The organism is Rhizobium sp. AN5, from assembly GCF_900215255.1.
Lineage (GTDB): Bacteria > Pseudomonadota > Alphaproteobacteria > Rhizobiales > Rhizobiaceae > Agrobacterium > Agrobacterium tumefaciens.
Map to the genome: position 1 here is coordinate 918,549 of NZ_OCMJ01000003.1, position 57,671 is coordinate 976,219.

The following is a 57,671-nucleotide window of genomic DNA, read 5'->3' on the forward strand; positions in this document are numbered from 1 at the left end:
TTGAGAAGGCTTGCCGCCTGATCGCCGATGACGGTGATGACCGGCAGCATGGCGTTTCGCAAGGCGTGGATGAAGATGATCGGACCCGATTTCACACCCTTGGCGCGCGCCGTTTTGACATAGGCAGAGGACAACGCACCAATCATCGAGCCGCGCACCACCTGAACGATGATGCCGAAGGGGCGCACGAACAGAACCGAGATCGGCAATATCCAGTGCAGCACCGAGCCGGTGCCGGAGGTGGGCAGCCAGGCGAGATTGACGGAAAACACCACGATCGCCACGATCGCCAGCCAGAAATCCGGCACTGAAGCGCCGATGAGCGAAATGGTGGAGGCCATGCGGTCGAAGAAGCCACCGGAGCGGAAAGCGGCAAGCGAACCGACGACGATTGCTGCGGTGGTGACGAGCGACATGGTGATGACCGCAAGCCACAGCGTCCAGACGAAAGCCTCCAGCACCACATCCAGCGCAGGGCGGGCCTTTCTGAGCGATTCACCCAGATCCCCCGTCATCACGTCGCCTGCGTAGCGCAGGAACTGCACCATCAGCGGATCGTTCAGCCCATGCAGCGCACGAAACTGCTGCTTCAATTCCTCCGAAGCCTCCACCGGCAAAAACAGCGCGGCCGGGTCGCCCGTCAGGCGGGAGAGGAAGAAAACCATTACGATGAGGCCAATCAGGGAGATCAGGCTCGCAACGGAACGTTTTCGGATGAAGCTCAGCATGGTTACCTCCGGTGTTCAGCACGACGGCGAAGCTAAAGCTCCGCCGCCGCTCTTTGTCAGATGAGATACCGGCTTACTTGATGCCGATTTCCGAAAGCTGCAGCATCGAATTGGTGGCGATGGTGGGCTTGAAGTCCAGCCGTTCGGAGACGCGGGAGAAGCCGACCATGTGGAACAGCAGTACATCCGCCACGACATCGTCATGCAGGTAGGCGATGAGCTCGGACCAGAGCTTGGCGCGTTCATCGCCGACAGCTGCAGATGCTCGTTCGATCAAGTCATCCACCTTGGGGTCCGAGAAGCCGGATTGCGTGCCCTTGGTGGCATATTTGAAGAACATGGTGAAGGACGGATCACCCTTGGAATTGTCGTGCATGGCAGCGACGATCTGCGGTCCGCGGCCTTCCTTGAAGGGCTTGGAATAATAGCTTTCGTGCTCGGCTACTTCCACGAATTTGAGGTCGATCTTGAAGCCGACTTCCTGCAATTGCTGCTGGATCGCCTCCATGATCTCGGTGACATTAGGGAAGTTCGCAGTGCGCGCGATGATGGTGATCGGTGTATCCACCTTCACACCAGCAGCTTTTGCCTCCTCCAGCAACTTCTTCGCGCCATCAGGGTCGTAGGGGAAAACCTTGACATCAGGGTTCCAGCCGAGCGTGGTCGGCGGAACGAGTGCGGTGGCTAGCACAGCACCTTCGGGAACCAGCGTGCCGAGGAAAGCCTGCCGGTCGATGGCGAGGTTGAGTGCACGGCGCACCCGCACGTCATTCAGCGGCGCGATGTTGTGGTCGAGGCGCATGTAGACCGTCTCGCTGTCGAGATAGGAAAAGTCGGTCTTCGGGTTTGTCGCGTCGAGCTGCGAAATGGAGGGTGAAAGATCGGCTTCGCCGGTCTGCACCATGGCGGCGCGAACCGAGGGGTCAGCACGGAAAAGATAGGTCGCTTCCGTCACCTGCGGCTTGGCGCCCCAATAGTCGTCACGTGCAGTCAAAACAATCTGCTGGCCCGGTGTCCAGTTGGTCAGCTTGTAAGGTCCGGTGCCAACAGGCTCGCGGATAAATTCCATCTTGGTTTCTTCGGGCACGATGGTGACGAGCGACATCAGGAGCGGCAGAATGGGCTGGGCCGGCTCTGTCTTGAAGTCGATCGTATGGTCGTCGACAATCGTGGGGGTGACGGTCATACCGCCGAAGTAACGACGGGATTCGCAGGCATTCTTGTCGCTCATGATGCGTTCGAAGCTATGCTTGACATCCTTGGCATCGAAACCCGTGCCGTCGGAAAACTTCACACCTTCACGCAGGTGGAAACGCCAGCTGCCATCCGCGTTCTGCTCCCATTTTTCAGCGAGGCGCGGCTGCACGCCGTTCTTGCCGCGCACATCAAGCTCGGTCAGCGTCTCGCTGACATTTTCCATGATGATACGGCCAATATTGGAGCGGGTCGCCATGCAAGGCTCCAGCAGGTCAGCCTCTTCCGCCAGCACGATCTTGATCGGCCCCGACGCCGCAAGCGCCGGCGAAACCGCGGCGCTAAGGCAACCCATAACAAGGGCGCCCGCAATCAATGACTTCTTCATTCCGTTCTCCTCCCAGATCAGAAATTCAGCAACATGGCGGCGTGCCGCAAGAGGCATTCAAAAGCCCCGTCTCCTGCATTGAGGAGCATGGCGTGCGGATGATCGTCTCCTCCACCCGTTATCAAAGCATCGACGCTATCACATTTTTTGTCAAATTATTTTTCAGAAGGATTTTTTATTGAGACCTAGTATAGAACTTTTATCGTTATAAAACATATATTTATTTTAAATTATCAAAAATTCCAGACCCTCCTTTTGTCTTAAATAAACTTGACAACTTTTTGAATATGTCATTTTCATCAGACCAAGAGGAGACCACGATGACCCCTGATGACATCGCTCACGCCATGACCGGAGCCATCCATGCCGTTTCGGAAAACCGGCACGAAGCGTTCCTGCCATCGCCGATGATCCAGAACCATGCGAGCTTCCTGCACCTTCTGCAGGACGGTACCCTGCTGTGCGCCTGGTTTGGCGGAACGCTGGAGGGAAAATCGGATATTTCGATCTTCGCGTCCGCGCTCACACCCGGCGCGAGCCGGTGGGGAGCGCCGCAGCGCCTGAGCAACGATTCCGCCCATTCCGAACAGAACCCGGTTATTTTCACCGCACCTGATGGCACTCTCTGGCTGTTTCACACCGCCCAGCCATCCGGCAATCAGGACGAATGCCGCATCCGCATGGCGCGGGTCGTCCACGACCCGGCAACGCCGGAAAAGCTGTCCGCCGAAGATGGCCGTTTTCTCGATCTTCCGAAAGGCTGCTTCATCCGTGCGCCGCTTCGCATCCGCGATGACGGCGCCTGGTTGCTGCCGATCTTCCGCTGCGTCCAGCGCCCCGGCCAGAAATGGAACGGCAGCCACGATACCGCGGCGCTCGGCATATCGAAAGACAATGGCGCCACATGGCAATTGCAGGAGCTGGCGGGCTCGACCGGCTGCGTTCATATGAGCCCGGTTGCGAGCGCGAATGGGCGCTACTCGGCTTTTTTTCGCCGCCGTCAGGCCGATTTCGTTTATCGCACGGAAAGCACAGATGGCGGCCGCTCGTGGGCAGAGCCGCAACCGACGGACGTGCCGAACAACAATTCCTCCATCGCCGCGATCAGGCTCGCTGACGGCAGGCTGGCGATGATCTGCAACCCCATCAACGCCGCGCAATCCAGCGACCGCCGCGCCTCGCTTTATGACGAACTGGGCGAGGAAGACGACAGACCGGATGCCGATCCGAGTGGTGGATGTGTGCCCATATGGGGCGTGCCGCGCGCGCCGGTTTCGATCTGCCTGTCCGATGACGACGGGCGCAGCTTTCCTACCCGGGTTTTGATCGAGGACGGGCCGGGTACCTGCCTGTCCAACGATTCGACGGACGGCCGCAATCTGGAAATGTCCTATCCATGGCTTCTGGAGGCAGCGGACGGTACCCTGCACGCAAGCTACACCTATCATCGCCGCGCAATCAAATATGTCCGGCTGGCGCCCGGCTGGGCAGACGCCAAGGACGGGAGAATCGGATGAGCAACATCATTGGTATCACCATGGGTGACCCCTGCGGCGTCGGCCCGGAAATCACCGTCCGCGCGCTCGCGGAAATGTCCGCCCTGGATCGAGAAGCAACGCGGATTTACGGCAACCTTGCCACGCTGGAAGCGGCGCGGGGTGCGCTTGGCATCGACATCGATCTTACTCGGAATGTGGTGGATCTGCCGGTGGAGGGCGCACCGCTGCCATGGGGCACGCTGTCGCCGGTTGCCGGAGACGCCGCTTTCCGTTTCATCGAAAAGGCGGTGCGGGATGCCGAAGCAGGCGCAATTGGCTGTATCGTCACTGCTCCGATCAACAAGGAAGCCCTCAATCTTGCGGGCCACCATTATGACGGCCACACCGGCATGCTGCGCAGCCTGACCGGTTCTTCAGCCGCCTATATGTTGCTTGCCTCCGAGCGGCTGAAGGTCATTCACGTCTCGACCCATGTGTCCCTGCAGGAAGCCATTCGACGGGCAACGACGGAGCGGGTGCTGGCGACCATCCGCGCTGGCAATGCTCATTTAAAGCGCATCGGTTACGAGCGGCCGCGCATCGCGGTTGCCGGTATCAATCCGCATTGCGGCGAAAACGGTCTGTTTGGCACCGAGGATGACGACCAGATTGCGCCAGCGGTTGCCGCCGCGCGCGCTGAAGGCATCGAGGTACACGGGCCGATCTCCGCCGATACCGTGTTCCACCGCGCCTATTCGGGGTCTTTCGATCTGGTCGTCGCGCAATATCACGATCAGGGCCATATCCCGATCAAGCTCGTCGCCTTCGATACCGCCGTCAATGTCTCGGTCGATCTGCCGATTGATCGCACTTCGGTCGATCATGGAACGGCCTTCGACATCGCCGGCAAAGGCATCGCCAATCACGGCAACATGAATGAGGCCATCGCCTATGCGCGCAAGCTCGTGGCGGGCAAGGGCGCAAGAGGATGAACACCATGTCCACAGCCTCCATTCTCATCCATCAGCCGCGCAGGCTTGTCGTTGGCGCCGGCACCATTTCACAGGTCGGCGCCTGGGCCGGCAAAACCGCTTCGACCCTGGTGATCGCCACGCCGCTGACAGCGAAATTTGCCGACCGGCTGCAATTGAAGGGTAATTTCACTGTCTTCGACGCCATTCCCGGCGAACCGGACACAGGGACGCTCGATGCAGCACTGGCCGCAGCGCGCGCCGCCAAACCCGATCTCGTCATCGGCCTCGGCGGTGGCTCGGTGATGGATGTGGCGAAACTCGTCGCCGCGCTCTGGAATTCCAGCCAGACGCTTGAGGATGTGGCAGGACCGAACAGGGTCGCAGGGCGCGACACCAGGCTCGTCCAGATTGCCACCACCGCCGGAACCGGCTCGGAAGCCGGTATTCGCTCGCTCATCACCGATCCCGTCAAGGGCAGCAAGGTCGCGGTCGAAAGCCCTCATCTGATTGCCGATTTCGCGGTGCTCGATCCGGAACTCACCTATTCCGTGCCATCAGCCGTGACAGCGGCGACGGGGGTGGATGCCATGGCGCATTGCGTGGAGGCTTTCACCAATCGCAAGGCGCATCCGATGATCGACGGTTTTGCCCGCATGGGCTTTTCGCTGGTGGGCAAATATCTGGCGCGCGCCGTTCGCGACGGCGCGGATACCGAAGCCCGCGAAGGAATGATGCTCGCCTCCTATTATGGCGGCATCTGCCTTGGCCCGGTCAATACGGCGGCGGGTCACGCCATCGCCTATCCGCTCGGCACGCTTCTCAACCTGCCGCACGGGCTGGCAAACGCTATCGTCTTCCCGCATGTTCTGGCTTTCAACCAGCCCGCGGTTTCGGCAAAGACGGCGGAAGTGGCCGGGGCGCTCGGGCTTAGCGAGCATCTTTCATCCGATGATCTTCGCAAGGCAGCGACAGATTTCTGCGCCGGCCTCGGCATTGAAATGTCCCTCGCGCGGCACGGGGCGAGCGAAACCGACCTTCCCCGTTATGCGCAGGACGCTCACGCAATCCGCCGGCTGATGGACAACAATCCCGTCAATATGAGCCTTGAAGACGTGCTCGGCATTTACCGCCGCGCTTTCTAATCGAAAGTCCGGTGCGCTATCGCGCGCACCGGCTCGCCGTCACCTCCCTCAATCCGTATGCGAAGACTCAAAGAGGCGGTCACGTGATCCCGTCAGATGGTCGTGCATCAGCCGCCGTGCGGCATCGGCATCTCCTTCGGCAATCGCTACCGCAATCGCCTCGTGCTCGGCAAACACGCGGGTGAGGCCGGATGCCTCGCGCTTCACCGACATGCCGTGAAACTTCATTCCCACCGCAATGTGGTCCTTGAGAGCCTCCATCGCAGTCGAGAAATAGCTATTCCGTGCCGCCCGCGCGATGGCAAGGTGGAACTGGTAATCGGCATCCTCACGGTGGGACTGGCGATTGGTGGCGTCCCGCATCAGCTCGAGCGCCTTTTTGATTGCGACGAGCCTCTCGCCATCATGTCGCAAGGCCGCCGCCGCCGCCGCCGCCGGCTCCAGAGTCAGCCTGAATTCATAACAGTTCAGCAGGTCAGCGACATTTTCGAGCTGGCCGAAGCCCAGCGGCTCGCGCAGGCCGAATGCCCGCACATAGCTGCCGGAACCCCTTCGCGAATAGATGAACCCCTGTTCGCGCAGCCGCCGAAGCGCCTCGCGGACCACCGGTCGCGACACTTCGAATTCCATGGCGAGTTCATGTTCGGTCGGAAGCCGTTCATCCGGCTTGTAGGCGCCGGATTTGATCGCCCGGTGCATTCTCTCGAAAATAATGTCCGGAAGTGCCTTGCGCGCCGTTTCTTTCATCAGCCCCATCTGGTCAGCTTTCTCCAGCGTCATTTTCGCCAAGCATCATTTTCGCAATCCGTTTCAACGTGTCAGCTTGCCCAAAACCACCTGACTTCGCAATGATACATTGGTCGCCGGACCAGCCGACACCAAGACCGGGCAGGCACTCGCCGGCAAGGCGCAGACGCGATACCCCCATGGCACGCAGCACCGCTTCGGCCGTGGCGCCGCCTGACAAAAGCAACGTGTCGGTCCCGGTGGTGAAAAGCGGCACAACGCCATACGCCAGCCGGTCTGAAACATCGAGCGGGGAAAGATCTTCCGCCCCTTGCGTCGCGTAAACGAGCGTCAGGCTGGAACGAGCATGCGCGTGAAAGGGCACAACGCCATTGGGTGCATCGATGACCGATACCAACCCCGCGCCTTTAAGGATTTCAATTTGTTCAACGGTGATCGGGTCACGCGAACCTATGACGAAAAGCCCCTTACCCGCGGGAATAGCTGCCACCTCGGGCACCGCCTGCGCTGTCATCATTTCGGCCAGCGCCTCGGCCAGTCCTCGCGCGCCCACCAGAAGATCAACCCCGTTTGCGCGCCCGGCAAGCAAAGCCTCCCTGATGTCAGCATGCGATAGGGTGTCTGGGATTGCGCAGCGGCTGGCGTGACCGCCCAGTCTTTCATGAACCGAAATCGTGCCGTCAACGCCAAAGCCGGACACGGAACCATCTACGACGATGCGTCCAAAATCCGGAATGGCTGGCGCTACAAGCGCATGCCGATAGGAAACCGCATCCATTTCCGCGGCGATATGTCCTTTCAGGCGGGAATCGATCTTCTTGAACAGAATTGTATCGGCCGGAACCAGTGCCATCAGTTCCTGCGTGCGGCGGCGGGCTTCATCCGCCTTGCCATCCCGACAACCCAGATTGACACTGAGAACGGCCGGCGCATCGGCCACCGCTGCACGGAAGCCGTCAAGACCGATCGCAACTTCGGTCGAAAGCCCACGCCCGGCAAAGGGGGCGGCCGCATCAAGCGCACCGGTCAGGTCATCGGAAAAAATCAACAGCACGGGCGAAACCTTAAGAAAAGTTGTAATGTTTTCCTTCGATAAATTTATTTATAATCAATAGATAAATGGATGTGAATAACAAAAACAACACGACGGTTCGATTAGCCGCACCGACACGTGTCGTCGTCATGGGCGAAAGATGGCAGGGAGAGGTTTATCCCTAGACGAACCGGAAAGGCAGGCCTGAGATGAGCGCTTTGACAAAGCGCTTTTTCTGAAAGCGGCCGTTCAGCGAAACGCGCGGCAACAGCATCGGCTTTTCAAGGCTATGGGCCCCAAGAACACCGGCCTGCGTGGTAACTGCTACGGGAAAACCCGCATCAAACACCGCTTTCGCCTCGCGTTCTCCCACGGCCTTTATCCAGCCATAGGGATAGGAAAAGGACCTCGGCCGACGGCCGACATAGGTCTCCACCCGTCTTGTCGATTCCTCGATTTCGTAAGCCAGACGCGCCGCATCGATCTTGCGCATGTTCACATGCATCATGGTATGCGCGCCGAGATGAACCAGGGGATCGGTCGACAGCGCCTTGAGTTCGGCCGCATCCATGACGAGTTTGTCCACGATCGCGATCGGATCGATACCGTGTTGCCTCGCGACACGGTCGATCCTCTCTACCGCCTCGTCCTCCGCGAATATCTGGACGAAGTTTTCCAGGCGCGCGAAGGCTTCCGCTTTTTGTGGAAGGCTGGCGGATTTAATCTCCTCCGGCCCTGTCCCGAAATCGAATTCAAAGGACGTGGCTTTTTGCGTCAGCGCGGCAGTGGTTTCCCACCACACGCTACGCGTCCGCTCCACAAAACCCGGCGTGATGAAAATTGTATAGGGAACGGCATATTTTCGGAAAATCGGTGCAGCATATTCGGCATTGTTGCGATAGCCGTCATCAAGCGTGAAAGCGCAGAACGACCGTTTCTCAGAATTATCGGCGAGCAGGCCCGGCAGATCGTGCAGATGAACGGGAACGAGACCACATTCGAGCGCCGCCTCTATCGCCTCTTCCAGAAATTGTGGCGTGATCGACAAGTGTGCATTCGGCGCAAAAGCTGACGCTTCCTCGTCCGGACGAACATGGTGGAGCGTGAAGATCACGCCACGCCCGGCAAGAGCCGGAAAAGCCGCACGAACCGCCGGCAGGGAAGCTACCTCCAGCCCCGCCCTTATGACCCCATATTTCAGAGAGCGTTTTACCGACCGCAAAAACACCATTACCAATTACCGCAACTTCAAACCGGGCAGAACCCGTTTTTTGATGACTCTCCAGACCGTGAGCGGCAGGTCGATAAGGCCCGGCAAAGGATCGTTCGCCGCAAAAGCCGCCCAGCTGCGGATTGTGCGCAGAGAGGCGACATAGTCCCCGATTCCCGCCTGTCCCCGCCGATTCAACGTCAATGCGGCAATGGCATCGCGGACAAGATAGGACCACGACACACCTTGCCGCACATCAAGCGTCTGGCCGGTCGGCATGTCGTTGGCAACCTGCCACAGCAGCGCGCCAAGATCGATGCCGGCCGCTGAACACAGGCCGAACCACGACCATGGGCGCGGATTGACATCGAGAAGTTTCAGCGATCCATCCCTGCCATCCCGCTTGAACTCCACCTCGACCAACCCGCTGTGACCGGCCGATTTCAATATTTTCCTTGCCGCATCGATCGCTTGAGGGTTGTCGACAACCTCGACACAGGTGCTGGTGTAACCAAAATCGACGGGATACTGACGCAGGCGTCGGGCGGTGAATTCTGCAACTGGCTCTCCATCGCGCCAGAGCGCCGCATAGGAAAACTGGCTTTCTCCCCCGCCGGGAATGAGCTCCTGTACGACGACATTGCCCGCGCCGATCTCGCCGCTCGCAGCGGCAAAAGCAGCTTTCAGCGCCTGCCTGTCATCGGCGCGGATAACCTTCGCACGGGAAATCGCGGTGTCGCCCCCGCCCATATTCGGCTTCAGGATAACGGGAAATGTCACGTCCAGCGCATCGGCGTCATCGGACGAGGTCATTGCATAGGTCCGGGGGAAGCTGACACCGAGTTCCGCCGCGCGTTTGTAGAGCAGCGGTTTCTCGCACAACCATTGAAGGGAAGACCAATCAGGCAGGACGATTTTGTAAAAGGTGGAAAGCTCTTCGCGATGTTGTGAAACGAGCTGAACCTCGCCATCCCCTGATGGCACCAGAAGACACCCTTTCAGATGATGCTTCTCTGCCATATCGCGTAAAAACGCCATCGCCCCTGCATCATGAGGACCGGACCAGCGGATCGTGTTCTTCACGAAACGCGACCAGCCCGGCAGCGGTGAATCATGGGTGATATAGTGCACAGGCACATCAAGGGCGCCAAGGCTGCGGGCAAGGGCAAGCGTGCCGTGAGCGCCACCAACAATAACAACACCTGGAATGGTCACAGCCTGATCCCCGCCCTATTCCATACCTTGATCGCAAAAATTGATAAATAAATTGGATATTTCTAAAGTATTGCGCGTTCGGAGATCGAATTGGCGGAGCCGAAGAGCCTCATGCTCTTTCGGCTGCTTGCGAACGCTCGGAAGTGTGCTTCGAAGGCAAGCGCCTCACGCCTCTTTGCGCACAGGGCGCGGCTCGCCTTTGTCATCCACCGCGACCATGATGAAGACGGCCTCCGTAACCTTTTCACGGGAATCCTGATAGTGCCTGCGGGTCCAGGCCTCGATCTTGAGCGTGACGGAGGTGCGCCCAACCTTTTCGATCCTGGTATAGACACACAATGTATCGCCGATCTTGACCGGTTTCTTGAAGACGATTTCATGAACCGCCACTGTGACGGTACGCCCGCCTGCCACATCATTGGCGCGGACGAAGGCGGCAAGGTCCATCTGCGACATCACCCAACCGCCGAAAATATCGCCGGCCGGATTGGCGTCAGCCGGCATGGCAAGCGTTCTGAGCGTGAGTTCCATATCGGCGGGCGGTTGCTGTTCCATATCAAATTCCTTTCAAGAACCTCCCGCCGCCGGATTTAAACAACCGCGCCCCCTCAGCCAATAGCCGATTTTTCGCGGCAGCCCTTCCAAAACAGCAAGGAATCACGAAGCCATCGTAAGCTTCGGTTAACCATGATGCGGCACGATTCCAAAAAACCGCGAGGGCGTGCCAATGGCCTATGACTGGAGTGGAAACAATACGATACAGCAGCGCTACGACCGTATCATTCTCGCGGTTGCCAGCGTCATCGCCATCAGCCTGGCGACCGGCACCTTTGTTCTGCGCTCGCAGATGGAGCAGGACGGCACCATAAGCCTTGCCAAACAACAACGGCTGGACCTCGAAAAATGGCATTTGCGGCTTTGATCCGCACGATGAGGTCAACAGCAGCATAGCCCGGCGGCTTATTTCGGAGCGATATCCGGCTTTACGGTACTTTCCTTCATGGGGGCATGGTCCAGATGGGCCAAAGCCGGGGTAAGAACCGACAGAAATGTCTCGGATCTGCCGATGTAGATAATCGCTACGCCGTCGATCCCATTCAAAACCTCCGCCAGCGTATCCTGTGTCTGTTTTTCCAGCCCTTCCAGCAAATCGTCGATGACGATGAATTTCGGCTTCAACAACAGGGCATTGGCGATCCTGATGCTGGCCTGTTCATCCGAATCCAGCTTCTTGTCCCAGCGAATGTGTTCATCAAGCCTGGGCGCCATTTCGCCGAGACCACACGCGGTCAGCGCCGCGACATAGTCTGCCTCCGCAAACCGCTGGGGCGCGCGCGGATAGGCCAGAATTTCGCGCAGCGTACCTGTCGGCAAATAGCCGTGCTGGGCAATGAAAAGCGTGTCGGACTGTTCGGGCATTTCTATCCTGCCCTGCCCCCATGGCCACAGGCCGGCCATGGCGGCAAACAGCAGTCGCCGGTTCACGCCCTGTTCGCCATTGATCATCAGACGATCACCCCGCCCGATTTCAACCTCGGCCTCACGCAGCTGGAAACCACGCTCCAGATCCTGTCCGCCCGCATCGCGGCAGATAGTCACCGACCGAAGGCGGATTTTTTCGTTGTCGGCACTTCGTTGAAGATCGATTGCGAGGCCGTGCTGTTCAACGCTATCCATCTGGATCAGAGCGTTGCGGAACACCGAAACACGCTGCAACGTCGCCTTCCAGCTGGCAATCGGCCCGAAATTGTCGATATACCAGCGAAGTGCGGTATTGACCTGGTTGAAGGCGCCGACGGCCATCATCAGCCCGCCGAAGGTGAGGTTGCCGGAAAAATAGACCGGCGCTGCGATAAGAATGGGCGCCACAACCGCCAACCAGCCGTAGCCCGACGACACCCAGGTCAGATGCGTCATTGCTAAAGCGAGCCCGCGGATTACGCCGAGCACGGCATCGATATCGACGCCGATCCGCCGCCGCTCGTTTTTTTCACCACGCGCAAGCGCAATTGCCGCCAGATTTTCGCTGGCCCGCATCAGGGAAAAGCGTAGTTCGGCCTCTTTTGAATAACGTTCAGCATTCAGGCCAACCAGACGATAGCCGACAAGGTTGCTGAGCAGGGACGCCGAGCCCGCATAAAGGATCGCCGCCCAGACCATGTATCCGGGAATCGCGACCGGATCGCCGTTGATCGTGATGGAAAAGCCTGCCGACAGTGTCCACAGAACGCCGATGAAGCTGATGAGCAGAATCGTCGCATTCACAAGGCCGATGGAAAGCGCCGTGCTGCTTTCCGCAAGGTTGCGGACATCGTCGTGCAAACGCTGGTCCGGATTGATCGCAATCGTGCCGAAACCGGCAAGGCGGGCGGCGCGCCCCGGTTTCAGCCACTGGTCCACCATATCCTTGGCCAGACCCTCGCGCATGTTCAGCGCCGTCATCTGGTTAAGCCAGGTCTGAATGACATTGAGAAGCAACAACAGCCCGGCAATGATCGCGAAGACTTCGAGCTGGTGGAGGAAAGCGTCAAGATCGCGCCGCTCCAGCGCATTGTAAAACGGCGCGTTCCATTCATTGAGCCTGATCTGCCCGTAAGCGGTGAGCAATATCACCGTAAGCAGGGCAATCGACAGCAATATCAGCCGGTTGCGAACCGGCGACGTCCAGAAGGCATTGCCCATCATGCGCAGTTGCGAACGAAAATCGAGATCGAAGCCCGAAAGGTTCGCCGCACTCTTGCGCTGATCGTCGGTCACCGTTGTTGCCATTCATTCCATTCCGAAACGTCAGTCGGCAAAGAAAGCGGTTTGCGATCCTGCACCTTGCGATGCCCAGCAATAACACGCCGTTCAACCTTGTCCACAACCGCGGAGAAATCCCCAGGGCGACAATTAAAAAGCCGCGGCAATTCTTCGCGCCGGCAAACATCGGCGCCTCGGCCAACAATGCGGTTGCCTCCGGAAATGATCCTTGCTTTCTTTTCCTGCATTGCACAAAATCCAAATAATTTCAGAGGGGCGGACAAACCGCATAAACCGGAAAACCGGGCAAGGCAGATTAATGGCGATCAAAGCGAGCATCTATCATCTGACGCATTATAAATACGACAATCCGGTTCGCCTTGGACCGCAAATCATAAGATTGAAGCCCGCCTCGCACTCCAGAACCCATGTCATCAGCCATTCTCTTAAGGTTTCGCCGTCAAACCATTTCGTGAACCTTCAACAGGACCCATACGGCAATTATCTCGCCCGTTTCGTTTTTCCCGAGCCGGCGACGGAATTTAAGATCGAGGTTGATCTTGTCGCCGATATGACGGTTTACAATCCGTTCGATTTCTTCGTGGAGGAAGAGGCGACCAAGTGGCCGTTCGATTATCCGCAGGAGCTGCGGGAAGATCTGTCCATCTACATGAAACCGGAACCGACCGGCCCCCTGCTTTCCGCCTTCATGGCCACCGTGGACCACACACCCGGACAGCCGACGGTGGATATGGTCGTCGGCCTCAATGCCCGTCTGCAACAGGAGATCGGTTACGTCATCCGCATGGAGCCGGGTGTTCAGACGCCGGAAGAAACGCTGGCTTCCGGCAAGGGTTCATGCCGCGACACCAGCTGGCTGTTCGTCCAGATCTTGAGACATCTCGGCCTTGCCGCACGTTTCGTGTCGGGATACCTCATCCAGCTGACACCGGATCTCAAGGCATTGGATGGCCCGTCAGGGACAGAGGTCGATTTCACCGATCTGCATGCCTGGGCCGAGGTCTATATGCCGGGCGCCGGCTGGGTCGGTCTCGACCCCACTTCGGGGCTTTTAACCGGCGAGAGCCATATTCCGCTTGCGGCAACGCCGCATTTCCGCAATGCCGCGCCGATTTCCGGCGGTTATTTCGGCGAGGCCAATACGGAATTCGCTTTCGACATGCAGGTTCGGCGCGTTGCCGAGACCCCGCGCATCACCAAACCCTTCTCCGATGAGAGTTGGGAGAGCCTCAATGCACTCGGCGAAAAGGTCGATCAGGTTCTGAACGCCCATGACGTCAGGCTGACCATGGGCGGCGAGCCGACCTTCGTTTCCATCGACGATTTCGAATCCGAGGAATGGAACACCGGCGCGGTTGGACCGACGAAACGCGAAAAAGCGGACGTGTTGATCCGCCGCCTGCGCGAACGTTTCGCGCCCGGCGGGTTCCTGCACTACGGTCAGGGAAAATGGTATCCGGGCGAAAGCCTGCCGCGTTGGACCTTTTCGCTCTACTGGCGAAAGGACGGTCTGCCGATCTGGCAGAACCCTGCGCTGATTGCCGAAGAAGGCGCAAATACCGGTGTTGCGGCCGGCGACGCGCAAAAGCTACTGAGCGGTATCGCCACTCATCTCGGTGTGGAGCCGGATCTGGTTCTTCCGGCCTATGAGGATCCGGCCGAATGGATCATCAAGGAAGGTAGTCTTCCCGAAAATGTCGATCCGTCCAACTCGAAACTGAAAGACCCGGAAGAACGCAATCGCCTTGCCCGCGTGTTCGAACGCGGGCTGACGACACCGACGGGTTATATTCTTCCGGTGCAGGCGTGGAACGCCAAGCCCACCACAGACAAACGCTGGGTCAGCGAGAAATGGAAAACACGGCGCGGCAAGATTTTCCTCGTTCCGGGCGATAGCCCGGTAGGTTACCGCCTGCCGCTTGGCACCCTGCCCCATGTGCCGCCATCCGCCTATCCTTATATCCATGAAGCTGACCCTTCGATCCCACGAGGGCCGCTTCCCGAGAAATTCCAGCCCTCCGGACGCACCATGCCGGAAGCGTCTTTCCATGCGGATGAGGCATCCGGCCAGGAACGCATAGAGCAGACGCTTGGTGAAATCGGCGGCGCGGTGCGCACAGCCATGTCGGTGGAACCGCGCGATGGACGGCTCTGCGTCTTCATGCCGCCTGTCGAACGCATCGAGGATTATCTGGAACTGGTCGCAGCGGCAGAAGCGGCAGCGGCCGAGCTCGGGCTGCCCGTCCATATCGAAGGTTATGCTCCACCGCATGACGAGCGTATCAATGTCATCCGTGTCGCGCCCGATCCCGGCGTCATCGAGGTCAACATCCACCCCGCTGCAAGCTGGAAGGATTGTGTCGACATCACCACGGCGGTCTATGAAGAGGCGCGACAGACGCGTCTGGGCGCTGACAAGTTCATGATCGATGGCCGTCACACCGGCACCGGTGGCGGCAACCATGTGGTCGTGGGCGGGGCCAACCCGAATGACAGCCCTTTCCTGCGCCGTCCCGACCTTCTGAAAAGCCTTGTCTTGCACTGGCAGCGGCACCCGTCGCTTTCCTACCTGTTCTCCGGCCTGTTCATCGGACCGACGAGTCAGGCGCCCCGCATCGACGAAGCCCGCCACGACAGTCTTTACGAACTGGAGATCGCGCTGGCGCAGGTGCCTACCCCTGGTCAGGGCGCGCCGCCGCTGCCATGGCTGGTCGACCGCCTGTTCCGCAACCTCCTGACGGATGTGACGGGCAACACCCACCGCGCCGAAATCTGCATCGACAAGCTGTTTTCTCCGGATGGGCCGACCGGCCGCCTTGGCCTTGTGGAGTTCCGCGGCTTCGAAATGCCGCCGAATGCCCGCATGTCGCTCGCCCAGCAATTGCTGGTGCGCGCCCTCATCGCCCGTTTCTGGAAAAACCCCGCTGCCGGCAAATTCGTGCGCTGGGGCACGGCACTCGCAGACCGATTCATGCTGCCGCACTACATCTGGGCAGACTTTATGGACGTGCTCGGAGACCTGAGGGAAAATGGCTTCGACCTGAAGCCGGAATGGTTCACAGCCCAGCAGGAATTCCGTTTCCCCTTCTTCGGTGAGGTTGAATACGAAGGCGCGAAGCTGGAATTGCGCCAGGCTCTGGAGCCCTGGCATGTTATGGGCGAACAGGGTGCCATCGGCGGAACCGTGCGTTTTGTCGACAGCTCCGTCGAGCGTATGCAGGTCCGCCTCGAAACCTCCAACCCTGCGCGCTATACCGTGGCGTGCAACGGTCGCGCCGTTCCGCTAACTCCGACGGAAAACCGAAGCGTTGCGGTCGCCGGTGTTCGCTTCAAGGCTTGGCAGCCCTCTTCCGGCCTGCATCCCGTTCTGCCGGTCAATTCGCCCTTGACCTTTGACATTTATGATACATGGTCGGGACGATCGATCGGCGGATGCATCTACCATGTTGCTCATCCGGGCGGTCGCAATTACGAGACCTTTCCCGTCAACGGCAACGAGGCCGAGGCACGCCGCCTTGCCCGTTTCGAACCATGGGGACATACGGCCGGGCAATATCCGTTGATGGCGGAAACCGTGTCGCCAGAATTTCCGCTGACGCTCGATCTGCGCCGGCCATACGGAGTATAAATTGTCCAAAGCCCCGGCCACGGAACGCAAGACGGAAACGAGCGCGCAATCGCGTGGGCTTGACTACTCCACCTTGCCCGGCGTGGCCGATGAGATGCTCGATACCAACGGCAAGGTCAGACCGGTCTGGAAAACCCTGCTCGGTGCCCTGTCGCGCATGTCGGAACGCGAACTGCATGAGCGCTTTGCCCGCACCGACCGCTATCTGCGCGATGCGGGTGTGTTTTACCGCGATTACAGCAAGGGCAGCAGCGAAAGAAACTGGCCGATCTCCCATATCCCGGTGCTGATCGACGACAAGGAATGGACGGTTCTTTCCGAAGGGCTTAAACAGCGCGCCAATCTTCTGGAAGCCATGGTTGCCGATTTTTACGGCGAAAACCGGCTGGTGAAGGAAGGTTACGTACCGCCGGCACTGATCGCCTCCAATCCGGAATATCTGCGGCCGATGGTCGGCGTAAAACCGGCAAGCGGCCATTATCTGCATTTCTGCTCGTTCGAGATTGGACGCGGACCGGATGGCAACTGGTGGGTACTGGCCGACAGGACACAGGCGCCTTCCGGCGCAGGGTTTGCGCTGGAAAACCGGGTGGCGACCACGCGCGCGCTTTCCGACATCTATGCCGAAACCCATGTTCACCGTCTCGCTTCATTCTTCGGCGCTTTCCGCGACACCTTGCAGTCGCACAGAAAACATCCGGATGACCGCATCGCCGTGCTGACGCCCGGCCCCGCAAACGAGACCTATTTCGAACACGCCTATATCGCCCGCTATCTCGGCTTCATGCTGCTTGAGGGTGAGGATCTGACCGTGGTCAACGGCCGCGTGATGGTGAGGACCGTGGCCGGATTGAAACCGATCGGCGTGCTTTGGCGGCGCCTCGACGCCTCGTATTCCGATCCGCTGGAACTGAACCAGCAATCCCACATCGGTACGCCCGGCATGGTCCAGGCGCTGCGCAATGAAGCACTGACAATCGTCAACGCGCTCGGCACCGGCATTCTCGAAACACGGGCCCTGCTGTCCTTCATGCCGCGCGTCTGTCGCCACCTGCTTGGCGAAGACCTGAAACTGCCGTCCATCGCGACCTGGTGGTGCGGACAGGAATCCGAGCGCCGCCACGTTGCCGGCAATATCGAGGGCATGGTCATCGGCCCGGCCTATTCCCGGCTGCCCTTCTTCGAAGACAACGGTCAGTCCGTGCTCGGCTCGTCCTTACGTGAAACGGCGAAGGAATCGATCAGCGACTGGCTCGCTTCCGATGGCCACAGGCTTGTCGGCCAAGAGGTGGTGACGCTTTCCACCACGCCGGCCTATATCGACAACAAGCTCGTGCCGCGCCCGATGAGCCTTCGCGTTTTTGCCGCCCGCACCCAGGACGGCTGGCAGATCATGCCCGGCGGCTTTGCGCGGATCGGCAGCAGCAACGATGTATCCGCCATCGCCATGCAATCAGGCGGCAGTGCTGCGGATGTCTGGATCGTCAGCGACAAGCCGGTGGAACGCACCACGCTTTTACCGGCGGAAGAAAGCTTCACCCGCAACATGCCGGGTAGCCTGCCGAGCCGTGCGGCGGACAACCTCTTCTGGCTCGGCCGCTATATCGAACGTTCGGAAGGCGCATTGCGCATCTTGCGCGCCTGGCACGGACGTTATGCCGAATCCGCCGACCCACGTCAGCCCTTGCTTGCGCATGTGACGCGTTATCTCGAAGCGCTGGATGTGGAGATGAACGATGCCGTGCCGGAAAGCCTGCTGAACAACATCAACAGCGCGCTTTATTCCGCCAGCAACATCCGAGACCGTTTTTCGCCGGACGGATGGCTTGCGCTGAATGACCTTGCCAAGACTGCCCGTCGGTTCCACGCAAAGGTGTCGCCGGGCGACGACGCGACCCATGCCATGACGATCCTGCTGCGCAAGCTTGCAGGCTTTGCCGGTCTCGTGCACGAAAACATGTATCGTTTCACCGGCTGGCGTTTCCTGTCGATCGGCCGCTATCTCGAGCGTGGCCTGCATATGACAAGGCTTCTCGGCCATATGACCGGACCGGATGCACCAGATGGATCCTATGACATGCTGCTCGAAATCGGTGACAGCGTCATGACCCATCGCCGCCGCTACAATGTCAGCACGGCGGGTCTGACAGTCACCGATCTTCTGGCGCTCGATCCGCTCAACCCACGGTCCATCCTGTTTCAGCTGAACGAGATTCGTACCGAGGTGGAGCAGCTGCCGAACGCCTTTACGAACGGCCAGATGTCGCCCTTTTACCGCGAGGCAATGCGCCTGCATTCCGGCCTTGCCGTCATGACGCCGGAAAACATGAACGGCGCGATCTACCGCCAGCTCGAAACGGACATGGAACATCTCTCCGATGTTCTGGCCCAGACATATCTCGGATAACCCGATGCTTTATGACCTTTCCCTGCATATGGGTTACACCTACGACACGCCGGCCCATGGCGCGCGTCACATCATCCGCGTGCTGCCCCTTTCGATCCCGGGCCGTCAGCGCTTCATCGCCGGCACCATCGATGTTTCGCCGATGCCGGAAGAACGGGCGGTCTTTGAGGATTTCTTTCATCAATCGGCCACCTCAGTGCATCTGCGCGCACCGCACGAAAAGCTGGATATCCGCATGCAGGCGCGTGTGATGGTGGAGGCACCGGCGCTGATAGCAGATTTTTCACCCGAGCTTTCACGCCTGCCGCAAGACCTTGCCGACTTCTGGTCGATCGACTTCCAGTCACCGCATCACTTTATCGGCGCCAGCCCGAGGCTAGGGATGGATACGGCGATATCGGCCTATGCGCGGGAATTGCTGAAGCCCGGAATGACCATTCGCGAAATCGCACTCTCGATGTGCAAACGCATACACAAGGACTTCACCTATGACGGTGAAGCGACGACTGTCGATACGACACCGTCGGAAGCCTTCAAGCTGAAACGCGGCGTATGCCAGGACTTTTCGCATATCATGATCATGGCGCTGCGCAGCCTCGGCATTCCCGCCGGTTACGTCAGCGGCTTCCTGCGCACCATCCCCCCGCCGGGCAAGGAACGTCTGGAAGGTGCCGATGCGATGCATGCCTGGGTTCGCGTATGGTGCGGTGAGGCCGCCGGTTATCTGGAGCTCGACCCCACCAACGATATCGTTGCCGGCAGCGACCACATCGTCGTCGGCTATGGCCGGGACTATTCCGATGTCGCGCCGGTGATCGGGGTATTGAAGAGCTACGGCAACCAGCAGATCAAACAGGCCGTCGATGTCATTCCCGTCCAGTAATGATACATTGCGTGTTATTCTGAGCATAATCGAATTAATACTTGAAAAACTGCACCAATTTGAACGACGTATAAAATTTAACCGTTTGCATTAGTGGATTCTACATCGTTTGCGGGTTTCCTGCGCTCAGTCTAATGTTCTAATTAGTGAGCCCGTTATGATCCCCTCCGCATATCAAAAAATGACGCGCCGTTTCCTTGCCGATACGGGTGGCAATTTTGGCATGATGACGGCAATATTGCTGCCGGTGCTACTTGGTTTTGCCGGAGCCGGCATGGAGCTGGCGAATGTGATGCAGGTGAAAGCGGACCTGCAGAACACGGCGGATTCGGCGGCTCTCGCGGCGGCGACCGAGGCCCGCTTGAAAGAAGGCGCTCTGACGGACGAACAAATCAAGGAAATCGCCAAGGCCTTCATCGCCAGCCAGATGGAAAAGACCCTGACCGAGGAGGAGAAGAAGGCGCTCGAGAAAAACTCTCCAGTCAATATTGGCACAACGGACGATGCGCGCGGCAAGACATACACCATCCAGACCACGATAAACTACCAGATGCAGCTTAATCCGCTCTTGGGGTTCTTCGGGGCGAAAACACTCGACCTTGCCGCGACAGGCACCGCGGTAAGCACTGTCAACAAGGGCGCGCCGATCTCCATGTATCTGGTGCTCGACCGCTCGGGTTCGATGTCCTTCAAGACCGATACGCTCAACACCAACAAAACGTCGTGCCAGAACTACACGGTCGATACCTGGGGGAATTATCCCAATCTCAAAAATACATCGCCCTGCTACGTCAACAAGGCTACTTCGCTAAAAACCGCGGTCGGCTATCTCGTAGCGACGTTGAACAAGGCCGATCCCACCTATACCGCCAACGGCGGTTCCGAACTGGTTCGAACAGGAGCCTCGGTCTATACGCATGAGACCTACGCGGCCCAGCCTATCACCTGGGGTACTAGCAGCGTTGCCACCTATGTCGACAAACAGATCCCGGAGTTTCCGTCTGGCGGCACGGACGCCCGCAGCAGTCTGAATGCCGCATACAACGCCCTTAAAAAAGCGAATACCGTTGAAGCGAGGGAACACAAGGACAAGAAAAGCGAATCCTTCGAGCGATACATCGTTCTCATGACGGATGGCGAAATGACGGGGAACAGCTCCTCCTGGAGTTCCAGCATCGACCAGACCGTGCGCAATACCTGCGATACGGCCAAGAAAGACGGTATCAAGATTTTCAGCGTCGCGTTCATGGCGCCGGACAAGGGCAAGTCGCTGCTGCAACATTGTGCGTCCAGTCTCGACAATTATTACGCGCCTGAAAACATGGAGCAGATCGTTACCGCCTTCGGCGAAATTGCCCGCAAGGCTGCCGGCAGTTTGGCAACGCTGACCAACTAACGGAAAATCACGCCAGCATCCCCCGAAAACGACCTCGCTTCCGGGGAGCAATGTTCCCGGGGCGACCTTGCCGGGTTGCATGGCTGGCACGGCGTGCGCGGCAGGTGACAGCGACGGCGACCCGTGGCATAGGAGAGCCGCTCCCATTCACAGGCCCTGTCATGATCCGCATTGAAAATATCAGCAAGTCGAACAGTCACCGCATTCTTTACATCGAGGCCTCCGCTGCGCTCAATCGCGGCGAGAAGATCGGCCTTGTCGGCCCGAACGGTTCTGGCAAGACCACGCTGTTCCGGATGATGACCGGCGAGGAACAGCCCGATGAGGGACAGGTCGTCGTCGAAAAGGGCATGACGGTCGGTTATTTCAATCAGGATGTCGGTGAAATGTCCGGCCGTTCCGCCGTGGCCGAAGTCATGGAAGGCGCCGGCCCGGTCAGCGAAGTGGCAGCCGAACTCCGGCAGCTGGAAGCCGCCATGTCCGATCCCGACCGGATGGACGAAATGGATGCCATCATCGAGCGTTACGGCGAAGTGCAGGCGCGGTATGAAGAACTGGACGGCTACGCGCTGGAGGGCCGCGCGCGCGAGGTTCTGGACGGGTTGAGCTTCAGTCAGGAAATGATGGACGGCGATGTCGCCAAACTTTCCGGCGGCTGGAAAATGCGCGTGGCGCTCGCCCGCATTCTTTTGATGCGCCCGGACGTGATGCTGCTTGACGAACCCTCGAACCATCTCGATCTCGAAAGCCTGATCTGGCTTGAGGATTTTCTGAAGAACTACGACGGCGCGCTTTTGATGACCTCGCATGACCGCGAATTCATGAACCGCATCGTTACCAAGATCATCGAAATTGACGCTGGCAACCTCACCACCTATTCCGGCGACTACGGCTTTTACGAACAGCAGCGTGCGCAGAACGAAAAGCAGCAGCAGGCGCAGTTCGAACGCCAGCAGGCGATGCTCGCCAAGGAAATCAAGTTCATCGAGCGCTTCAAGGCGCGTGCCTCACATGCCTCACAGGTGCAGAGCCGCGTCAAGAAACTCGAAAAGATCGACCGCGTCGAGCCGCCCAAGCGGCGCCAGACGGTCGCTTTCGAATTTGCGCCGGCGCCGAGATCCGGCGAGGATGTCGTCGCGCTGAAGAAAGTGAACAAGGCCTATGGCAGCCGCACGATCTATGGCGAGCTGGACTTCATGGTGCGCCGGAAAGAGCGCTGGTGCATCATGGGCGTCAACGGCGCTGGAAAATCGACATTGCTGAAACTGGTGACGGGCACGACCACGCCGGATTCCGGCAACGTCACGCTCGGTGCCAGCGTCAAGCTCGGTTATTTCGCCCAGCACGCCATGGATGTTCTGGATGGCGACAGCACCATTCTCGAATGGCTGGAGGAACGTTTCCCGAAAGCCGGGCAGGCACCGCTGCGCGCCCTTTCCGGCTGTTTCGGTTTTTCCGGGGACGATGTGGAGAAGCGCTGCCGCGTTTTGTCCGGTGGTGAAAAGGCCCGTCTGGTCATGGCTGCCATGCTGTTCGACCCGCCGAATTTCCTCGTGCTGGACGAGCCGACGAACCATCTCGACCTCGACACCAAGGAAATGCTGATCAAGGCCCTGTCGGAATATGAAGGCACGATGCTTTTCGTTTCGCATGACCGCCATTTCCTGGCCGCCCTTTCCAACCGGGTGCTGGAACTGACGCCTGACGGTATCCACCAATTTGGCGGCGGATATACGGAATATGTCGAAAGCACCGGACAGGAAGCGCCGGGCCTGCGCAGTTGAGGCAGCTTGACGGACGTATGAGACGCAGAATTCCCGGGACAGGTTTCATCTTTTAACGTTTGCAGAGCCGATCGGTGGACTAACAAATGCAACTTAAAGACTGCTACAATTTCCACGATTTTCGCCGAATGGCAAAACAGCGTCTTCCCGGACCGATCTTCAACTACATCGACGGTGCTGCCGACGATGAGGTGACATACCGGAGAAACACGGCCGCCTTCGAGAATTGCGATCTCGTTCCCGACGTGCTGCGGGGCGTGGCCGATGTGGACATGTCCGTCACCGTCATGGGGCAGAAGCTGGCGATGCCGGTCTATTGTTCCCCGACGGCGCTTCAGCGTCTCTTCCACCATCAGGGGGAGCGGGCGGTTGCGGCCGCAGCCGGAAAATACGGCACGATGTTCGGCGTTTCTTCACTCGGCACCACCAGCCTCGAGGAAGCGCGCCGGATCAGCGGCGGCCCACAGGTCTATCAGTTTTATTTCCATAAGGACCGTGGTCTCAACCGCGATATGATGGCGCGCGCCAAGACTGCGGGTGTGCAGACGATGATGCTGACGGTGGACAGCATCACGGGTGGGAACCGTGAGCGCGACAAGCGCACCGGTTTTGCCATTCCGTTCAAACTCAATCTTTCCGGCATTGCGCAATTCGCCATCAAGCCGGCCTGGGGCATCAATTATCTGACGCATGAGCGCTTCAGCCTGCCCCAGCTCGACGGCCACATCAAAATGGACGGCGGCGCGCTCTCCATCAGCCGCTATTTCACCGAAATGCTCGACCCATCCATGACGTGGGACGACGTCGCACAGATGGTACGTGAATGGGGTGGACCTTTTTGTCTGAAGGGTGTCATGTCCGTGGAGGACGCCAGACGCGCCGTCGAGATCGGTTGCAGCGGCATCGTGCTTTCCAATCACGGCGGTCGCCAGCTCGATGGCTCGCGTAGCGCGTTTGACCAGTTGGCCGAGATTGTCGACGCAGTCGGTGACCGTATCGATGTCATGATGGATGGCGGCGTTCAGCGCGGAACGCACGTCCTCAAAGCCCTGTCTCTGGGGGCGAAGGCCGTGGGGCTCGGCCGCTATTACCTTTTCCCGCTTGCCGCCGCGGGACAGCCGGGTGTTGAGCGGGCGCTTGAGCTGATGCGCATCGAAATCGAGCGCGGCATGAAGCTGATGGGCTGCACCACGGTCGACCAGCTGACACGCCGGAACCTGCGGTTCCGTGACTAGAGCGGGGTCAGCGCAAGGAAATCGAGGCCTGTCGAGCTATCGACAATATAGTCGGATAATCACCCGTACCGAATGACCCCTTTGAACCACCACCGCGGTTTCGAGAGGTTTTCACGCTATCGGCGATATGGAGTTTTGCCGTCCTCATTCCGGTGCTCCATAATTTTGAGCAGCGGTGACCTTGGCAAGCCCGATCGAATATGATTATGGTTGCATGATGCAACCATAATGGATTTTGGCATGCCCGAAAGACCCTTTCCCATAAACGATATCCGCTCCACCTCGCGTCGGCTCGTGCGCGAACTCGGCTTCATGGGTGGAGACTTTGCCGGCACCGATCTACCGCCCTCCGCCGTGCACGCCCTGATCGAGATCGATGCATGCCCACGCATTACCGCACGCGATCTGGGAAAGCTGCTTCGGCTTGAAAAGTCGAGCATCAGTCGCATGCTTCGCAAACTGGTTCTTTCGGGCGATGTTCTGGAAGAAACGGACGAAGAGGATAGTCGTATCAAGCGGTTGCGTCTCGCCGGGCGAGGACAGAAGCGGGTCGAAGCCATCCACACCTTTGCCAACCGACAGGTATCAAACGCACTGTCGCGGCTTGCGCCTGCGGATGGCCGAACGATCCTTGACGGGCTTCGCCTTTACGCCGATGCGCTGGCAGATCGGGCCGACGCCGCGGCTCCTCCGATCGAGATCGCCAGGGGTTACAGGGCCGGCCTTATTGCCCGCATCACGCAAATGCATGCGCTTTATTATGCCCGGACATCAGGCTTCGGCCAGCGTTTCGAATCCGTTGTTGCCGAAGGTCTCGCCTCCTTTTGCAACCGGCTCGAAAGCCCGCAAAATGCGATCTGGGTCGCAATGCGAGGAGACGACATCATCGGCTCCGTCGCAATCGACGGTGAAGATCTGGGACCGGGAACCGCGCATCTGCGCTGGTTCATCGTCGATGATGGCGTGCGCGGGGGCGGCGTCGGTCGCAAACTGCTGGCAACCGCCCTCGCCTTCACGGATGCGAAGGCCTTTACCGAAACCCATCTATGGACATTCAACGGGCTCTTGGCCGCACGGCATCTTTACGAGGCCCAGGGGTTTGCATGTGTCGAAGAACGTCCCGGCAGCCAGTGGGGAAGCGAGGTTCTGGAACAGCGCTTCGTCAGGCCGCTTCCTGTGGTTGGCGGCGCTGAACGTGAAGCGAACTAAACCCGTGGCGGCCGATCAAGCCGCCTTGAGAGTCCCCTGATGAGCAACCGCGCCTGAACCCAGCTCGAACTGGCCGAGCAACCGGTTCAGCGCATCGACCTCGCCTGCAAGATTGTGGCTTGCGGCAGTCATTTCTTCCACCATCGCGGCATTTTTCTGCGTGTCCTGATCCATCTGGTTCACGGCGGTATTGATCTGCTGAAGGCCGGACGACTGCTCTTGCGCGGATTCGACGATCGCGGCGACGTGCTGGTTGATCTCCTGTACTTCGGCGACAATCGCGTCGAGTGCCTTGCCGGTGTCGCCGACAAGATGCACGCCCTCTTCGACCTGCTGGTTCGATTTGGTGATCAGCGACTTGATTTCCTTCGCCGCGCCGGCAGAACGCTGCGCAAGTTCGCGCACCTCCTGCGCCACCACGGCAAAACCCTTGCCCGCCTCGCCGGCTCGCGCCGCTTCCACGCCGGCATTGAGCGCCAGCAAGTTCGTCTGGAAGGCAATCTCGTCGATCACACCGATGATACTGGAAATCTCGTTCGAGGATTTTTCGATCCGCTCCATCGCGATCACGGCCTGACGCACGACTTCGCCCGATCGTTCCGCACCGATGCGCGTGCGGGAAACCAGACGGCCCGCCTCATGCGCACGGTTCGCGGCGTCTTTCACGGTTATTGTGATCTCTTCAAGAGCTGCGGCGGTTTCCTCCACGGCAGCGGCCTGCTGCTCCGTCCGCCTTGCCAGATCATCGGAGGCTGCCTTGATTTCATTAGCGCCGGCATCAATACCGGCGGCATTATCCGATACCCGCAGAAGCGCGTTCTGCAACTTCCCGGCCGAACCGTTAAAATCGTTGCGCACGGCATCGAACCGCTCGACAAAGGGATCGTTGATACGACAGGACACGTCGCCATCTGCGAGCCTGGCCAACGCCTGAGCCAGACTGTCAACCGCGAAACGGATGCCGCTCGCCTCATCGGCAGCCTTGTGTTCGCGGGCCACCCGCTCCTGTTCGCCAAGAGTTCGGTTGGCTTCCGCTTCCTGCTCCAGCAAGGCTTTTTCACGATTGTTTTCGCGCAGAACGTCAAGCGAGCGGGCAAGATCGCCAATTTCGTCCCTGGTCTCGATATCCTTCAATGTCAGCTGGAGATTTCCCCGAGCGATCTGGGCGGTCTCCTCGATGACATTCGCAATGCGGTTGATGAACCGCCGTGCAATAAACCAGCCGGCCAACGCCAGCAGCACCGCCGCCGTTACGATCGTCAGGACGGCATCACGCATCATCGCATGCAGCTGCGCAAAGACCGTGTCTTCCGGCACCGAGACGATTGCGTACCATTTCATGTCACCGGTGAGCATGACCGGCAAGGCGACGGTAAGGGAAACCGTGCCGTCCTGTGCCGTCATTTCCAGCTCTTTTCCGGGATTGGCGATCAGTTTATCCCAGCCTGCAGTTTGTGCGCCGCCATCTGCGAGGTTCTTACCCATTATCGCCGCATCGGGATGGCTGATAATCTTGCCGCCGCCACTCACAAGGCTCATGAAGCCCGTTCCCATCGGCCGGACGGCTGACAACGCCTTATTCGTTTCCGCCAGCGACAGATCGAGGCCGGCGACGCCCAGAGTTTTACCGTCGACTATGACAGGCTTGGCGACCGAGGTGATCAGAACCTCCTTGCCATCGATTGCGTAAGAATAGGGTTCGATGACGACTGTTTTCTTCAATGTGAACGGCAACTGATAATAATCGCCTGGACCCGCGGTGGTATAATCCGTCAATGCGGTGTTGCTTATTTTGCCGCCGCTCCGCACCCAATAGGGTACATAACGACCAGTCGCATCATAGCCCTCCTTGTTGACGAAGTCCGCATCCTTGCCATCGAAAGCGTTGGGCTCCCATCCGGTCCAGAGACCAAGCAAATCGGGATTGTTCGCCAGCATGTGCCGGATAAGCTGATCGGCCTTGCCCCGATCGGCATCGCCCGACTGCTTCATCGATTCCAGAACCGAGCCGAGGCTATTGACGATGTGGATCATACCGCCGATGTTTTTCTCGGTCGTCAAGGCTTCGGCTTGCGCGATCTGCTGCATACGCTCCACACTGTTGGCCCTCGTATCCTCAAAGGACCGATAAAACAGCACGGCCGAAGCCGCGATCGTTGCAACGACGCCGCACGCGGCGACTGCGAAGATATTACGGCCCGTTGTCGATTTAAACAGCATGTCCCATCCCCCCCAAAAATCCCGGCCGCGACGGCTGAGGTCGCTGCGCGCAAGCCCCAAATGTCAGCAGCCAAACCAGAGGATAATAGTAGAAACCTATGCTTAAAAATTACTTTAATTCATATTTTTAGCGCAATTAAGAAAACAGAAATACATTATAAAATCGTAATATTAAAGTACATACAAAATATTACGCGATATCCGAACCTTCCGAAATGCCAGCATATATTGCAAGCTCATGCGGCACGCATCATTGCGTGCCGCCAATCAGGAAAACCGGAAGCCTTTAGTCCTGCAAACGCAAAGCGCTCCAGAAGCCGCGCAACTGGTCGGTCAATTGTGTGTAGAGGCCGTAGCGCCGCCGATAATGCGGGACTTGCCCCGCATCCGGCGTGTAGGCGCTTGCCACACGCGTCATCGCCGCGACCGCCTCTTCATAGCCGGGATAGAGACCGACCGCCACGGCCGCGCCGATGGCCGCACCAAGCGCGCCGGTTTCGCGGGCCTCCGCGACACGCAGCGGGATTTCCAGAACGTCCGCCATGATCTGCGGCCAATGCTGGCTGCGGGAACCGCCGCCGGACATCACGGCACTGTCGACCGGCAGCCCCGCTTCACTGAGAACGCCGATATGGCGGCGGTGTTCGAAACACACACCCTCGAACAGGGCTCTCAGCATGTGGCCTTCGCCATGCCATCCCGCCAGACCATAAAACCCACCCCGAAATTCCGCGCCCAGTCGCGAGCCAAAGATGAACGGGTGGAAGAACGGATCGTCGGCGCGTTGCGAAACGGAACCGACCAGGTCGTTGCAGCGCTCGAAGGCATGGTCACCATGGTCGCCGCGAACACGGTGCACGTACCATTCAAGATTGGCCGCAGAGGTGGCGCTGGACTCGATATTGACATAGCGGTCACGTCCGAAGGTCGTGACCATGAAGACATCGGGGCTGATAACCGGTTTATCCGCGAAAACCTGATTGATGCTCCAGGTGCCGGCTATGATGGAAGCCTCCCCGGCATTGATGACGCCCGACCCCATGGCGCTGGAGACAACATCGAAGAAACCGCCGATAACGGGTGTGCCTTCGGAAAGCCCCGTCAGAGCAGAAACCTCAGCTGTCACATGGCCGACGATATCCGCCGATTCCACGAGGCGCGGAAAAAAGGCAACGGCATCCTCAAGCCCGTAGAGCGACAGGAGTTCCCGGTCGAGCTTCGCTTCGGGGAAGGCAAGCAACCCCGCACCACTGAGATCGGAAATATCATTGGCAAGGCAACCGGTCAGGCGGAAGTTCAGGAAATCCTTGCAGAACAGCACCGTTCCGATCTGGGCATATGTATCGGGCGCATGCCTTTTCACCCAGGCCAGCAGGCTGGGCGTTTGCGCGGGCCAAGGCCGTTGCAGACAACGGCTCTGTAATTGCGCGCCGCTTTTCCGGTCAAGCTCTACCGCCACATCGGCGGCTCGGCTGTCAAGCGACTGGATACCGATCAGGGGCTGCTGATCCTTGTCCAGCAGGTAGAGACCGTTGCCGTGGCCGGCGCAACCGACCGCGAGGATGCTCCGGGGATCGACGGACGATTTTGCCAGAAGCTGGCGGATCGCCTCGCATCCGTTGCGCCACAACTCCTCCAGATCGCGCTCGACGTAACCGGGCTGCGGAAATGTCGAATGGCCGTCAATGGCGTGTTGCGCGACCTGCCGGCCGGCCGTGTCGAACAGCACCGCCTTGATCACCGTGTTGCCGACATCCAGACCCAATATATGATTTTTATCAGCCACGATTATAGATGTCCCATGCTTCTTCGCTGCCCGCACCCTGATGGATGATAGCCATCAAGGCCGCAACGACGGCCTTGGGGTTGTCATGCTGGTAGATATTTCGTCCATAGACCATCCCGTTCGCACCTTCGGCCACCAGTGCCGCTGATTTCGCCAGCACGTTGCGCAAGTCCTCACGCCCCCCGCCCCGCACCAGAACCGGGCACCGCGCTGCCTCGATGACCTTGTGAAAATCCAGCGGATTGCTGGTGGGATCGGCCTTGATGATATCGGCTCCCATTTCCGAGGCAAGACGCACCAGCGTGACGATCTTTTCAGCATCGCCATCCACCTGATAACCGCCGCGAACGTCATTGGGCAACATCACCAGCGGTTCGATCATCAGCGGCATGCCGTAACGATGGCAGTCGGCGCGCACCCGGCTGATATTCTCGACGCATTGGCGAAACAGTTCCGGCTCGTCCGGCAACATGAAGAGGTTCACGACGACGCAGGCGGCGTCCATTTCCAGCGCGCCGACGATCGGATCGTGATAGTTCTGGAGCTGCGACCACATGGTTCTGTGGCGCGTTGAATTATAGGGGTTGCCCATATCGATGCGCATGACGAGCGCCGGCTTGTCGCGCTCCGGCCTTTGCTGCAGCAGGTCCGCCTGCCCATAGGTCATCTGGATGGCATCGGGACCCGCTTCCACCAGCCTGTCGACGGTTTGAGCCATATCCTCCAGCCCGACGAGGAAGCTCGGCTCGTTGCAAACCCCGTGATCAATGGCAACGTCCAAGCATCCACCATTGCGGAACAGCCGGTTCATGCGCGCCTTTTTCGAAATCCGCATCATCATGCATTCTCCTTGCATCTGTGTTTAAGCATTGCCGTCGTGACCCCGTAAAAGGTCTCCAGTTCATCAACGAGTCGCTGCCGTTCGTCTGCCGCCTGCTGTGACGCCCATCCCAGCTCGCGCGCTGCGACGCCAAGGATCGCATCGATCAGATCGGCATCGATGACGCCGGTAATGGCGAGCGTCGTGCGTCGCAGGATGAGATCCGTCAGATGCCGGACATGTTCGCAGCGGATCAGCCAGACCACCTCTGCCGCCGTGATCGGCGGTTTTTCGCAAAGCGGACTGTCATCCGGGCGGCCCCAACAAAAACCCATCAATTCGAAGGCACGTGAACCGTAGGCAGATGCCAGATGCTCGGCCCGGTCCCGGTCGATCGAAAATTCCTCCGACAGCAGGGCCGGCAGGCGCCCGGCACCGCTGGGGAAGTTCCTGCCGCCGCCGATCGGGCGGTTCATTGTGCCAGTCAGCCGCTTGCGTCCGAGAAAGGCCAGAGCCTCGTCGGTCACCTGTTCGCCAAAGGCTCTGAACGTCGTCCACTTGCCGCCGATCATGCAGAGCTGCGGCGGATCGCCCTCCACGCGGTGGATGAAATGGCTGCGGGATATTCTTCCGGTAAAGGCTGCGTCGCTACGCGGCAGCGGGCGTATGCCGCTGAAACTGTAGACGATGTCGGAATGGTCGATGGAAATATGCGGAAAGACCTGACGGACCGCATCGAGAATGTAATCACGCTCTTCCGGTTCGCATCGCACCCGTTCGGGACGATCCACCTTGATGTCTGTCGAACCAGCGAGAACCCGGCCAAGATAGGGAAAGAGGATACAGACGCGATTGTCGGCATTCTCGAAAAAAATCATATGGCCGTTCAGGGCCTTGAGGAGCGCCTCGTTGGCGAGGATCAGATGCGATCCCTTGGTGCCGGAGACGGTCGGTTTCGCCCTTTCTGCAGCCTGTGTGGTCGTTAGCGCTCCAATCGTCTCATCGATCCAGGCGCCCGTCGCATTGACGATGATGCCTGGCCGGATGGGCAAGGTTTCGTCTGTGCCCTCCACCTTAAGACGATAATCCGCGCCAGCACGGACAAACTCGGCATAGTTCAGCGCAATGCTTTGCGGCGCATCGGCCCGGGTGTCGATCAGAAGCTCCAGCGCAAGCCGTTCGGGCTGGCTGATCCACGCATCGTAATAGGTGGCCGAATATCTGATGCCTGGCGTCAGGCCCGGCCAGCGTTGCAAAGTCTTGCGCGCGTTGCGGAAGGTGTGTCGGGGAAGGATGCGATTTTTGCGGGTGACGAAGTCATAGAGCATGAGGCCCGCCTTGATGGCCAGTGCCCCGCGGCTGGCAGGTTTTCCGCCCGAACCCACAAAGGTCGCGGCCGCATTGAACAGCCCGCTGAAGGTTGAGAAGATCGGTATCGTCGTCGGCAGCGGATGAACCATATGCGGTGCCAGCGTCAGAAGCGCGTCACGCTCCCGCAGCGATTCCGCCACAAGGCCGAATTCACCGTTTTCGAGATACCGCAGGCCACCGTGGATCATGCGCGAGGGTGCGGCACTGCAACCGGACGAGAAGTCGTTGCGCTCTACCAGAAGCACCCGCAGTCCCTGTAAAGCGAGATCGCGATAGGCGGCGATACCATTGATACCGCCACCGATGACGACGGCGTCGAAATCGCCGTCTTGCCGGATGCGGCGTAGAGCGTCCTCGCGAAAACTGGGCATAGGAATACCGTTCGCTGGCTAACAACCAGCGTCCCAATGTTGTTAAACGTTTAAAGCGACGAGAGAGAGGGGTGGCGAAAATTATGCGCTATTCGCCTGAAGCCCCGTCTCAGCTACATGATTTACGCATCGAGCTCCACGAGATGCTCGGCAACGCCGGCGCTGATGAGAGCCAGTTCATTTTCCGTGAGGCGCAGGCGGGCCGCAGCAGCGTTTTCAACCGCCTGAGCCGGATCGCGCGCGCCGCACAGCGAGAATGTTATGCCGGGCTGGGCAATCGTCCAGGCAATCACGACCTGCGCAATCGACGCCCCATGCGCTTCGGCCACCGGTTCCAGACCCCGCGTCAATCGCGCGATCTTCTCGCGGTTTGCTTGGCTGAAACGCGGATTGCCCTTGCGCTGATCATCCCCTGCAAAAACCCGTTCAGGCCCGACCTTGCCGGACAGAAGACCGAGCGCCAGCGACGAGTAGCTCAGGACCGAAACAGCACTTGTGCGGCAAAGCGGCAGAAGTGTCGTCTCGATGTCCCGCCGCGCCATTGAATATTCTTCCTGGATGGCATCCAGCGCGCCGGTGGCGATATAGGCTACCAAATCCTCCGGCGAGACGTTGCTGGCGCCGATCGAACGGATCTTGCCTTCATCCTTCAGGCGCACAAGCGTTTCCACCGTCTCGGCAATCGGCGTCGTCGCATCCTGCCAGTGGGTGACATAGTGGTCGATATAGTCGGTTCCGAGCCGCTTCAGGCTCTCTTCGACCTCATGCCGGATCGAAGCGGCGCCGAGATAACGGTGAACGGGCTTGCCATCCTGGTGGAAGAAATAGGCGCCCTCGTTCACATGCCAGACCAGCCCGCATTTGGTGACCAGAACCACCTTGTCGCGCCTGCCGGCAATCGCCTTGCCGACGATGGTTTCCGCAAGCCCCATGCCATAGGCCGGCGCGGTATCGATCAGGGAAATGCCGGCGTCAATGGAGGCCTGGATAGCGGCGATGGATTGCCGCTCATCGGTGCCGCCCCACATCCAGCCGCCGATGGCCCAGGTGCCCAGCCCCACGGCTGATGCGCTGATACCGCTGCCGCCAATCGTCCGGGTCAATATTGAATTGTCCGTCACGAAGTTTCCCCCTCTTCCTGATCCAGTAAGTAGCCGGCGATCGCCTCGTCCACGACGAGCGAGGTCAGATAGCGGCCGGCAAGCGTGGCTGCCACCGGTCCGGCCTTGATGGCCCCGGCCGCCACGCCGATGATGTTCGGGCACCGGGCAAGCTGCCCGGGGTCCAGCGCCACCACGCGCGAGTTGAGATCGATCCGCGCCAGTTGCCCATCCGCCATGGTGAGATGGGCAAGGAATTCCCCGGCAATGCCCGCATCCACCAGCGCCTGCCCGCCACGGGCCACATCCGGCAGCAGATCGTAATAACCAGAACCGGGCGCCTCTACGGAACCGATGCCAACCAGCGCCACCTGCGCCTGCCGCGCTAAGTCGAACACTTCGCGGATCGAAGCGACATTCATCAGGAGATCACGCTGTTCCTCATCCTCGGCAAATAACGGCGCATGAATGAGCGACGCGCTGCCGCCGAGCTTTTCCGCCAGTTGCGTGGCCAGATGATTGACATCCGTATAATGCTTGCCCTGCACACCGCCGGTTAGCGGCACTACCCGCACATCGAAACGGCGCTCCGCCTCCAGATTATCGACGACGGCGCTCACCGCCTTGCCGCCGGTAATCGCAATCACGTCGCCGTCGCGGATAGTCTCCAGCAAGTGGTTGGCGGCCACGCGCCCGACCATCTGCAGCGCTGTTTCCGTATTGTCGGACACCGTCGGTGTCACAACCGACTGTCTGAGGCCGAAGCGGCGTGTGATCTCGTTTTCGAGGTCCACCAGCCTCTGATAGGGACTGGCGATAGTGATCTTTACCATGCCTGCCTTGCGGCCCGCCGCTATCATGCGGTTCACCTTGGTGTGGGAAAGATTGAGCCGCTCGGCAATTTCCGACTGCTTCACACCCTCGATGAAATGCAGCACCAGGACGGAGTACATCTGCCTCTGTTGATCGAAATCGTCCTTGGTATCCAGCATGATCATATCTCTCCAATTACCACAGGCGCTCAGCGGCGACGCTTGACAAGATAGTGGTCGAACAGGACCGCCGTCAGCAATATGCTTCCCCTGATGATGTCCTGCCAGTAGACAGACACATTGAGCAAGGCAAGCGAACTGGAAACGACCGACAGAAGGATCGCCCCGAGGATTGCGCCGAGAATGGTGCCCGAGCCGCCCGAAAGGCTGGCGCCGCCGATGACCGCCGCCGCAATCACGTTAAGCTCCATGCCGACGCCGAAGCTCGGCTGTGCTGACCCGAAGCGGGCCATGTAGATTACGCCCGCGACACCGCACAGCATCGAACAAAGCGTGGTGGTGGCAAACACCACCCGGCCGACGCGGATGCCGGAATAGGCCGCAGCCTTCGGATTGCTGCCGGTATAGAACACCTTACGGAATGCGGTCGTGCGCCGCAGCAAGAGATCGAAGCAGACGACCACCACCGCGAATATGATCAGCACCAGCGGAATGCCGCCAAGCGCGCCCTGGCCGATGAATTTGAATTCCGGCGGCAGCGAGTAGAGACCGAGCGGCCGGCCGCCCGTTGCGAGCAGGCAGACGCCGCGCGCAATCACCATGACGCCGAGCGACACGATGAAGTGATGCAGGCCGATGACCGTTGTCAGAAATCCCATGGCCATGCCGACCAATGTGGTGAGGCAGATGGCCAGCCCGGCCGCGACCCAGGGATCGACACCGTTGAGGAATAGCCAGCCAGCCGCAACCATCGCAAGCGCCGTGACGGAACCGACGGATAGATCGATACCGCCCGAGATTAGCAGGATCGTCATGCCGACCACGACGATGCTTTCGATGGCGAAAACCATCGCCATTGCCCGCAGATTGTCGACCGTCAGGAAATACGGGGATATGAAAGACATCACCGCGAAAAGGGCGAGGATGATGACGATAAGTCCGGTTTCCCGTGCCTTGAGCGCCGGTTCCCACCAGCCTGTGCGGCGAACCGCCACTTCTGCAATGCCCGAAGGTGTTTCCGATGTTGCCATTTTCCCGCTCCCTCAGGCCCCTGCCGGGCTCTCTGCAATATTGATCGATGCAAGCTGCATGATCTTTTCTTCCGTCATGTCCTCACCCTCAACCTCGCCGGCAATGCGCCCCTCGCGCACGACCAGCACGCGGTCGCTGACACCGATGAGTTCCGGCAATTCAGAGGATATGACGATCACGCCCACACCCTCGCGTGCCAGTTCCCGGATCTGGCGGTGGATTTCGGCCTTTGCGCCCACATCCACCCCGCGTGTCGGTTCGTCGAGAAAGACGACCTGTGGCTCCACCGAAAGCATCTTTGCCAGTGCCACCTTCTGCTGGTTGCCGCCGCTCAAGGTCGAGACAGCGTCACCGACGCTGTTTGCTCGCAATTTCAGCCGGCGTCCCAACTCGTCGGCGCGCGTCATTTCCTTGCGCCGTTCGATAAAGCCCATGCCGTTCGATATTCTGCCGACATCGAGCGCCGAGACATTCGCGGCAATGGACATGTTGAGAAACAGCCCATCGCCCTTGCGGTCCTCCGACAGATAGACCAGCCCCTCGCGGATGCTGTCGCGATAGTCCTTGAGCCTCAGCGGCCGGCCGCGCAACGAGACCTCGCCTTTTGGTTTTCCCTCCAGCCGGCAGACCGCCCGCACAATTTCGCTTCGCCCTGCGCCGATCAGGCCGGCGAGCCCGAGGATTTCGCCCCAGCGCAGATCGAAATCGACATCGAAAACGCGCTTTCCCTCGTTCAATCCCCGAACCGAGAGAATGACGTCATTCGATTTCTCTTCTTCCGCAAGTTTCGGTGGGTAGAGCTTGTCGAGCACCCGTCCCACCATGCTGTTGACGACTTCCTCCGGGGAAATCTCCGAGATATTCTCCGTCCTGATGTGGCAACCGTCGCGCATTACCGTGATGCGGTCGCAATGCTCAAAAATCTCCGCCATCCGGTGCGAGATATAGATGATCGCAATCCCGCGTTCCGCCAGCCGGTGCATGATCCGGAAAAGAGTCTGGGCCTCGGTTTCGGTCAAAGCCGCCGTCGGCTCATCGAGGATCAGGATACGGCAGTCCAGCGTCAGCGCCTTGGCAATCTCGACGATCTGCTGTTGCGAAATCGACAGATCACCGGCACGGCTGGCGGGATCGATATCGCCGATTTCCCTGAGGATAGTTGCCGCCCGCTTGCCAAGATCGCGATAATTCATGAACCAGGATTTGCTCTGGCCGGTCTCCGACATGAACATGTTTTCGGCAACCGAAATTTCCGGGCAAAGCGCAATCTCCTGATGCACGAAACCGATACCGAGCCGGTTCGCCGCATTGGGCGAGGATATCTTGACCGGTTTGCCGTCCAGCAGGATTTCGCCGCCATCAGGCTGCACAATGCCATCGATAATATGCATCAGCGTCGATTTACCGGCGCCGTTTTCACCCGCGAGCGCATGGATTTCTCCCCGCCGCAGCTCAAAGGCAGCACTGCGCAACGCCCGCACCGGGCCAAACGCCTTGTGAATATTCGTCATGTTGAGGATCACCTCGCCCATAACGCCCCTCCCGAACGTGGCTCCCCTTTGCCGGCGAGGCGTAAACCTCGCCGGTTTCAGGGCGGCGCGTCAGCGCCCCTTCATATAGTCATTGAGATCAAAGGACGCGGCGTTCGCCTTGGTAATCACGGCGAAACCATTGTCCATCGAAGGAACCTGCATCGGGTTGAAGCCTGATACCTTGTAGTCGTTGAAGGGGTCGATCAGATCCGAATGGGCACCCAGAAAGGTATTCATGAAACCCATGAAGCCCTGAACGCCCTGATTGGGATTGATGGACATGTAGATGTTGCCCTGCTTGATGTGCTCCAGCGTCGCCGGGGTTATGTCCGCATGCAGGATCAGGACCTTCTTCTTGGCCTCGAGAACAGCGGTCGTTGCACCTTCAGCCGAGCCGGCTTCAGGAATCCACAATGCGCCGAGATTGGGGTTGGCCTGCAAAAGGGCACCCACCGCCTGATAGGCGACGTTTGCATCCTGGTTGGTCGCCTGGCGGCCGACGAGCTTCATTTCCGGATAAGTGCGCCCCATGTAATCGATCAGTGCGGTGACGCGCAGATCATGGTTGCTCTGGCCCGGATTTTCGAGAACGGCATATTCGCCCTTCTTGCCCAGCTTCTTGACGATCTCGTCAGCCGCAAATTTCGCCTCGGCAACATTGTCCGAGGTGATGTAGGCGGTGCGTTTCGACTTCGGCGAATCCGCCGCAAAAGTCGTCACCGAAACACCGGAGTCGATCGCCTTGTTGATCGGTTCGATAAAGGGATCGGCCTGCATCGGATGCAGCAATATGCCTTTCGGCTTCTTCACCAACTCCTGCTCGAAGGACGCGATCTGCTTGGTGATGTCGTATTCGGGCGTGCCGGTGAAAACGGCCTCGCAGCCCAAGGCCTTCGCGGCCTGCTTGAAACCTTCAAAGACCGGCACCCAATAAGGGTGGCTGGAAACCATGACGTTCATCACATAGGTCTCGCCCGGTTCACAGGCGAATTTGCCCGCGGCAGCGGCCTGAGAGCCGGCGCCTGCGGAAATCGCCACGGCTAAAACACCCGCGGCAACGGTCGATTTCAGAAAAGCCAACATATTCCCCTCCCAAGGACAATGACCAATCCGCAATAAATTTTAAGTCGTGTAATTTATTGCATGACGTTTGAAATATCGGGGAAAAGAGGTCGCGTCAAGATGGCTCGCATTTTATTTTATCGCGTGAAATTTATTGCAGACACGACAAATGCGCTACGCGTTAAGGCTTGCGACGGCCACCCGAGAAGATGACGAGTTTCCTTTGGATTTGAGTCGGTGGGTTTAATTACCCGGGGACGTCAAGCCCCTTAAGTTCATCCCAAACCATTCCGTCCGCAGATATTGTACGCATTCGCTCCGTCCAAATAAAGCAAGGTGATCCATGCCCAATTATGAACTGCATTCTTTCAGACATGAAACCAGTGGCAACGTACGAATATCCATCACTTTCCGTGATGTGGACGGACACGTATTCATTTGACCATATGGTCGAAAGAGAAGGGTTTTTAACTTGCACTACGGACCCCACGCCCAGCCTTTGCGCATAGCCGATTTCCGCTAAGGCATCCAAGACGTCACTCATTCCGCGCTGAGGGCAGAAGGGCGTATCTACGTGGAAGTTCAGGCCGTAGTATTCTGTATTGAAATCAGCGTAGTGGTAACAAAAATAGTGCAGCATTGAATGAAAGTCTGGACCCTCACCGCGGTTTTCAATCGCCAATCTCGGAACGTCTGCCATGTCACATGTGAAAGTGAAATAACATCCGGTGCCTTTGATATCTTTCAGTATTCCAAGTTCCTTTAATGCGTAGGCAATATTCTCGAAATTAGATGTAAAATTATGAAAAAATATATCAGTATCAGCGGGAGTTTCAGCGGAGGTTAGCCCGTATTTTTCGGCGGTTTCAGCAAAACCAAATGCACCCCACGCCATTGCCAGCGCAAGCTGCCCGTAAGCCTGATCGTCGTTTGCTTCTGATGAAAACATAGATATTTTGTCCGCTTGAATCTGACGAATGGCAGGTAGCAAGGATAAATATGCCTTGATCAGATCAACCTCCAAATCAGCTGCACCAGTCAATGCGGTGCTTTGGGCACCATTCTCGCGCCAGCCCTTCCGTTCAGGTTTGATGAACCTTGAGGCAACTATGCAAAAAGGCCCTGCGATTTCTCGCAAGGCCTTGATATTTAAGAATTCGGATGGTGGGCGTGACAGGGATTGAACCTGTGACCCCTACGATGTCAACGTAGTGCTCTCCCGCTGAGCTACACGCCCTCCGTGGCGGCGGATAGACCACAAAACCGGTTCATGCGTCAACTGCTTTTTTTCGGTTTTGTGAAGGTTTTTTGAGACCCCTTACGCCACAAGGAGTTTGTTGACCTCATCCACCAGATCGCGAAGATGGAACGGCTTGGAAAGCACCTTGGCATCCTTTGGAGCCTTCGAATCGGCGTTCAGCGCGACGGCCGCAAAGCCGGTGATGAACATGACTTTCAGGTCGGGGTCGAGTTCAGTTGCGCGCCGGGCCAACTCGATGCCATCCATTTCGGGCATGACGATATCTGTCAGCAACAGCGAGAAAGGCTCTTCGCGAAGCCGGTCGTAAGCGCTTGCGCCATTGTCGAAGGAAGAAACCTTGTAACCGGCTTTTTCCAGCGCCTTGACGAGAAAGCGGCGCATATCGTTATCGTCTTCAGCGAGAAGAATTTTCTGATTCATCATAAGTGACCGTAACTGCTCAATGTTTGAGATACCCTAGCCCGATTATAGGATTTTCACGGTAAATATCATGTGAACACAAGAATCGGTATAGCGCTGCATGGTCGATAGTATGGACTTGCCGCACCGTAACTGGCAACATGAACATCCTGATAGTTTACGACATGGTAAATGGCACTGAATGGACTGGATAACGGGTGAATACGAGCTGTTCGAAGTAACGGAACCTGCCGTTCAAACCCTGCCATTCGTCTATAATTCACCCCATAGCGGTCGCTGTTACCCTATCTCCTTTTTGGAATCGGCGCGGCTTGATTCGCACGAGATCCGGCGCTCGGAAGATCACTTCGTTGACGAGCTGTTCGCCGCTGCGCCCGACATCGGTGCGCCGCTGCTGAAAGCCAATTTTCCCCGCGCGTATCTCGACGTCAATCGCGAGCCCTACGAGCTTGATCCACGCATGTTCGAAGGCACCCTGCCGCCCTATGCCAATATCGGCTCCATGCGGGTTGCCGGTGGCCTGGGAACGGTACCCCGTATCGTCGCCGAGAATATGGACATCTATGCCCACCGCCTGCCGGTGGACGAGGCGCTGTCACGGATCGAGACGATTTACAAACCCTACCACGCCTGCCTGCGCCGGCTGTTGTCCCGCACCCACGCCAATTTCGGCATGGCGGTACTGATCGATTGCCATTCGATGCCGGGCAATATCCGCGTTGCCGGCTCGAACCTGCGGCCGGATGTCATTATCGGCGATCGCTACGGCACCAGTGCTTCCCAGGAGGTCTCCCGCGCCGCCCTGCATTTCCTTGAAGAACTGGGTTTCGTTGCGGTCTGCAACAAGCCCTATGCCGGCGGCTTCATCACCGAACATTACGGGCGACCGCTCCGCTCTCTTCACGCGCTCCAGATCGAGGTCAATCGGGCGCTGTACGTCGATGAAAAAACGCTTTCGAAGAAAGCAGATTTTCCGGCCATTCAGGCATCGCTTGAAATCTTCATGCGCCAGCTCGGCGCTTTCGTTTCGGAATACGCGATCGAAACCTCGCTCGCCGCCGAATAATACATCAAATTCCAGGATATTTCAGATCTCTGTTCCAGACCGCCTGGCCACGCTCCGGGCAAAAAAAAACCGCGCCTTGGCGCGGTCAAGTCTAGGGAGGAAACACCCAAGGAGGGTATTTACAGTCAAAGACTGCAGGGTCACGCTACGCATTATATGCACAATTGTCAATCATTTTATTTTATGCACTTTTTTTAGGCTTATGCTGAAAATTTGGAATCGGCCGTCCCTGCATCCGTACGTGTGGACGGCGGGTACAATTCCGGTCTATGCATTTCGCCATACAATTCAGGCCCAATAATTCAGGCAATGAGGTTTCGCATGCTGCCCGACCGGGATTTCTTCTTCAAACTTGCCGACGCCGCCAGCGCTGAAACGCTTCCCCGCTTCCGCACGGGCATTGCCGTCACCAACAAGGAGGACGGCGGCTATGATCCGGTGACGGAAGGCGATCAGGCAGCAGAAAGCGCCATCCGCGCCCTCATCGAAGCACGTTTCCCGCAACACGGCATTCTTGGTGAAGAACACGGCAATGTCGGTCTCGACCGCGAACATATCTGGGTTATCGATCCTATTGACGGCACACGCGCCTTCATTTCCGGCGTGCCGGTCTGGGGCACGCTGATCGGCTTCCAGTCGGCCGGCCGCGCTTCGATGGGCATCATGGACCAGCCCTTCACAAAAGAGCGTTATTTCGCCGACGGCGAGGCCGCATGGTATTTCGGGCCGGATGGCGAACGCAAGATCCGCACGCGCGAATGCACTTCGCTGTCGGATGCTGTGCTGTTCACCACGACACCCCATATCTTCACGGCGGAAGAAAAGCCCCTTTACGACAAGGTGCAGGATCAGGTTCGCCTTTTCCGTTATGGCGTGGATTGTTACGCCTATTGCCTGCTTGCCGCCGGCCATGTCGATCTGGTGATCGAATCGGGCCTGAAGCCCTATGATGTCGGCGCGCTCATTCCGGTGATTGAACAGGCGGGTGGCATCATCACCACCTGGGATGGGGGTCGTCCGGAAAATGGCGGCCGCATTCTGGCAGCCGGTTCCAAAGCCGTGCACGAACAGGCGCTCGCCATTCTTTCAAAACTGTAGATGGTACGACTGACGGGGATGGCGCAAGCGGCGCCATCCCCGTCATCGCCGCGTCATTCCGGCGCGAAAAAGGCGTCGATGGCCGCCAGCGCCTGTTTGCGGAAAACGTCGCGCTCATGCAGCAATTCATGGCGCGCGCCGGTTATGGGAAGAAGCTGCGCCGCGCGGAAATTGCGCGAGAGTTCCTCCTGCGCCTTATAGGGCGTGATCGTATCCAACATCGGCGCAAGAATGAGGGTGGGAATGGTTATGTCCGTCAGATGGTCCTGACGGGTCACTCGACCCATCGTTTTCAGCGCTTCATAAACCCATCGCGCTGTCGGTGCGCCGATGAAGAGCTCCGGAAATTGCCGGTGCAGCGCAAGATTTCTGGCAAAACGTCTGGCGTCAGAGGTCAGCGGGTTGCCATCGAAATCCCGTTCGCGCTGATCCCTGCCGAGCTGAAGCTTTCCAAGACCCAACAGGCTTAAAGCGGTCGCGACCAGCCGGATGACGGACGAAGGAACGGATTGCTGGCTGTCCAGCTCGATAAAGGGCGAACAAAGCGCCAGACGGTCGATCCTATTCGACAGGCCGGGTGCTGCGGCCAGTGCTGCAAGTGCGCCGGTTGAATGCGCGATCATGAAGAATGGCAGCCGGGTATCCGGCAGCACCACCTGTTCGAGAAACAAACTTATGTCGCGCTTGTAGTCGGAAAAACGTCGCACGTGCCCGGCGCCTGGCTTCTTCAGCAGCCGTTCGGAACCGCCCTGCCCGCGCGTATCGAAGGTCGCGACCCAGAAACCCATGGCCGTCAGATCGCTGACGGTCTCGAAATATTTCTCGATACATTCGTTGCGACCATGCAGCAGAACCACGGTTCCGCGCGCAATGTGTCGGCTGGCGCGGAAGATCGCATATCGAAGCTGTTTGCCGCCGTGGCCGGTGAAATAACCGACGGTATGGTTGCCGGGAACCGGGTTGTCTTCGCTCTCGCGCAATGTGGCTTCGATCATCGGTCTTTTCCGGCTTCTCTGCCTTTTCGGGATAGGTCGGCGGCGGCGGAAGGTCAAAGAAAAAATTGCCGGAACCGTCGGTTAAAGCAGTCGCGGTTCCGGCGAATAGGACAGAAGAAGAAGGGACGTTATTGCTTCTGCCACGGAGCATGTCTCCGATGACGGATATTTATGGCTCTCAAACTGAACGATGCTGGAACCGGATGTTCAGCGATGGTTCATCTTGTTGTCGCCCTTTCCGCTTTAATGCCCCCCTTGACGGAGCACCAAGCCATTCCCATCTCATTCATGCGGCCGCCAGAACGGGGCCGCGCCATATGTCCGGCCGTCGCCAGAACGGGACGCCGGATCAACCGCAAACAGTCGCTTCATAAGGAGGACACCATGCGTCACGTCGATTTTTCCCCCCTCTATCGCTCCACCGTCGGTTTCGACCGTCTTTTTTCGATGCTCGACGGCCTCGGCCAGCCCGAACAGGCCCAGTCCTATCCGCCCTATAACATCGAGCGGACGGGTGAAAACGCCTATCGTATAACCATGGCGGTTGCCGGTTTCGATGAAACGGAACTCAGCATAGAATCCCGTGCCAATACACTGACGGTGAAAGCCGAGAAGGCCGCAGATGAGAAGTCGTCCGAAGGCGAGTTTCTGTATCGCGGCATTGCCACGCGCGCTTTCGAACGCCGCTTCCAGATGGCCGATCATGTCGAAGTCCAGACCGCTTCCCTGAAGAATGGCCTGCTTCACATCGATCTCGTCCGCAATATTCCGGAAGCCATGAAACCGCGCCGTATCGCGATCTCCTCCGACAGCGCAGATGCGCCGAAGACGATCGAAGCACAGATCACGCCGGCCCAGGTCAACTAAGCCGATCCGGATGTCAAACGAACGGCCCCGTTAAGGGGCCGTTTTTGTTTGCCGAAAATTCATCCCTCAGCGGGTGGATACTGCCGCGCCTTCCGCAGCGACAGTTTCCGTTATAGCTGCTTTTTCATGGGCCTTGCGGGCATAACGCTGGGCCAGCACTGCGCAGACCATTAGCTGAATCTGATGGAAAAGCATGATTGGCAATACGATTGCGCCGATGCTCTGGCCGGCGAAGATCGCTCCTGCCATGGGCACGCCGCTGGCAAGGCTCTTCTTCGACCCGCAGAAGGTGATTGTGATTTCATCCGCCTTGTCGAAACCGAGCGCCCGGCTGCCGAACATCGTCACGCAGAGAACAAGCGCCAGAAGAACGATATTGATGCCGATGACAACGCCGATATCGCGCACGGAAAACGTCTGCCATATGCCTTCGATAACTGCTTCGGAGAAGGCAAGATAGACCACCATCAGGATGGAACCGCGATCGACCGGCGACAGCAATTTCTTGCGTGCCCTGATCCAGTCACCGATCCACGGCTGCAGCACCTGGCCGGCGATGAAGGGCAAGAGCAGTTGCAGGAAGATTTGCAGGAACGCATCCAGCGAAAATCCACCACCATGGCCACCGACCGTGAACAGCAGCCCGACCAGCAGCGGCGTCAGCACCATGCCGAAAATATTCGAGGCGGAGGCTGAACAGATCGCGGCAGGCACGTTTCCGCCTGCCATGGATGTGAAGGCGATGGACGATTGCACCGTCGACGGCAGGACGCAGAGAAACAGCACACCCATATAAAGCGGTGCCGGCAGAATGCTCTCGGGAATGAAACCGATCGCCAAGCCCAGCAACGGGAAAAGGCCGAAGGTGACGAGAAGGATCGCCATGTGCAGGCGCCAGTGCAAGATACCCGCAATCACCACATCCCGCGACAGCCGCGCGCCGTGGAGAAAAAACAGCAATGCGATTGCCAGTTTCGTGGCAAGCCCGAAATACACCGCTGGCTGTCCGCTGATCGGCAAAAGGGAAGCCAGGATCACGGTGGCCACCAGCATCATGGTGAAACGGTCAGGCAGGAAGCGGGTCATGGGAGGTCTTTCCGACATCGGTTTTGCTTGAAATATCCCATACTATCGCTCATCATGAATTCGGATGCAAAGACTAACAGTTATCACGACATGAGATAAATGCTGAACCTTCAACATCTTGCCAGCTTCGTGATGCTTCAGCAAACCGGCAGCTTCACGCTGGCTGCCGAGCGGCTGGGCATCGGCCAATCCACCGTCAGCCAGCATATTCAGCGGCTTGAGGCGGCACTTGGCCGTCGGTTGATTGCGCGCAGCACCCATCAGGTGAAGCTGACGGGCGAAGGCGAGGCGCTGCTCGGTTATGCCCGCAATATGCTGGAGATCGACAGCAGGGTTTCATCGCTGTTCAGTGAAAACCGCCTGCGCGGGCGCTTAAGGCTCGGCGTTTCCGAGGATTTCGTCGCCAGCCGGCTCACCGCCATTCTGGAAGAATTCATCCGCCTCTATCCCTTGGTCGATCTGGAGCTGACGGTGTCGCTGAGCGGCGTGCTTTACCAGATGCAGGATAATGGCGAGTTGGACGTCGTGCTCGCGAAACGTCGACTCGGTGATAAGCTCGGCCACTTCCTATACCGCGAACCTCTGGTATGGCTCGCGCGTGACCCGGAGCGAATGCTGAGCCAACCGGACGCCCTGCCGTTGATCGCCTTTCCGCCGCCAAGCATTACTCGAAAGGCGGCGCAGGAAGCGCTGGATCGGGCCGGTCTCGCGTGGCGGATCGTCTGCACCTGTGGCAGCCTTAGCGGACTGACCGCTGCCGCAAGGGCGGGCATGGGCATCCTCGTGCAACCGCGCAGCATGGCGCCAGCCGGCCTCAGGGAGATTGCGGCTGATGTGCTGCCGGCGCTCGAAGACGTGGAATTCGTGCTTCAGCCAAGTAAGGGCGCGGACACGAAACTGGTGCGCGCCCTTTCCGATCTGGTATCCAGCAAGAGCATCGCACCGGGCAGTTTTGCGTAAAAAAGACGCTTGCTTGCGTCAATCTTCCCGTTTCGAGAGGCAGCGGCCTACACTATCACGCCACCCCGCGATGGCGCTCTTACGCTCAGTCTCATCCATATCTGGCAGAAAACGGCGATCCCGTTTCCAATGGGCGGCGAAGGCCTCCCGGTCGGGCCAGATGCCGGCGCGCGATGCTGCGAGCCATGCCGCACCGAGAATGGTGGTTTCCAGGAATACTGGCCGGTCGACCGGTGCAGCGAGAATGTCCGCCAGCCGCTGCATGGTCCAGTCCGAGGCAACCATGCCGCCATCGACCCGGAGCACCGTCTTGCCATTATCGCCCGCCCAGTCGTTGCGCATGGCGTCCAGAAGATCGAAAGTCTGATAGGCGACGCTTTCGAGTGCCGCGCGGGCGAATTCCGCAGGGCCGGTGCCACGCGTCAGGCCGAAAATCGCGCCCCGCGCTTCGGCATCCCAATAGGGCGCGCCAAGGCCGGTGAAGGCCGGCACAAGATAAACCCGCTGCTTGGGATCGGCTTTTTCGGCCAGCGCACTGACTTCGGAGGCGACCGAGATGAAGCCGAGCTCGTCACGCAGCCATTGCACGGCGGCGCCGGCAATGAAGATAGAGCCTTCAAGCGCATAGGTCGTCACGCCATCGAGACGGTAGGCAATGGTCGTCAGCAACCGGTTTGTCGAGGCGACCCGGTCGGTGCCGGTATTGAGAAGCGCAAAGCAGCCGGTGCCATAGGTCGATTTCATCATGCCGGGTTCGAAGCAGGCGTTACCGATAACGGCAGCCTGCTGATCACCGGCGACGCCGAGGATCGGAATTTCCGCGCCCAGAAGCGCCTTGTCCGTTACGCCGAAATCGGCAGCGCAATCAAGCACCTCCGGCAGCATGGCGCGGGGAATGTCGAGGATGGACAGCAATTCGTCATCCCAGGCATTGTCCTCGATATTGTAGATCAGCGTTCGCGAGGCATTGGTGGCGTCGGTCACATGGCGGCGACCGCCGGTGAGGCGATAGATCAGGAAACTGTCGACCGTGCCGAAGCAGATTTCGCCCTTCACGGCTTTTTCGCGAAGGCCGCTGACGCTGTCGAGAAGCCATTTCAGCTTCGTGCCGGAAAAGTAGGGGTCGAGCAGCAGACCGGTCTTTTTCGAAAAGAGCGGCTCCAGCCCCCTTCGTTTCAGATCCTCGCAAATTGGTGCAGCACGGCGATCCTGCCAGACAACGGCCCGATGCACGGCCTCGCCCGTATTACGGTCCCACAGCACGGTCGTTTCGCGCTGGTTGGTGATGCCGATCGCCTCGATATCGGAAGCGGCGATACCGGCATCGGCAAGCGCCAGCCGAATTGTTTCAAGCACGCTTTTCCAGATATCCTCGGCATCGTGTTCGACCCAGCCGGAGGCCGGGAAATGCTGCGGAAATTCTCGCTGGCCGACACCGATGACCCGCATGTCGCGATCAAAGACCATCGACCTTGTCGATGTCGTCCCCTGATCGATCGCCAGAATATAACCGCCCATTATGTCACTCCCTTTCAAACGCAATGACGGGGCGGCAAAGCCGCCCCGGTTTAAGATTTCACGCAGACATTACTTCTGCCAGCTTTTGACCAGCTCGTCGTAATTGACGGTGACCGGCTTTTCCTTTTCGTTGGCAATCTTCAGCTGCGGTGCCAGATTGCCCTTCGAAACGGCGTCCTTGTTCCAGTAGTCGATATCGTGTTCTTCCGCCAGTTTCGGGCCGATATCGCCCTGCACACCGGCGCGCTCGATACGGGCCATAACTTTTTCCTGCTCGGCGCAGAGCGAGTCCATTGCGGCTTGAGCGGTTTTGGCACCCGAAGATGCATCGCCAATTGCCTGCCACCAGAGCTGTGCCAGCTTCGGATAGTCAGGCACGTTGGTGCCGGTTGGCGACCATTGCACGCGAGCCGGCGAGCGATAGAACTCGATCAGACCACCAAGCTTGGCGGCCCTGTCCGTGAAGCTCTTGTGATGGATGGTGGTATCGCGAATGAAGGTCAGACCAACATGGCTCTTCTTCACATCCACGGTCTTGGAAGTTACGAACTGCGCATAAAGCCATGCGGCCTTGGCGCGATCGTCAGGGGTGGATTTCATCAGCGTCCACGAACCCACATCCTGATAGCCGAGCTTCATGCCGTCCTTCCAGTACACGCCATGCGGGGAAGGTGCGACGCGCCATTTCGGCGAACCGTCCTCGTTCACGACAGGCAGGCCGGGCTTGGCCATATCGGCAGTGAAGGCCGTGTACCAGAAGATCTGCTGAGCAATGTTACCTTGCGCCGGCACCGGACCGGATTCGGAGAAGGTCATGCCCTGCGCTTCTGGCGGCGCAAATTTCTTCAGCCATTCGAGATATTTCTCGATGGAATAGACCGACGCCGGACCGTTGGTATCACCACCGCGTGCCACGCAGGAGCCGACCGGCTGCGACTTGTCGTTGACCTTGATGCCCCATTCATCGACAGGCAGGCCGTTTGGCAGGCCCTTGTCGCCGTTGCCGGCCATGGAAAGCCAGGCATCGGTGAAGCGCCAGCCAAGCGACGGGTCCTTCTTGCCGTAGTCCATATGGCCGAAGACCTTCTTGCCGCCGACATCACGGCCGGTGAAGAATTCGGCAATATCCTCATAGGCCGACCAGTTTACGGGCACACCAAGGTCGTAGCCGTATTTGGCCTTGAAATCGGCCTTGTTCTTGTCGTCGTTGAACCAGTCGTAGCGGAACCAGTAAAGGTTCGCGAATTGCTGGTCGGGAAGCTGGTAGAGCTTCTTGTCCGGTGCCGTCGTAAAGGCGCTGCCGATGAAGTCCTTGAGATCTAGGCCGGGATTGGTGACGTCCTTGCCCTCATTGGCCATGAAATCCGTGAGGTTGCGCACCTGCTGGTAACGCCAATGCGTGCCGATGAGGTCGCTGTCATTCACCCAGCCGTCATAGAGGTTCTGGCCGGTCTGCATCTGTGTCTGAATCTTTTCGACGACGTCACCTTCCTGGATGATGTCGTGCGTGACCTTGATGCCAGTAATAGCGGTAAACGCCGGTGCCAGGACCTTCGATTCATATTCATGTGTTGTCAGGGATTCGGAAACGACCTTGATGTCCATGCCAGCAAAAGGTTTCGCGGCATCGATAAACCATTGCAGTTCCTTTTCCTGATCTGCACGCGAAAGCGACGACATATCGCCGATTTCCTTGTCCAGAAATTGCTTTGCCTCCTCCATTCCGGCGAAAGCGGAACCTGTCATTGCCAGCAGCATGGCTGCCGTCGTCGTCATCAGATGCCGTCGCATATCAGTCCTCCCAAGGGTTGCGATTGCACGAAGTCTGCCGGGTGCGGTTTTCCTCCGCCGCACCGTTCTTCCTGCTCTAGACGAAACGGAAAACGCCAATTGCGTAAACCGCCGACAGAGCGAGAGCCCACCACAGGTTCGGGCCGATCAGCCCGAGCCATGCAAGATGAATGAAAGCGCTGCCGAGCAGCGAAATGAACAACCTGTCGCCACGCGTTGTCTCGAAACGCAGCAGGCCGAAGCGGGGGTTGCCGCCGGGCGAGAGCTGTTCCCAGAACCACATCCCAACCAGCAACACGGCGATGGCACCGAAAAACGCGGCCGTCTGCCAGGTCCATGCCATCCAGGTGAAATCGGGCATCTTCGTCATGTCAAACCCTCCCCAGCGCAAAGCCCTTGGCGATGTAATTGCGAACAAACCAGATCACCAGCGCACCGGGTATGAGTGTCAGCACGCCGGCGGCGGCAAGCAGGCCCCAGTCCATGCCGGCGGCAGAAACGGTTCTCGTCATGGTCGCGGCGATCGGCTTGGCGTCGGTCGTCGTCAGCGTGCGGGCGATCAGAAGCTCGACCCACGAGAACATGAAGCTGAAGAAACAGGCGACACCGATGCCGGAGGCAATGAGCGGCATGAAAATCTTCACGAAGAATTTCGGGAAGGAATAGCCGTCAATATAGGCGGTCTCGTCGATTTCCTTCGGTACACCCGACATGAAACCTTCGAGAATCCACACCGCCAGCGGCACGTTGAACAGGCAATGCGCCAGCGCCACGGCAATATGCGTGTCGATCAGCCCGAAAGCGGAATAGAGCTGGAAGAAGGGCAGCGCGAAGACGGCAGGTGGCGCCATGCGGTTGGTCAAAAGCCAGAAGAACAGGTGCTTGTCGCCCAGGAAGCGGTAACGCGAGAAGGCATAGGCCGCCGGGAGTGCCGCCGAGACCGAGATTACCATGTTCATGACGACGTAGATGATCGAGTTGATGTAACCCGAATACCAGGATGAATCCGTGAAGATCGTCCGGTAATTCTGCAACGTCGGCTGGTGCGGATAAAGCGTCATCGACGAGACGATTTCCGTGTTCGTCTTGAAGCTCATATTGATAAGCCAGTAGATCGGCACGAGCAGCAGGATGATGTAGATCGTCGGCACCAGCCAGGAAAAGCGCGATGGCCCATGGCGGCGGCGCGATCGTGAATTCGCAGCAAGGCCTGATATTCTCGCCGAACTGGCTCTTACCGGTGGATTGCCGATACCGTTGAGTTCCACGCTTGTGGTGACATCAGAGGCGCTCATGTCTCAAGTCTCCGCGTCGTGGCTGGTCATCACGGTGTAGAACACCCAGGACAACAGCAGGATGATGAGGAAGTAGATCAGCGACATGGCCGCCGCGGGACCCAGATCGAACTGGCCGAGCGCTACCTTGACGAGATCGATGGACAGGAAGGTGGTGGAATTTCCGGGACCGCCGCCGGTGACAACGAAAGGCTCGGTGTAGATCATGAAGCTGTCCATGAAGCGCAGCAGGAATGCGATCAGCAGCACCCGCTTCATCTTCGGCAACTGAATGAACCGGAAAACCGCAAAACGCGATGCGCCATCGATCCTTGCTGCCTGATAATAGGCATCCGGAATGGAGACGAGGCTGGCGTAGCACAGGAGGACGACGAGGCTTGTCCAGTGCCACACATCCATGATGACGACGGTGATCCATGCGTCGACGGGATCGTTGACGTAGTTGTAGTCAAGCCCAAGCTGATTGGCGTAATAACCCAGCAACCCGATATCGCTGCGACCGAACACCTGCCAGATCGTGCCTACCACATTCCATGGCACCAAAAGCGGCAGCGCCATGGTGACGAGGCAGACCGGCACGCCGATGCCGGATTTGGGCATTTTGAGCGCGATGAATATGCCGAGCGGAATTTCAATCGCCAATATGATGCCGGAAAATACCAGATTGCGTCCGAGCGCGTTCCAGAAACGGTCGGAGCCAAGAATTTCCTGAAACCATTGGGTTCCCGCCCAGAAGAACTGGTTGTTGCCGAAGGTATCCTGCACCGAATAGTTCACGACCGTCATCAGCGGGATGACGGCGGAAAAGGCGACCAGCACCAGAACCGGCAGCACCATGAACCACGCTTTGTTGTTCCAGGTCTTTTCCATGGTCAGCCCCCCATCTTCACACGCCAGGAATCGGCAAAGACACCGATAGCGGCCGGATCGAAGCGAACACCCGCTTCTGCCGGAATGTCCTCCTCTTCCGGAACGACAATCGCAAGCTTTTGGCCGGCGAACCGGGCACGAACGATCTTTTGCCGGCCGATATCCTCTACCTTGTCGACGGTGATGGGCATGCCACCCCGCTCCAGCCGAACGAATTCCGGGCGGATGCCGATTTCGATCCGCTTCGATCCATCCACCACCGGCACGCCGGCAAGCGGAACGCCAAGGCCGCCGACAACCGCCGTTGCGCCATCAATGCTGGCAGGCATCACATTCATGCCGGGCGAACCGATGAAATAACCGACGAACGTATGTCCCGGGCGTTCGAAAAGCTCGGCGGGTGTGCCGATCTGGACGATCTGACCGTCATACATGACCACCACCTTGTCGGCGAAAGTCAGCGCTTCGGTCTGGTCGTGGGTGACGTAGACCATGGTGAAACCGGACTGGCGGTGGAGGCGCTTCAACTGCGAGCGCAGCACCCATTTCATATGCGGATCGATCACCGTCAGCGGCTCGTCGAAGAGGATGGCATTGACGTCGGATCGCACCAACCCGCGCGCCAGCGAAATTTTCTGCTTCTGGTCCGCCGTAAGTCCGCGCGCGTGGCGTTTGGCCATGCCGGAAAGATCGGTCATCTCGAGGATTTCCCGCACACGGCGGTCGACTTCGGCTTCCGGCACTTGCCGGTTGCGCAGCGGAAAAGCCAGATTGTCGTAGACTGTCATCGTGTCGTAAACGACTGGGAACTGGAATACCTGGGCGATGTTGCGATCTTCGGTGGAAAGATCGGTGACATCTGTTCCGTCAAAGGCGATGCGGCCTTCCGAGGGGCGCAGCAAGCCGGAAATGATGTTGAGCAACGTGGTCTTGCCGCAGCCGGAAGGGCCAAGCAGCGCATAGGCACCGCCATCCTCCCATTCGTGATGAACTTCCTTCAGGGCATAATCACCAGCCGCCTGCGCCTTGGCGTTGTAAGCGTGGCGGATATGATCGAGCGTGATGCGTGCCATGATCGATCTCCCCTTAAGCCGCTTCGCCGATGGCGTGGCCGTGTGTATCGAAAGCCATCAGGTGCCGCGTATCGAGAAACAGCTCGATCTCCGTGTCCGGCTCGATGTCGTGAATGCCCTGCGCCAGCATCACCCAACGCTGGCCTGAAAATTCCACGTGTACGAAGCTTTCCGATCCGGCGATCTCCGAGATCAGTGTCCGCGCCCGGATGGATTGCGCCGCCTGCCCCTTTTGCTGTGGGAAAAGATGATGTGGCTGGAAGGCAATGGTCACTGGACCGTCAGGCATGGCAGCAAGATGCGCCGGCACCGGCACAACCGCATGGTCGGCGCGCGTGAAGGCGCCGCCCGTCTTGATAACCTCGATGGTGTTGAGTGGCGGATCGGCAAATATTTTCGCGGTTACGATATCCACCGGACGCCTGTAAACCTCGATCGTGCGGCTGAATTGCGTCACCTTGCCCTCGTTCAGCGTCGCGGTATTGCCACCAAGCAGTAGAGCTTCGGAGGGTTCCGTCGTGGCGTAAACGAAGATCGCACCGGATTCGGCAAAGATGCGCGGCAATTCCTCACGCAACTCCTCACGAAGCTTGTAGTCGAGATTTGCGAGCGGCTCGTCGAGGAGCACCAGATTGGCGTTTTTGACGATGGCGCGGGCAAGTGCCGTGCGCTGTTGCTGGCCACCGGAAAGGTTGAGCGGTGTGCGGTCGAGATAGGGCGTCAGCCTCAGAAGCTCGGCGGCCTTCCTCACCTCCCTGTCGATCGTTGCCTTGTCCTTGCCGGCAACGCGCATCGGCGAGGCGATGTTTTCATAGACGCTGAGCGCCGGATAATTGATGAACTGCTGATAGACCATGGCGACGTTGCGCTTCTGAACCGGCCAGCCCGTCACGTCCTCCCCATTGAAGAGAATCGTACCGCCACTTGGCTTGTCCAGCCCGGCCATCAACCGCATGAGCGTCGTCTTGCCCGAAAGTGTCGGTCCAAGCAGGACGTTCAGGCTTCCGCGCTGCAACGTCAGATCGGTCGGGTGAATATGATATTCACCGCCGGCCATCTTCGAGACGTTTCGCAATTCAAGCATGGTGATCCAAAGCCTCCTCCGCTTTTTGATCGGATCGTCAGATTGCCTTCAAGCGTCCACCTGCAATGTCATCGATATAATCCTCCAGCCCGCGCACCTCTTCTTGGGTAAAGAAAAGCCCCTGCTTGGTGCGGCGCCACAGAATATCCTCCGCCGTCAGCGCCCATTCCCGCGCCATCAGCCAGCGCACCTCGGCCTCATAAAGCGTGCCACCGAAATGCCGTCCGAGTGCTGCCATGTCCCCGGCATTGCCAATAATCGACACGGCGTCCGTTCCGTAGCAGCGGATGAGCCGCTTCGCATGACGCTCATCGAGGAAAGGATAACGCGACCGCAGGGCCGTGACCTCTGCCGCATAAGCCTCGGCACCGAAATTTCCGCCCGGCAAATGTGAGCCTGCCGTCCACGGCGAGCCCTTTTCACCCAGCGCATCACCGATTTTTTCAAGAGCATGTTCGGCAAGCCGCCGATAGGTGGTGAGCTTGCCACCGAAGATATTGAGAAGCGGCGCTTCGCCTTCAGCTCCTTCGGTTTTCAGCACATAATCGCGGGTTGCCTCCTGCGCTTTCGATGCGCCGTCGTCAAACAGCGGCCGCACGCCGGAATAGGTCCAGACGATATCGGCCGGCGTCACCGGTTCAGCGAAATATTCGCTCGCCGCGTTGCAAAGATAGCTGATCTCCTCGTCGCTGATCTTAACAGCCCGGGGGTCGGCGGTATAGTCGCGATCCGTCGTGCCGATCAGGGTAAAATCCTGCTCATAGGGGATGGCGAAGATGATGCGCCCGTCCGGATTCTGGAAAAAATAGGCGCGCGGATCGGAAAACTTCTTGCGCACGATGATGTGGCTGCCCTGCACGAGGCGGACGTTGTGGACATTGTTTTTACCGAATGTCGCAGCCAGAACCTTGTCCACCCACGGGCCGGCCGCATTTACTAGCATGCGCGCCCGGTAGGTCGCGGTTTCTCCGGCAGCATTTTTCGTTTCGACCCGCCAGAAGGCGCCTTCGCGCCGTGCCGAAACGACCTGCGTGCGGTTGAGGATCAATGCGCCGCGATCGGCGGCATCGCGGGCGTTCAGCACCACAAGACGGGCATCGTCCACCCAGCCGTCAGAATATTCGAAAGCGCGGGCAAAAATCGGCTTCAGCGGTTTCCCTGCGGGATCACGGCGCAGATCGAGCGAGCGGGTGGCGGGCAAAAGCTTGCGGCCGCCGAGATGGTCATAAAGAAAAAGCCCAAGACGCACGAGCCAGGCCGGGCGCACGCCGCCCTTCTGGAACGGCAGAACAAAGCGCATAGGCCAGATGATGTGCGGCGCCATGGCCCACAGCACCTCGCGCTCCATCAGCGCTTCTCGCACCAGACGAAATTCGTAATGTTCGAGATAACGCAAACCGCCATGAATGAGCTTTGTGGCGGCCGACGAGGTGCCGGAGGCAAAATCGTTCATTTCTGCAAGCGCAACGGAATAGCCCCTGCCGACAGCGTCACGCGCGATACCGCAGCCGTTGATGCCGCCGCCGATCACGAAAACATCGTGGATTGCCTCGTCAAACATGGACCCTCCCGCGCTTTCATCGACGCTCTCCTCATCGATATATTGAAAGCACGGACATCTAATTTGAAGACAAAACGAATGTCAAACGAAATTCCGGGGCGGTTCGGATCAAGGCTCCCCAACCTCGGTTTCAATCAACCTGACGTCATGATCGGCACAGATGGATCGGATCGAATCGACCGGACAATGATCGGTAATGAAGGTGTGCACCTGTGAAAGATGGCCGATGCGCACCGGTGCCGTCCGCTCGAATTTCAGCGAATCCGATACAAGAATGACGTGGCGAGCGTTGGACATGATCGCCTGGGCAACCTTGACCTCGCGAAAGTCGAAATCCAGCAAAGCGCCGTCCTCATCGATCGCAGAAACGCCGATGACGGCGAAATCGACCTTGAACTGGCGGATAAAATCCACCGCGGCCTCACCGACGATGCCGCCATCGGAACCGCGCACGACGCCGCCAGCGATCACCACCTCGATGCCCGGAAAAACCCGTAACCTGTTGGCAACATTAATATTGTTGGTGATGACCATCAGCTCGTGATGATCCGCCAGCGCTTCGCCCACCGCCTCGGTCGTCGTGCCGATATTGATGAAAAGCGAGGAGTTGTTGGGGATGAGGGCAGCGGCAGCGGCGCCGATCGCCTGCTTTTCGGAGGAGGCGATCGCACGGCGTGCTTCGTATTTGACGTTTTCGTTGCCGCTCGGAAAAAGCGCGCCGCCATGGATGCGCGTCAGCACCCGCGTATCGCAGAGATCGTTGAGGTCCTTGCGGATCGTCTGTGGCGTTACCGAAAACCGCGTGGCCAGCTCGTCCACCAGCACCCGCCCGGTCGCCTTCGCCAGCGCAACGATTTCATCCTGACGCGGTGTGAGCATCATTTCACCCTCCCTCCTCTTTCAATTTTTTCGTTTTATTGAAGAGCGAACGAAAAACCAATGTCAAGGGACGGTTTTGTGGCACCGATCAGGTCCACTTGCGGAGGTACACAAAAAACGTATCCGCACGGACCAGCAAGATTATTAGCCGGCTTTCTGAATTGACATCGCGACTGGCTCCGGCAGGCCGATCTCGGAAAACGCAGAGATTGCAGCACCAAACGCATCACCGATGCCGATCAGTATAGGCTCGTTCACGCCCAGTCGTTCAACCGCCGCAGCCAGTTGCACGAGCGAACCGCACCAGCGCTGCTCATTTTCGCGGCTGACGGAAATCATGATGGCGACGGGCGTCGAGGCCGGCATGCCATGCGCCAGAAGGGCTTCCTCGATGCTGGCAGCGGTTCGCCCGCCCATGTAAAAAACCGTGGTCACGGAAGGGTTCGACAGCGACTGCCAGTCGATATTCTCCGGCAGCTTGCCCTGTCTGGAATGCCCGGTGACGAAGCGAACCGACTGGGCGTGATCGCGATGGGTGAGGGAAATGCCGAGCCGCGAAGCCATGGCGCTTGCCGCAGTGATGCCGGGTACGATTTCGACTGGGATGTTTTCAGCCTCCAGCGCCGCGATCTCCTCGCCGGCGCGTCCGAAAATCATCGGATCGCCAGATTTCAGCCGCACTACCCTTTTGCCGGCCTTGGCAAGGCGGATCATCATGTCGTTAATATCTTCCTGCTTGCAGCTTTCCCGGCCGCCGCGCTTGCCAACCAGCATGCGCTTCGCCTCCCGCCGCGCCAGTTCCAGCACCTCGGATGAAACGAGATCGTCGAACAGAATGACATCCGCCGCCTGCAGGGCGCGTACCGCTTTCAGCGTCAGCAGCTCAGCATCGCCGGGTCCGGCACCGACCAGCGTCACAAGGCCGCGTCCCGATCCTGTCCGCCCGGCCTGCGTGCCTATGTCTGTCAGCAGCCTTTCTTCGCTGCCCTCATCCAGCCTTTCGGTAAACGCCCGGTCGACAAATTTTTCCCAGAATGATCGCCGCGCCGTGCCGGGCGCGAGGCGTATATTGACCCGCTCTCGGATGGTCTGGGCAAGCGCGCCCCAATCCTTGAGAGCGAGCGGCAGCAAAGTCTCGATGCGTCGGCGAATGGCCTGCGCCAGAATGGGTGCGGCGCCATCGGTGGAGATCGACACCACCACCGGCGAACGATTGACGATGGAGCCAAACTGGAACTGGCAGAATTCCGGCTTGTCGATGACATTGACAGGCACGCCGGCTGAGCGCGCGGCATTGTAAAATCTTTCCGCCTCTTCGTCGGTTTCACAATCCGCCAACGCCAGTTCAGCACCTTTGAAACTATCCGGACCCCAGGAACGGTCATGCCATGTCAGCATCTGGCTTGTTGAGACCAGTGCCGTAAAGCATTCCGAAAGCTCGCTTTCCTCGCAATAGAGATGAAGCTCCGCCCCGCAGGCAAGCAGCAGTTCCGCCTTCCATGCAGCCCCATCCGATCCGCCCGCCAGCACCACACGCTTGCCCTCAAGCCCCCAGAAGACCGGCAACTTGGCAAGCTTCTCCACGCGGTTCGGTTCATTCCGCTGCGGTTTTAAGGCATCCATCGATGATCCCCCTGATCTCGGCGCGGCAGGAGCCGCAATTGGTTCCGGCATTCAACGCAGCACCTATGGCTTCGACGCTGTGGCAGCCATCGCGGATGGCGGCCGTGATCTGGTTGACCCCGACATTGAAGCAGGAGCAGACCATCGCCCCCGGATCGGCGCGGCCGGCGCCGGGACGCCCGGCGACCAGCGCAAAACGCATGCGCAAATCCTCATGGCGTTCGTTCAGCTGTGAAATCGCCCAGTTGCGGGCAACGGCCACCGGCTCTCTGGCGACGAACAGCGCTGCCAGCAAGGTATCACCGTCGAAGAAAGCAAGTCGCAGATCGCCCGTCTGCCGGTCGCTGTAACCCAGAGGCTCAACCCTGATATCGATGCCGAAAACCTGTCGGGCCCAGAGCGTCCAGTCCTGCGGCTGTTCCTCGAAGGCAAGCTCCATGCGGTAGCCGCCATCCGCCTTCGCAACTGCCCAATAGGCGCAGTCCGGCGCATCAGGCCGGGTGCGGGAGATCGCAAATCCATAG

The 57,671-nt window shown here is 58.7% G+C and carries 48 protein-coding genes and 1 tRNA gene (2 of these 49 cut by a window edge); 15 read left to right on the plus strand and 34 right to left on the minus strand.

Features of this window, described 5'->3' with window-relative positions; all coding sequences use genetic code 11:
* Positions 1–728, minus strand: the 5' portion of a protein-coding gene (locus CRP02_RS07625) for an ABC transporter permease (RefSeq protein WP_003511517.1). Its footprint begins 187 nt before the window's first position; only the first 728 of its 915 coding nucleotides appear in the window; its start codon is at positions 726–728; its stop codon lies beyond the left edge, outside the window.
* A 73-nt stretch (positions 729–801) separates the two neighbouring features.
* Positions 802–2,310 carry an ABC transporter substrate-binding protein gene (locus tag CRP02_RS07630; protein ID WP_026330723.1) on the minus strand — a complete coding sequence of 503 codons (1,509 nt, stop codon included), beginning with the start codon at positions 2,308–2,310 and terminating at the stop codon, positions 802–804.
* A gap of 320 nt (positions 2,311–2,630) precedes the next feature.
* Between CRP02_RS07630 and CRP02_RS07635 the strand changes: the two genes are divergently transcribed.
* From CRP02_RS07635 to CRP02_RS07645, 3 genes are read left to right on the plus strand one after another with little or no spacing between them, the layout of a single operon-like run.
* Positions 2,631–3,827: a sialidase family protein gene (locus CRP02_RS07635; protein WP_097170704.1), complete on the plus strand. Its 1,197-nt coding sequence runs from the start codon at positions 2,631–2,633 to the stop codon at positions 3,825–3,827.
* Entirely contained in the window at positions 3,824–4,780 is a 957-nt protein-coding gene (pdxA, locus tag CRP02_RS07640) for a 4-hydroxythreonine-4-phosphate dehydrogenase PdxA (protein ID WP_097099860.1), read from the plus strand. Before CRP02_RS07635 ends, pdxA begins: the two co-directional genes overlap by 4 nt.
* Positions 4,777–5,904 (plus strand): iron-containing alcohol dehydrogenase, encoded by a 1,128-nt coding sequence (locus CRP02_RS07645; protein ID WP_097170705.1) that lies wholly within the window; start codon positions 4,777–4,779, stop codon positions 5,902–5,904. Before pdxA ends, CRP02_RS07645 begins: the two co-directional genes overlap by 4 nt.
* A gap of 48 nt (positions 5,905–5,952) precedes the next feature.
* Here CRP02_RS07645 and CRP02_RS07650 read toward each other — a convergent pair whose 3' ends face one another.
* From CRP02_RS07650 to CRP02_RS07670, 5 genes are all read right to left on the minus strand, one after another.
* Positions 5,953–6,660 (minus strand): FadR/GntR family transcriptional regulator, encoded by a 708-nt coding sequence (locus CRP02_RS07650; protein ID WP_097100432.1) that lies wholly within the window; start codon positions 6,658–6,660, stop codon positions 5,953–5,955.
* A 4-nt stretch (positions 6,661–6,664) separates the two neighbouring features.
* Complete coding sequence (locus tag CRP02_RS07655; RefSeq protein WP_097170706.1) at positions 6,665–7,705, minus strand: four-carbon acid sugar kinase family protein; 1,041 nt, start codon at positions 7,703–7,705, stop codon at positions 6,665–6,667.
* A 160-nt stretch (positions 7,706–7,865) separates the two neighbouring features.
* On the minus strand, positions 7,866–8,915 hold the full coding sequence (locus CRP02_RS27905) for a polysaccharide deacetylase family protein (protein WP_097170707.1): 1,050 nt from the start codon (positions 8,913–8,915) through the stop codon (positions 7,866–7,868).
* Positions 8,916–8,921: 6 nt separating this feature from the next.
* Positions 8,922–10,109 carry an ATP-grasp domain-containing protein gene (locus CRP02_RS27910; RefSeq protein ID WP_097170708.1) on the minus strand — a complete coding sequence of 396 codons (1,188 nt, stop codon included), beginning with the start codon at positions 10,107–10,109 and terminating at the stop codon, positions 8,922–8,924.
* 165 nt (positions 10,110–10,274) lie between these two features.
* Complete coding sequence (locus CRP02_RS07670) at positions 10,275–10,664, minus strand: acyl-CoA thioesterase (RefSeq protein ID WP_003511527.1); 390 nt, start codon at positions 10,662–10,664, stop codon at positions 10,275–10,277.
* A 172-nt stretch (positions 10,665–10,836) separates the two neighbouring features.
* Between CRP02_RS07670 and CRP02_RS07675 the strand changes: the two genes are divergently transcribed.
* Positions 10,837–11,031 (plus strand): hypothetical protein, encoded by a 195-nt coding sequence (locus CRP02_RS07675; RefSeq protein ID WP_097170709.1) that lies wholly within the window; start codon positions 10,837–10,839, stop codon positions 11,029–11,031.
* Positions 11,032–11,069: 38 nt separating this feature from the next.
* Here CRP02_RS07675 and CRP02_RS07680 read toward each other — a convergent pair whose 3' ends face one another.
* The gene (locus tag CRP02_RS07680) at positions 11,070–12,878 is read right to left on the minus strand and encodes an ABC transporter ATP-binding protein/permease (RefSeq protein WP_097170710.1); all 1,809 of its coding nucleotides are present in this window, start codon (positions 12,876–12,878) and stop codon (positions 11,070–11,072) included.
* Complete coding sequence (locus tag CRP02_RS27505; protein WP_154963646.1) at positions 12,863–13,099, minus strand: hypothetical protein; 237 nt, start codon at positions 13,097–13,099, stop codon at positions 12,863–12,865. The genes CRP02_RS07680 and CRP02_RS27505 overlap by 16 nt, the downstream gene beginning before the upstream one ends.
* 71 nt (positions 13,100–13,170) lie before the next feature.
* Between CRP02_RS27505 and CRP02_RS07690 the strand changes: the two genes are divergently transcribed.
* From CRP02_RS07690 to CRP02_RS07720, 7 genes are all read left to right on the plus strand, one after another.
* The gene (locus CRP02_RS07690) at positions 13,171–16,500 is read left to right on the plus strand and encodes a DUF2126 domain-containing protein (RefSeq protein WP_097170711.1); all 3,330 of its coding nucleotides are present in this window, start codon (positions 13,171–13,173) and stop codon (positions 16,498–16,500) included.
* 1 nt (position 16,501) lies between these two features.
* Positions 16,502–18,907, plus strand: a complete 2,406-nt coding sequence (locus CRP02_RS07695; RefSeq protein ID WP_003511535.1) for a circularly permuted type 2 ATP-grasp protein — start codon at positions 16,502–16,504, stop codon at positions 18,905–18,907.
* Between the two features lie 4 nt (positions 18,908–18,911).
* Complete coding sequence (locus tag CRP02_RS07700; protein WP_097170712.1) at positions 18,912–19,790, plus strand: transglutaminase family protein; 879 nt, start codon at positions 18,912–18,914, stop codon at positions 19,788–19,790.
* 157 nt (positions 19,791–19,947) lie between these two features.
* On the plus strand, positions 19,948–21,186 hold the full coding sequence (locus CRP02_RS07705; protein ID WP_097170713.1) for a vWA domain-containing protein: 1,239 nt from the start codon (positions 19,948–19,950) through the stop codon (positions 21,184–21,186).
* A gap of 161 nt (positions 21,187–21,347) precedes the next feature.
* Positions 21,348–22,970 carry an ABC-F family ATP-binding cassette domain-containing protein gene (locus tag CRP02_RS07710; RefSeq protein ID WP_045019879.1) on the plus strand — a complete coding sequence of 541 codons (1,623 nt, stop codon included), beginning with the start codon at positions 21,348–21,350 and terminating at the stop codon, positions 22,968–22,970.
* A gap of 86 nt (positions 22,971–23,056) precedes the next feature.
* A complete protein-coding gene (locus tag CRP02_RS07715) occupies positions 23,057–24,205 on the plus strand; it encodes an alpha-hydroxy acid oxidase (RefSeq protein ID WP_097099848.1) in 1,149 nt (382 codons plus the stop codon).
* A gap of 240 nt (positions 24,206–24,445) precedes the next feature.
* Positions 24,446–25,414 (plus strand): bifunctional helix-turn-helix transcriptional regulator/GNAT family N-acetyltransferase, encoded by a 969-nt coding sequence (locus CRP02_RS07720; RefSeq protein WP_097171288.1) that lies wholly within the window; start codon positions 24,446–24,448, stop codon positions 25,412–25,414.
* A 15-nt stretch (positions 25,415–25,429) separates the two neighbouring features.
* Here CRP02_RS07720 and CRP02_RS07725 read toward each other — a convergent pair whose 3' ends face one another.
* The 12 genes from CRP02_RS07725 to cpdR form a co-directional block, all read right to left on the minus strand.
* Positions 25,430–27,634, minus strand: a complete 2,205-nt coding sequence (locus CRP02_RS07725) for a methyl-accepting chemotaxis protein (protein WP_097170714.1) — start codon at positions 27,632–27,634, stop codon at positions 25,430–25,432.
* Positions 27,635–27,920: 286 nt separating this feature from the next.
* Entirely contained in the window at positions 27,921–29,420 is a 1,500-nt protein-coding gene (locus CRP02_RS07730; protein WP_179783961.1) for an FGGY-family carbohydrate kinase, read from the minus strand.
* The gene (locus tag CRP02_RS07735) at positions 29,413–30,255 is read right to left on the minus strand and encodes a class I fructose-bisphosphate aldolase (protein WP_097171289.1); all 843 of its coding nucleotides are present in this window, start codon (positions 30,253–30,255) and stop codon (positions 29,413–29,415) included. Before CRP02_RS07735 ends, CRP02_RS07730 begins: the two co-directional genes overlap by 8 nt.
* A 2-nt stretch (positions 30,256–30,257) precedes the next feature.
* Complete coding sequence (locus tag CRP02_RS07740; protein WP_097170716.1) at positions 30,258–31,982, minus strand: glycerol-3-phosphate dehydrogenase/oxidase; 1,725 nt, start codon at positions 31,980–31,982, stop codon at positions 30,258–30,260.
* Between the two features lie 122 nt (positions 31,983–32,104).
* Positions 32,105–33,103 carry an aldo/keto reductase gene (locus CRP02_RS07745; protein WP_097170717.1) on the minus strand — a complete coding sequence of 333 codons (999 nt, stop codon included), beginning with the start codon at positions 33,101–33,103 and terminating at the stop codon, positions 32,105–32,107.
* Positions 33,100–34,074, minus strand: a complete 975-nt coding sequence (locus CRP02_RS07750) for a sugar-binding transcriptional regulator (protein WP_179783962.1) — start codon at positions 34,072–34,074, stop codon at positions 33,100–33,102. Before CRP02_RS07750 ends, CRP02_RS07745 begins: the two co-directional genes overlap by 4 nt.
* A 29-nt stretch (positions 34,075–34,103) precedes the next feature.
* On the minus strand, positions 34,104–35,105 hold the full coding sequence (locus CRP02_RS07755) for an ABC transporter permease (RefSeq protein ID WP_003511562.1): 1,002 nt from the start codon (positions 35,103–35,105) through the stop codon (positions 34,104–34,106).
* Positions 35,106–35,117: 12 nt separating this feature from the next.
* The gene (locus CRP02_RS07760) at positions 35,118–36,638 is read right to left on the minus strand and encodes a sugar ABC transporter ATP-binding protein (RefSeq protein WP_097170718.1); all 1,521 of its coding nucleotides are present in this window, start codon (positions 36,636–36,638) and stop codon (positions 35,118–35,120) included.
* 69 nt (positions 36,639–36,707) lie between these two features.
* Complete coding sequence (locus CRP02_RS07765; RefSeq protein ID WP_003511565.1) at positions 36,708–37,721, minus strand: substrate-binding domain-containing protein; 1,014 nt, start codon at positions 37,719–37,721, stop codon at positions 36,708–36,710.
* 226 nt (positions 37,722–37,947) lie between these two features.
* A complete protein-coding gene (locus tag CRP02_RS07770) occupies positions 37,948–38,838 on the minus strand; it encodes a hypothetical protein (protein ID WP_143539311.1) in 891 nt (296 codons plus the stop codon).
* A 24-nt stretch (positions 38,839–38,862) separates the two neighbouring features.
* Positions 38,863–38,937: transfer RNA gene (locus CRP02_RS07775), tRNA-Val, on the minus strand.
* Positions 38,938–39,018: 81 nt separating this feature from the next.
* Positions 39,019–39,381: a cell cycle two-component system response regulator CpdR gene (gene cpdR, locus CRP02_RS07780; protein WP_003497910.1), complete on the minus strand. Its 363-nt coding sequence runs from the start codon at positions 39,379–39,381 to the stop codon at positions 39,019–39,021.
* Between the two features lie 181 nt (positions 39,382–39,562).
* On the opposite strand from cpdR, the gene CRP02_RS07785 reads away from it, so the two are divergent.
* Both CRP02_RS07785 and hisN read left to right on the plus strand, forming a co-directional pair.
* Positions 39,563–40,447, plus strand: a complete 885-nt coding sequence (locus CRP02_RS07785; protein WP_097170720.1) for an N-formylglutamate amidohydrolase — start codon at positions 39,563–39,565, stop codon at positions 40,445–40,447.
* A 321-nt stretch (positions 40,448–40,768) separates the two neighbouring features.
* Positions 40,769–41,545 carry a histidinol-phosphatase gene (hisN, locus tag CRP02_RS07790; protein WP_097170721.1) on the plus strand — a complete coding sequence of 259 codons (777 nt, stop codon included), beginning with the start codon at positions 40,769–40,771 and terminating at the stop codon, positions 41,543–41,545.
* A gap of 53 nt (positions 41,546–41,598) precedes the next feature.
* On the opposite strand, the gene CRP02_RS07795 is transcribed toward hisN, so the two are convergent.
* Positions 41,599–42,540: an alpha/beta fold hydrolase gene (locus tag CRP02_RS07795; protein WP_003511570.1), complete on the minus strand. Its 942-nt coding sequence runs from the start codon at positions 42,538–42,540 to the stop codon at positions 41,599–41,601.
* 384 nt (positions 42,541–42,924) lie between these two features.
* Here CRP02_RS07795 and hspL point away from each other — a divergent pair, with 384 nt between their 5' ends.
* A complete protein-coding gene (gene hspL, locus CRP02_RS07800) occupies positions 42,925–43,407 on the plus strand; it encodes a heat shock protein HspL (RefSeq protein ID WP_019564988.1) in 483 nt (160 codons plus the stop codon).
* A 66-nt stretch (positions 43,408–43,473) separates the two neighbouring features.
* Here hspL and CRP02_RS07805 read toward each other — a convergent pair whose 3' ends face one another.
* Positions 43,474–44,493, minus strand: a complete 1,020-nt coding sequence (locus tag CRP02_RS07805; RefSeq protein WP_097170722.1) for a bile acid:sodium symporter family protein — start codon at positions 44,491–44,493, stop codon at positions 43,474–43,476.
* Positions 44,494–44,592: 99 nt separating this feature from the next.
* Here CRP02_RS07805 and CRP02_RS07810 point away from each other — a divergent pair, with 99 nt between their 5' ends.
* Positions 44,593–45,453, plus strand: a complete 861-nt coding sequence (locus tag CRP02_RS07810) for a LysR substrate-binding domain-containing protein (protein ID WP_003511576.1) — start codon at positions 44,593–44,595, stop codon at positions 45,451–45,453.
* Positions 45,454–45,471: 18 nt separating this feature from the next.
* Here the strand turns inward: CRP02_RS07810 and glpK are convergent, their stop codons facing one another.
* The 11 genes from glpK to CRP02_RS07865 form a co-directional block, all read right to left on the minus strand.
* A complete protein-coding gene (glpK, locus tag CRP02_RS07815; RefSeq protein ID WP_097099838.1) occupies positions 45,472–46,971 on the minus strand; it encodes a glycerol kinase GlpK in 1,500 nt (499 codons plus the stop codon).
* A gap of 69 nt (positions 46,972–47,040) precedes the next feature.
* Positions 47,041–48,762, minus strand: coding sequence for an extracellular solute-binding protein (locus tag CRP02_RS07820; protein ID WP_003511579.1), 1,722 nt, complete (start codon positions 48,760–48,762; stop codon positions 47,041–47,043).
* A gap of 76 nt (positions 48,763–48,838) precedes the next feature.
* Positions 48,839–49,132, minus strand: a complete 294-nt coding sequence (locus CRP02_RS07825; protein WP_013761935.1) for a DUF2160 domain-containing protein — start codon at positions 49,130–49,132, stop codon at positions 48,839–48,841.
* Position 49,133: 1 nt separating this feature from the next.
* Positions 49,134–50,057, minus strand: a complete 924-nt coding sequence (locus CRP02_RS07830) for a carbohydrate ABC transporter permease (protein ID WP_003511581.1) — start codon at positions 50,055–50,057, stop codon at positions 49,134–49,136.
* Positions 50,058–50,060: 3 nt separating this feature from the next.
* Positions 50,061–50,927: a carbohydrate ABC transporter permease gene (locus CRP02_RS07835; RefSeq protein WP_003511582.1), complete on the minus strand. Its 867-nt coding sequence runs from the start codon at positions 50,925–50,927 to the stop codon at positions 50,061–50,063.
* Positions 50,928–50,929: 2 nt separating this feature from the next.
* Positions 50,930–52,000, minus strand: a complete 1,071-nt coding sequence (locus CRP02_RS07840) for an ABC transporter ATP-binding protein (protein WP_097170723.1) — start codon at positions 51,998–52,000, stop codon at positions 50,930–50,932.
* 13 nt (positions 52,001–52,013) lie between these two features.
* Positions 52,014–53,084 (minus strand): ABC transporter ATP-binding protein, encoded by a 1,071-nt coding sequence (locus CRP02_RS07845; protein ID WP_013761937.1) that lies wholly within the window; start codon positions 53,082–53,084, stop codon positions 52,014–52,016.
* A 37-nt stretch (positions 53,085–53,121) separates the two neighbouring features.
* Positions 53,122–54,645, minus strand: coding sequence for a glycerol-3-phosphate dehydrogenase (locus CRP02_RS07850; protein ID WP_097170724.1), 1,524 nt, complete (start codon positions 54,643–54,645; stop codon positions 53,122–53,124).
* Positions 54,646–54,753: 108 nt separating this feature from the next.
* Positions 54,754–55,527: a DeoR/GlpR family DNA-binding transcription regulator gene (locus CRP02_RS07855; RefSeq protein WP_065704493.1), complete on the minus strand. Its 774-nt coding sequence runs from the start codon at positions 55,525–55,527 to the stop codon at positions 54,754–54,756.
* A 141-nt stretch (positions 55,528–55,668) separates the two neighbouring features.
* Positions 55,669–57,147 (minus strand): siroheme synthase CysG, encoded by a 1,479-nt coding sequence (gene cysG, locus CRP02_RS07860; protein WP_179783963.1) that lies wholly within the window; start codon positions 57,145–57,147, stop codon positions 55,669–55,671.
* Positions 57,119–57,671: the 3' end of a nitrate reductase gene (locus CRP02_RS07865; protein WP_097170725.1), read on the minus strand. 2,096 nt of this gene lie beyond the right edge of the window; only the last 553 of its 2,649 coding nucleotides appear in the window; its start codon lies beyond the right edge, outside the window; its stop codon occupies positions 57,119–57,121. Before CRP02_RS07865 ends, cysG begins: the two co-directional genes overlap by 29 nt.

Coding starts and splice junctions, on each gene's coding strand:
- hisN (WP_097170721.1), top strand. CDS start 40,769: ATGCTGCCCGACCGGGATTTCTTCTTCAAACTTGCCGACGCCGCCAGC.
- CRP02_RS07825 (WP_013761935.1), bottom strand. CDS start 49,132: ATGACGAAGATGCCCGATTTCACCTGGATGGCATGGACCTGGCAGACG.
- CRP02_RS07785 (WP_097170720.1), top strand. CDS start 39,563: ATGGACTGGATAACGGGTGAATACGAGCTGTTCGAAGTAACGGAACCT.
- CRP02_RS07735 (WP_097171289.1), bottom strand. CDS start 30,255: ATGCGGATTTCGAAAAAGGCGCGCATGAACCGGCTGTTCCGCAATGGT.
- CRP02_RS07810 (WP_003511576.1), top strand. CDS start 44,593: ATGCTGAACCTTCAACATCTTGCCAGCTTCGTGATGCTTCAGCAAACC.
- CRP02_RS07835 (WP_003511582.1), bottom strand. CDS start 50,927: ATGGAAAAGACCTGGAACAACAAAGCGTGGTTCATGGTGCTGCCGGTT.
- CRP02_RS07805 (WP_097170722.1), bottom strand. CDS start 44,493: ATGACCCGCTTCCTGCCTGACCGTTTCACCATGATGCTGGTGGCCACC.
- CRP02_RS07720 (WP_097171288.1), top strand. CDS start 24,446: ATGCCCGAAAGACCCTTTCCCATAAACGATATCCGCTCCACCTCGCGT.
- CRP02_RS07630 (WP_026330723.1), bottom strand. CDS start 2,310: ATGAAGAAGTCATTGATTGCGGGCGCCCTTGTTATGGGTTGCCTTAGC.
- CRP02_RS07820 (WP_003511579.1), bottom strand. CDS start 48,762: ATGCGACGGCATCTGATGACGACGACGGCAGCCATGCTGCTGGCAATG.
- CRP02_RS07690 (WP_097170711.1), top strand. CDS start 13,171: ATGGCGATCAAAGCGAGCATCTATCATCTGACGCATTATAAATACGAC.
- CRP02_RS07855 (WP_065704493.1), bottom strand. CDS start 55,527: ATGATGCTCACACCGCGTCAGGATGAAATCGTTGCGCTGGCGAAGGCG.
- CRP02_RS07680 (WP_097170710.1), bottom strand. CDS start 12,878: ATGGCAACAACGGTGACCGACGATCAGCGCAAGAGTGCGGCGAACCTT.
- CRP02_RS07645 (WP_097170705.1), top strand. CDS start 4,777: ATGAACACCATGTCCACAGCCTCCATTCTCATCCATCAGCCGCGCAGG.
- CRP02_RS07840 (WP_097170723.1), bottom strand. CDS start 52,000: ATGGCACGCATCACGCTCGATCATATCCGCCACGCTTACAACGCCAAG.
- CRP02_RS07765 (WP_003511565.1), bottom strand. CDS start 37,721: ATGTTGGCTTTTCTGAAATCGACCGTTGCCGCGGGTGTTTTAGCCGTG.
- CRP02_RS07830 (WP_003511581.1), bottom strand. CDS start 50,057: ATGAGCGCCTCTGATGTCACCACAAGCGTGGAACTCAACGGTATCGGC.
- CRP02_RS07635 (WP_097170704.1), top strand. CDS start 2,631: ATGACCCCTGATGACATCGCTCACGCCATGACCGGAGCCATCCATGCC.
- CRP02_RS07725 (WP_097170714.1), bottom strand. CDS start 27,634: ATGCTGTTTAAATCGACAACGGGCCGTAATATCTTCGCAGTCGCCGCG.
- CRP02_RS27905 (WP_097170707.1), bottom strand. CDS start 8,915: ATGGTGTTTTTGCGGTCGGTAAAACGCTCTCTGAAATATGGGGTCATA.
- CRP02_RS07760 (WP_097170718.1), bottom strand. CDS start 36,638: ATGGGCGAGGTGATCCTCAACATGACGAATATTCACAAGGCGTTTGGC.
- glpK (WP_097099838.1), bottom strand. CDS start 46,971: ATGGGCGGTTATATTCTGGCGATCGATCAGGGGACGACATCGACAAGG.
- CRP02_RS07715 (WP_097099848.1), top strand. CDS start 23,057: ATGCAACTTAAAGACTGCTACAATTTCCACGATTTTCGCCGAATGGCA.
- pdxA (WP_097099860.1), top strand. CDS start 3,824: ATGAGCAACATCATTGGTATCACCATGGGTGACCCCTGCGGCGTCGGC.
- CRP02_RS07850 (WP_097170724.1), bottom strand. CDS start 54,645: ATGTTTGACGAGGCAATCCACGATGTTTTCGTGATCGGCGGCGGCATC.
- cysG (WP_179783963.1), bottom strand. CDS start 57,147: ATGGATGCCTTAAAACCGCAGCGGAATGAACCGAACCGCGTGGAGAAG.
- CRP02_RS07705 (WP_097170713.1), top strand. CDS start 19,948: ATGATCCCCTCCGCATATCAAAAAATGACGCGCCGTTTCCTTGCCGAT.
- CRP02_RS07670 (WP_003511527.1), bottom strand. CDS start 10,664: ATGGAACAGCAACCGCCCGCCGATATGGAACTCACGCTCAGAACGCTT.
- CRP02_RS07650 (WP_097100432.1), bottom strand. CDS start 6,660: ATGGGGCTGATGAAAGAAACGGCGCGCAAGGCACTTCCGGACATTATT.
- CRP02_RS07750 (WP_179783962.1), bottom strand. CDS start 34,074: ATGCTGGATACCAAGGACGATTTCGATCAACAGAGGCAGATGTACTCC.
- CRP02_RS07845 (WP_013761937.1), bottom strand. CDS start 53,084: ATGCTTGAATTGCGAAACGTCTCGAAGATGGCCGGCGGTGAATATCAT.
- CRP02_RS27505 (WP_154963646.1), bottom strand. CDS start 13,099: ATGCAGGAAAAGAAAGCAAGGATCATTTCCGGAGGCAACCGCATTGTT.
- CRP02_RS07740 (WP_097170716.1), bottom strand. CDS start 31,982: ATGCCCAGTTTTCGCGAGGACGCTCTACGCCGCATCCGGCAAGACGGC.
- CRP02_RS07710 (WP_045019879.1), top strand. CDS start 21,348: ATGATCCGCATTGAAAATATCAGCAAGTCGAACAGTCACCGCATTCTT.
- cpdR (WP_003497910.1), bottom strand. CDS start 39,381: ATGAATCAGAAAATTCTTCTCGCTGAAGACGATAACGATATGCGCCGC.
- CRP02_RS07795 (WP_003511570.1), bottom strand. CDS start 42,540: ATGATCGAAGCCACATTGCGCGAGAGCGAAGACAACCCGGTTCCCGGC.
- CRP02_RS07675 (WP_097170709.1), top strand. CDS start 10,837: ATGGCCTATGACTGGAGTGGAAACAATACGATACAGCAGCGCTACGAC.
- hspL (WP_019564988.1), top strand. CDS start 42,925: ATGCGTCACGTCGATTTTTCCCCCCTCTATCGCTCCACCGTCGGTTTC.
- CRP02_RS07700 (WP_097170712.1), top strand. CDS start 18,912: ATGCTTTATGACCTTTCCCTGCATATGGGTTACACCTACGACACGCCG.
- CRP02_RS07755 (WP_003511562.1), bottom strand. CDS start 35,105: ATGGCAACATCGGAAACACCTTCGGGCATTGCAGAAGTGGCGGTTCGC.